Origin of the sequence: Alkalibaculum sporogenes, from assembly GCF_009362815.1 — a bacterium.
Lineage (GTDB): Bacteria > Bacillota > Clostridia > Eubacteriales > Alkalibacteraceae > Alkalibaculum_A > Alkalibaculum_A sporogenes.
Map to the genome: position 1 here is coordinate 1 of NZ_WHNX01000012.1, position 57,671 is coordinate 57,671.

Here is a 57,671-nt window from a genome sequence, read left to right on the forward strand (position 1 = left end):
ACGGATTGAGAGGAGAGCTAGGTTCATAAGATCCTTCGTCGTGGAACTCCTCTGGATGACGGATTGAGAGGAGAGCTAGGTTCATAAGATCCTTCGTCGTGGAACTCCTCTGGATGACGGATTGAGAGGAGAACTAGGGCTTATAAAATCCTTCGTCGTGGAACTCCTCTGGATGACGATTGAGAGGAGAACTAGGGCTTATAAGATCCTTCGTAGAAAGCTCCTCTGGACTATTGAGAGGTTGAATTTCTTGTTACGATTAAATCTGCACCTGAATTACCTATGTTTTTTAGAACAATGTCTCCTACTGTACAAGGAGATTTTATTGTTGTTTTGTTTATTATATTCATTATAGCAAAGATATCATCTTTTGGCACACCTGAAGTAGTCTTTACAGAGGTTACTGATTGAGGGCTATTTTCTACTTTTATAGTTGTTGTAATTATTCTTTTCGGAGCTGTATATTCATCTATGGCATAAACCTCTCCTCTTGAACATGCATTTCCCTTTATTATATGGTCTCCATCTTTTTTAATGATGGAGATTTTACAACCTTTTGGACACACTACACATATTAGAGATTTTTCTCGTACCATTATTATTCCTCCTCTATTTTAAATTTAATCTGATCTTGTTCAGATAATGATAATTTACCTTTGTCGATGTTGAAGCTCACCATCTCACCAGGAGTTAGTTTGGTGTATTTTTTTGTGTAAATTTTACTATTATTTATGTAACCTGAAATAACGCACTGTTCATATACTTTATTTACTCTTAGGTAAATGTTTGTTTTGTCTTGGTCACCAATATTAATTTTTTGTGGAACAATATATGAAATTCCTTCCATTGGTACTGTATATGCAAATTCCTTCTTTGATTTTTTATTACTTTTAATATAGTTAACAGCGCCAATTGCTGCTATTTCGCCCTCTTCTGAAACATAATCTACTAAGTCGTGGACATGAAGTACATTTCCACAGGAAAAAATACCTGTAATTGAGGTTTCTCTATTCTGGTCAACAGTAGCACCTTTTGTTCTAATATCGAGTTCTATGCCACATTCTCTTGTTAATTCATTTTCTGGAATTAATCCAATAGATAAGAGCAAAGTGTCACATGGTATATAGATTTCAGTTTCTGAGATAGGTTTTAATTGTTTGTCTACTTGAGCAATAGTTACACCCTCAAGTCTGTTTTTACCGTGTATTTTAACAACGCTGTGACTTAGTTTTAGAGGAATATTATAATCGTCTAGACATTGTACGATATTTCTAGTCAATCCATTTGAATATGGCATTAATTCAAGTACACAGTTTACTTTGGCTCCTTCTAAAGTCATTCGCCTAGCCATAATTAAACCAATATCGCCTGAGCCTAAAATGACAACATTTTTTCCAGGCATATACCCTTCTAGGTTAATGAATCTTTGAGCAGTGCCGGCTGTAAATACTCCTGCTGGTCTTGTGCCAGGAATATTGATTGCACCTCTAGTTCTTTCTCGACAACCCATGGCAAGTACGACTGCTTTTGCATAGATCACTTGATAGCCTTGGGAAGCACTTATAACATGTAATTCTTTTTCTTTTGTAACGTGAAGAACCATAGTATCTGTTTGAACTTGGATATTTGTGTTTAGTATTTTATCGATGTATTTTTGACTATATTCAGGACCGGTAAGCTCTTCTTTAAATTTGTGTACGCCAAAACCATTGTGAATACACTGATTTAGAATTCCGCCTAAGACTGTATCCCTCTCTATAATTAGTATATCCTCAAGACCTTCTTGGTGTGCCTTTAAAGCTGCCGCTAAACCAGCTGGACCTCCACCTACAACTACTAAATCGTATTTCATAGATGCACCTCCATGCTTTTCTTAGTTTTATCAATTAATATATTTGATTTATCTTCGGATTTGTTAATATCTAATACAGGTAAATCCAGTTCTTCATTGATAATTTCCATAACCCTAGGAGAACAAAAACCTCCTTGACATCTTCCGGCACCAGCTCGAGCTCTTCTTTTAACTGCATCTAATGTTGTAGCCGGTATTGGCCTATGGAGCGCTTCAACAATCTCTCCTTGAGTCATTGATTCGCAGCGACAGATAACTCTACCATAACGTGGATCTTTTTTTATCAGTTTATTTTTGTCATGTATATTAAGTTCGTTCACCTTAATTATGGGAGTTAAGTTAGGGTTAAAGGTATGGTCTTTCTTTAATTTTAATCCAGCATTTAGAAGCAACTTTGATACCATTACTGCAATTGCTGGAGAGGACGTTAACCCTGGCGAGTCTATGGCTCCTACGTTAATAAATTGCTTTACTTGACTTTCTTCAATTATGAAGTCATAAGTATCTGTAGCCGCTCTTAAACCTGAAAATTGCGTTATTGCTTTTGAATAATCAATAGATTTCAGTGTCTTCTGTACTTTGTGTTGCAAAGTAGCTAAACCTTGGGAAGTCGTACTAGTATCTTCCTTATCGCAAATATACTCTGCATTGGGACCTATCATCATATTACCGTGATAAGTTGGCGTTACTAAAACACCTTTAGAACCGTTGTTGGGAGTTTGGAATAAAATAGAATTTGTAAGTCCAGAGTACTCTTTGTCAAATAATATGTATTCACCTTTTCTTGGCCTTATTTTAAATCTATTAACCCCAACCATATTTGATATTTCATCAGAGTAAAGTCCAGCACAGTTGATTATATATCTTGTGTTAATAGTGTTCTTATCTGTTTGAATTGTGAAGTGATTTTCTTTTTTTGCGATACTAGTAACTTTATTATTTAATAGAAAGCTTACTCCATTTAATGCTGCGTTTTCCGCCATTGCAATAGCGTATTCCCATGGCGATATAACTCCTGCATCAGCACAGTAAAGTGCTCCAACAACTTCCTGGTTTATATTTGGTTCTTTTTTTAACACAAATTCTCTATCCACAATTTCAAGATTCTTAATACCATTTTTTTTACCATTTTCATAGAGATGATGGAGTTCAACCATATCGTCACTACTAAAGGCTAACACGAAGGAACCACATTTATTAAAACCAAAGTGTAACTGATCATTTAAATCTTTAAACATGGAATTTCCTTGAACACACAAAGAACCTTTTAAAGTGCCAAATTTTGAATCATAACCACCATGAACTATTCCACTATTGGCTTTGCTAGTACCATTGCTTACGTCACTGTCTTTTTCTATTACGGATACTGTAATAGAATATTTTGATAGTTCTCTTGCTATAGAACAACCAACTACACCAGCCCCAATAATTGCTACATCTACCATAAAGAAAATACACTCCTTATATAATTATTTTATAAAGACAACCATAGGAAACTCTTTGTCGCCGCAATACATAAAAAAGGCCGCACTAAAAAACACTTTGTTTTTAGTAACGGCCTACACTTATTCCACTGGCTCAATTTATTCTTTTTTTTTATTGTAGCATATTTTTATTCAAAACACAAACCTAATGAAAATAAACAAAATAAACAATCGTTAAAATTAACTGGATGACTATGCAGAATTAGGGAAAGAGATCCTTAGTTAAATATTAGTAGTATTATAATATAAAAGTGTCCATTATAATTATTATTTATTTACATTTTTCAACCTTTTTTTATAAATATTTTACAAAATGTGTTTCATTATTAGTAATTTCGTTATATTATTTATATATGGATATAATTTTTCTTAATATAAAGTGTAAATTTTGATTATATACGTTGAAAAAGGGTGTTTTTTCTCATTGGTATAAAGTAACATAGTTTATTTGTCGCAAAAGGTTTGTTTATAGTGGACAGTTTGTTATAATAAATTAGGTTACAAATTGTTTACAACTTAGGTATAAATTCTGGAGGGTTTTTCTTGATTAAATTAAATGGAGTTTGCAAGACATATGATAAGACAGAGCACCTTGCTCTATCTGATATAGATATATGTATTTCCAAAGGTGAATTTGTTTTTATCGTAGGGAAAAGTGGTGCTGGTAAATCAACATTTATGAAACTAATATTGAAGGAATTAGAACCTTCAACAGGAGAAATACATGTTGATGACCAAGACATTACTAAGATAAAAAGAAGACATATACCTTTTTATAGAAGAAAGTTAGGGATAGTCTTTCAAGACTTTAGATTGCTCAGTGATAAGACTGTATATGAAAATATAGCATTTGCAATGGAAATTGTCGAAACAAGTACTGCTGTAATTAAAGAAAGTGTACCGAATGCTTTAAAATTAGTTGGGTTATCTCATCGAGCACACTACTTTCCAGATCAACTGTCTGGAGGGGAACAACAACGAGTGGCTATAGCAAGAGCAATAATTAATAATCCTTATTTAATTATATGCGATGAACCCACAGGTAATCTTGATCCAAAGACATCTATAGGAATCATGAATTTGCTTAAAGATATCAACGCAAAGGGTACCACAGTTATCATGGCAACTCATGATAAAGATATAGTAGACTTAATGCAGATGAGGGTTATTGCCTTACATGGCGGGAAAATAGTAAGTGACAAGAAAGGTGGATACCATAGTGAAGATTAATACCTTCAAGTATTTTTTTAGGGATTGCTTTAGAAGTATTAAGAAAAATTCCTTGATGAGTATTGCTTCGGTTATTTCTGTACTATCAGCATTAGTTATTTTAGGGATATTTTTAGTAATCACATTTAATATTCAACATATTACTAGTGAAATGGAAGATCAATTGGAGTTAAAAGTATTTTTAGAAAAAGATATTTCAGTAGAAGAAATGGGAGATTTAGAGAATACTCTAGATGCCCACAAAGATATAGAAAGTTACACATTTCAATCAAAAGATGAAGCGTTAAACATTATGTCAAATCAGTTAGAACAATACGAAAATATACTTAAAGGTCTAGAAGAGGACAACCCCTTGCCTGAAGCGTTTATTATTAAAACTCATAGCGCTGGAGCTATAACAGAGTTAAATGATTCATTATCAGATTTAGATGGGGTAGATTATATAAACTACGGAGAGAGTTATGTAGGTGCTCTTATTAAATTTAATGAATTTGCTAATATAATGAGCATGGTTGTACTAGTGATTTTAACGGGGATCTCACTATTTATTATATACAATACGATTAAAATTACAGTGTTTGCTAGGAGAAAAGAGATTAGTATAATGAAATTAGTAGGTGCTACTAATTGGTATATCCGAGTACCGTTTATTATTGAGGGGAGTATACTTGGGGTTTTAGGTTCTATTTTAGCTGTTTTAGTTATAAGAAATGCTTATTATTATTTACTAGGATTAATACAAGGACAATCTGTTTTAATGATGGGAATAACTTTTGCACCACCAGAAAGTGTTATGCCTGAAATAATGGTTTATTTCATTGTTTATGGTTTGGTAGTTGGCGCTGTAGGAAGTTTATTTTCTATCAGAAAGTTCTTGGACGTTTAATATTACTAAAGAATAAGGAGGAAAGACATTGAAGAAAAAAATCATCAGTATCATGGTAGCGTGTCTTATTTTGATGACCATACCTGTACATGCAACAAGCGTAAATAAATTACAAGACGATTTAAAAAGTAATCAAAAGACTCAAGCTGAAACACAAAAAAAGATAGATGCAAATAAGGCATCTGTAGAGGAACTAAGAAGCGAAATTACTAAATTGGATAATGACATAAAAAAGGTAGAAAATGAGATATTAAAGATTCAAACTAACATTAATAACACGCAAAAGGTACTTGATGAAGTAGCTATAGAACTAGAAAAAGCTGTATTAGAAAAAGAAGAACAAAAGGCTACACTAGATGAGAGACTGAGAGTTATGTATATGTATAGCGACACGAGTGTCTTCGAAATCTTGTTTAGCGCCTCAAACTTTAGTGATTTAATTACTAAAATAGATGCTGTCAAAACTATTGCTGATTACGACCAAAAAGTGTTTGAGAAACTAGAAGAAATGGAAAAAGAAATTAACGCAAAGAAGCAAAAAATCGAAATAAAAAAGCAGGATCTCCTTAGATTAAAAAAAGATAGCGAGAGTAAAAAAACAAGTTTAAATCAAGTCAAGGTCACTAGAAATGACTATATGGCAGTGCTAAAACAAAACACTCAAAAATTAGAGTCTGAGCTTAATCAATTAGCTGCAGAATCAAATAGTATAAAAAATAAGATACAAAGTCTACAAACTATTAACACTAATATCAATAAAGGAGTATATCGTTGGCCAGTACCAGGACATACTAGTGTTTCGTCTCCATATGGTAATAGAATACATCCGATTTTAGGCTATAATAAATTCCACTCAGGAATTGATATCCCTACTGGTAGACGTAGAGGTGTGAATGCAATTGCTGTTGGTAATGGAGAGGTAATCCAATCTACTTATAGTGGTGGATATGGAAATATGGTTACAATAGATCTAGGCTTAGATGGGAATGGGAATAAAGTCTCAGCGGTATATGCACATTTAGCAAAGAGATATGTAGGGGTAGGTAAAAAAGTTTCGGTAGGAGAAGCAATCGGTGAAGTAGGTACAACAGGAATGTCTACTGGAATACATCTTCACTTTGAAATTAGAATTAACGGTGAAACGAGAAATCCACTGTCATATGTAAGATAGTACATAATAGAAAAACTTCTAGGCAAAACTAGAAGTTTTTTATATGAAATAAAATAAGATAGATGACTAAGTATCGAGGGAATAATGGCATATCTTTAAATAAAAGGGTCTCAGTCTGATAGAAGAGATCCTTTTTACATTCTATGATACGATAGCTTTAAATCAACTAGAATGTTTTAAGTATAAATTGTTAAAGGCTTTGCCTTTTTCACTGTTAAATATCAGTAACTGAAGAATATAAGAAACATTTAGAACTTAATGGATTTTTTGTATAGGTGAATATAAATTAATCTTATTTTAAGATAAAGACTTTATAATTATCTTGTTAAAGTTATAAACAGATGTTTTCCTTGATAAATATCCTATGTAGTGGTAATATTCTTAAATGTTAATATGATTAAATTAGAGAAGTAAAGCATATAATCTTAAGTATACAAGTGAATAGAGTAATTAAAATTCAGTATCGAATAATTTATAAGGGGATGCTATATGAGAAATAAAAAATGGTATTTTATATTGGTAATATTAGTATTGCTAGTTTCTAATGCTGCTACTTTTGCTGTTGCAAATGGAATTTCTATTGCTCTTGGTAATAAAGTAATAGTTCAGACTAAAGATTCTGAAACGTCAGAATACATAGTGAAGCTGCTATATCTAAAAAACGAAATAGAAGAAAGTTATTACAAGGATGTAGATGAAAATACACTATTAGATGGTGCAATTAATGGAATGTTCCAAGCTGTAGGAGATCCATACACTGCATATTATGATAAAAGTCAATTTAGTTCTTATATGGAACAGATCCAAGGTAGCTATGTGGGAATAGGTGTAGTTGTGGGTTTAGATGAAGATAATTCAGTTACGGTAGTTTCACCTATTGATGATTCTCCAGGACAGAAAGCAGGTTTAATACCTGGTGATAAAATCCTCAAGGTGGATGGAGAAGAAGTAACAGGTCTAAATTTAGACGAGGTAGTTGCTAAGATAAAAGGTGATAAAGGTACATCTGTAATACTTAGTATTGAAAGAAAGAATACTGACGAAATTTTAGAAAAAGAGATAACACGTGAAGAAATAGTAATGAAAAGTGTTGAAAGTCAAATTTTAGATGGTGATATTGGGTACTTAACTATAACACAATTTGAAAGCTATACTGGAGAAGAATTTGAAGAGCATTTAGATAGTTTACTAGCTAAAGATATTAAAGGGTTAATAGTAGATGTTAGAGATAATCCAGGTGGAATGATGGACACTGTAGTGAGTATTTTAGATCGTCTAATGGGTGAATCAGTCATTGTTTATACACAAGATAAAGCGGGTAATAAAGAGTATATGAAATCAGATGGAAAAAGCAGCTTAGAGTTGCCAATGGTAGTTCTTATAAACGGTGGTTCTGCAAGCGCATCAGAAATATTTGCAGGTGCATTACAAGATACTAATGCTGCAACTATTGTTGGAACAACATCTTTTGGAAAGGGTGTTGTGCAAAGAATGAGTGATGCTGGAGATGGTACTGGTTTTAAAATTACTGTATCAGAGTACTTTACACCAAATGGTAGAAATATTCACGGAGAAGGAATAGAGCCAGACTTAGAAATAGAAATGACTGAAGGCTTAAGATTTCAACCGGATTTTAATATTAAACAAGATGTTCAATTAAATAAGGCATTAGAAATTATGGATAGTAAAACTCAGTAATTAACTAAGCTGTATTTAACAGAGTATAATTAGTTGAATTAAATTACAATACAAGCAAAGAGGAAAATTCTTGTTGCTTGTATTTTGCTATAAGGATAGTAAAATTACAGGGCTATCGCATGAAAAAAACATAGAAAAGATGGAATAGAATTAGTCTCGTATATATGATGAGAGCAAGAGTATGTTTAAAACAAACGCAAACACGCTGTCGCATACTGTAAGAAGAGAACTCGAAGATAAACTAAATTTTTGAAACTCGCTACGCTCAAACAGCCAAAAATTCTTAACGTTAATCTTCTCCTTCTTTGAATTTAGCGAAGCTATCGTTTGCTAATGTTTTAAAAATACTCTATAAAGTTAGCTACTTTGATATGTTTTTTTAAAAAGGGTTCGCAGAACCCTCTTAAATGATAAAAACAAAACTGAAAAGCGTGCTATAAATAACTTTTAATGCGATTGCCGTGGTTAAGATTTAGTAAAATTAAATGATATGTTGACCGATTATAAGGCTTATTATATAATTGATACGAACATACGTTTGAGGAATGAAAAGTAAGCTGGAAGGAGTGAGATAAAGATGGCTGATTTTAAAGTTACTTCTGATTACAATCCTATGGGAGATCAGAGTAATGCTATTGAGCAATTAAGCCTAGGCCTAAATAATGGTGTAAAGGCCCAGACATTATTAGGTGTAACTGGTTCTGGAAAGACATATACTATGGCTAAAGTTATAGAAAAGGTCAATAAACCAACTTTAATAATGGCTCATAATAAAACTTTGGCTGCTCAATTATACAATGAATTCAAAGAGTTCTTCGTTGAAAATGCAGTAGAGTATTTTGTGAGTTATTACGATTATTATCAACCAGAAGCTTATGTGCCACGTTCTGATTTGTTTATAGAAAAAGATGCATCTATAAATGATGAGATAGATAAATTAAGGCATTCAGCTACAGCCTCTTTATTTGAACGAAGAGATGTAGTGGTGGTAGCAAGTGTATCTTGCATATATGGTTTAGGTAGTCCTATAGATTATGAAAACTTAGTTGTATCTTTAAGGCCACAGATGGAAAAAGATCGGGATGAAGTTATTAGAAAACTTGTGGATATTCAGTATCAAAGAAACGATATTAATTTTACTAGGGGAACTTTTCGTGTGCGAGGAGACGTGTTGGAGATATTTCCAACTAGTTCTACAGATAAGGCAGTAAGGATAGAATTTTTTGGTGATGAAATTGAAAGAATTTCAGAGATAGATGTAATCACAGGTGAAATAACTGGGTATAGAAAGCATATATCAATATTCCCAGCATCACATTATGCTACAACTCCTGAAAAATTAGAGAAAGCTATTATTAAAATAGAAGATGAACTTAAAGAGACCTGTAAAGAATTTGATAAAGAGGGAAAACTAGTTGAAGCACAAAGAATCGAACAGCGAACAAATTACGATATAGAAATGTTGAAAGAAATGGGTTATTGCAATGGAATAGAAAATTATTCAAGGCATATTAGTGGATTAGAACCTGGTAGTGCACCTTTTACTTTGATAGATTATTTTCCTGAGGACTTTTTGTTAATTGTTGATGAATCACATGTTACCATACCTCAGGTTAGAGGTATGTATGCAGGGGACAGGTCTAGAAAAAACAATTTAGTTGACTATGGATTTAGATTACCATCAGCTTTAGATAATAGACCACTTAACTTTGAAGAGTTTGAAAACAAGATAAATCAAGTTATATTTACTACAGCCACTCCAGGCCCTTATGAGAATAATACAGCGATCAAAGTAGTGGAGCAAATTATTAGGCCAACTGGTCTTGTGGATCCAGAAATAGAAGTAGTGCCAGTCAAAGGACAAATTGATCATTTAATAGGACAAATTAATATAAAGATTGAACAAAAACAAAGAATATTGGTTACAACATTGACAAAACGAATGTCAGAAGACTTGACAAACTATCTTAAAGGAATAGATATTAAGGTACAATACGTACATTCAGATATAGATACATTAGAAAGAACAAAAATTATAAGGGATTTAAGACTTGGTATATACGATGTGCTAATTGGCATCAATTTATTAAGGGAAGGTCTAGACATTCCAGAAGTTGGTTTGGTTGCTATTTTAGATGCTGACAAGGAAGGATTCTTGAGATCTGAAACATCTTTGATTCAAACAATAGGACGAGCTGCTAGGAATGTAGATGGAAGAGTAATAATGTACGCTGATTCTATTACTAGATCAATGGAAAATGCTATTAGGGAAACTGATAGAAGAAGAGAAATACAAAGAAAGTATAATAGAGAAAATAATATTACTCCCACTTCTATTTCTAAGAAGATACACGATGCTATCGAGGTTACTAGAGTAGCTGAGGGGGAAGTAGAGTACCTAGCAGGTGAAACTGTACAGGATATTATTATAAAATTAGAAGAAGAAATGAAAATAGCAGCAGTTGATTTAGAGTTTGAAAGAGCAGCTAAGTTAAGAGATAGGATTAAAGAGTTGAAGTTAAAAGAGTGAAATGAAATATGCAAAGTTGACTAGGCTACTAAATTGAAATTAGAAAACCAGAATATTTAACTACAGAACTTTATGTTTTGTTTATAAAATTATGAATGATTGAAGGAGAAAAGAATGAAATACATTACAGTATGTGGTGCAAAGGAACATAATTTAAAGAATATAGATATAAAGATACCTAGAGATAAGTTTATAGTGTTTACTGGTTTAAGTGGTTCTGGGAAATCTTCTCTAGCCTTTGATACTATATATGCCGAAGGTCAACGAAGATATGTTGAGTCTCTATCATCTTATGCTAGACAGTTTCTAGGACAAATGAGTAAACCTGATGTTGAGTATATCGAAGGATTATCGCCAGCAATCTCAATAGATCAAAAAACGACTAATAGAAATCCTCGATCTACTGTAGGTACCGTAACAGAAATTTACGATTATTATCGATTATTATATGCCCGTATAGGAATACCACATTGTCCAAAGTGCGGTAAAGAAATAAGTACTCAATCTGTAGATCAAATGGTAGATAGTATTATGTCTATGGATTTAGGAACAAAATTTCAAATACTTGCTCCTGTAGTACGAGGTGAAAAAGGGCAACATAAGAAATTGCTAGGTTCTATCAAACGTGATGGCTTTGTAAGAGTCACTATTGATGGAGAATTGTATGAATTGAGTGACGAGATTAATCTGGATAAAAATAAGAAACACAATATAGAAGTAGTTATAGATCGACTTATTCTAAAAGAATCTATAGTTAAAAGGCTATCAGATTCAATAGAGACGACATTAAAAATGTCTGAAGGTATGCTAATTATAGATATTATAGGTGGAGAAAGAATTGTATATAGTGAAAAGTTTGCTTGTGAAGAATGTGGAATAGCTATCGATAAGCTAGAACCTAGAATGTTTTCTTTTAATAGTCCATTTGGAATGTGTAACACCTGCCATGGATTAGGATTCCATAGACAAGTAGATCCGGATTTGTTAATTCCAGATAAAACTTTACCTATAACAAAAGGTGCGCTTAACTTTTATGGTGTTAGCGATGAGGATAGTTATTATCATGCAGTTATCAATGAGGTAGCTAAATTACATAATTTTTCACTAGCTGAACCTCTAGAAAATGCGCCAGAGCAATTTATACATGAATTGTATTATGGATGTTCTACGCCTGTTTCGATTCAGTTTAACTCACATTTTGGCGGTTGGAAAGAAAGAGAAGTTGTATTTGAAGGACTTATTAACAATATGGAAAGACGTTATAAAGAGAGCAACTCTGAATATGTACTATCGAAAATTGAAAATTACATGTCTGAAACGCCGTGTCCTAGTTGTAAAGCAAAAAGATTAAATGAAAATAGCTTAGCAGTTACTGTGAAAGATATAAATATTATAGAATTGACTAATATGTCTATAAATAATTCTATTAACTTTTTTGAAACCATAGAATTTACATCTAAAGAAAAACTTATTTCTCAACAAGTTTTGAAAGAAATTACTGCAAGGCTTAGTTTTTTAAGGGATGTAGGACTTGACTACCTTTCTCTTTCAAGGAGTGCTGGAACTTTATCTGGTGGAGAATCTCAAAGGATTAGACTTGCTACTCAAATTGGCGCTGGATTAGTAGGTGTATTATACGTATTGGATGAACCTAGTATTGGGCTTCACCAAAGAGATAATCGAAAACTATTAAGTGCACTTCGAAATTTAACAAATTTAGGTAACACACTAATAGTGGTAGAACATGATGAAGATACTATGTATGAAGCTGACCATATTGTGGATATTGGACCTGGTGCTGGAATACATGGTGGTGAAATAGTTGCTGAAGGAAATGTAGATAAGATTAAAAAAACTAGAAAATCTCTTACAGGGCAATACCTAAGTGGAAAAAAAACTATACCTATGCCTAGTACTAGAAGAGGCGGCAATGGTAATAAAATTGAAATTATTGGTGCAAATGAGAACAATCTAAAAAATATTGATATTCAAATACCCCTTGGTACATTTACATGCATAACAGGAGTTTCTGGGTCGGGGAAAAGCACTCTAATTAATGAAATCCTCTATAAAGGGGTAGCGCAAAAAATCAATCGTTCTTCTCAAAAGATAGGTAAACACCGTAAAATCTTAGGAATAGAGAATATAGATAAAATAATAGATATAGATCAGTCTCCAATTGGGCGAACTCCTAGATCTAATCCTGCTACTTACACAGGAGTTTTCGATATTATTAGAGATGTATTTGCTAAAACCCCTGAAGCTAAGACAAGAGGGTATCAAAAAGGGAGATTTAGCTTTAACGTAAAAGGTGGAAGGTGTGAGAATTGTAAAGGCGATGGAATTATAAAAATTGAAATGCATTTTCTCCCAGATGTATATGTTCCCTGTGAAGTTTGTAAGGGAGAACGTTACAATAGAGAAACCTTACAGGTAAAGTACAAGGGGAAAAACATTTCAGATGTTCTTAATATGTCTGTAGAAGAAGCTTTAGAATTTTTTAAGAATATTCCTAGAATAGATGCAAAGTTGAGGACACTATATGAAGTTGGTTTGGGTTATATCAAGTTAGGGCAACCATCAACTCAGCTTTCAGGTGGAGAAGCTCAAAGGATTAAATTGGCTACAGAATTGAGCAAGAGAAGTACAGGTAAAACCCTTTATATTTTAGATGAACCGACAACTGGTCTGCATATTGCAGATGTGGACAAACTAATTATGGTACTAAATAAATTAGCTGATAGTGGAAACACCGTCGTAGTGATTGAGCATAATTTAGATGTAATAAAAGTATCAGACCATATCATTGATTTAGGACCTGAAGGTGGGGATGGAGGAGGAACTATTGTTGCTATAGGAACTCCAGAACAGGTATCGAAACATGAAAAATCATACACAGGTCAATTTCTCGAAAGGATATTTCAGAAATAAATATAGTTTATACAGACAGGCCCATATATTTTAGTAGAAAAATGTAAGTACTTCCATAGTATACAGAAGAGATATTTGATATAATGAATAAAAAAGAAATAGGTGGGAAATATGGGTAAAGAGAATATAAAAACATTTATAAGTAAAAAGCGTCTTACTCTGCTAATTTGTATATTTCTTATTCTATTATTAATTTGGCTTACACCGTTTATTTATACTAAGTTCAAGTTATCTGCATTACATGTAGAAGAAGTGTCAAAGATAGTATATGTTCAATATGAAGGCATGCCACTTTCTTCAAAAATTAATATTAAAAAGTATTTTTCTGTTAATGAAGATAAACTCAAACTCGAAGAATTTGTGACCATGTTTGAGAATGGAAAGTATATATCGAAAAAGACTAACCCAAAGACATCGGAAATGTTTTTTTTGTATTTTGAGGATGATACAGTTGTAAATGCCTATGTAGTAGATAACACCCTGGGATTTCAGTATGGAGAGTATTGGGTCAATATAGAGGGTCTAGAAGAATTTATGTCTTCAATGAAACCAATGGAGTTAATAGAAATATCGGGTATTGTACCATACACTAACTGATGGTCCGTGAGAAATTATATTAAGCAAAGATTTTAAGATACTTTGTGTTAGCCTTTAGATATCAATGATCATTGATTTTTCGTTTCTTAGTTACCTAAGGAATTTCATTTAACGGCTCGACATGAATGTAAGCTTATGGTACAATGTAAAGGTTAAAATTTTGTTTATGTTAAGGTAAATACATAATAATAGGAGGATTTTCATGGTTTCAACTGTAGAGAAAATAGAAAAGAATGTAGCGACACTAAAGATAGAAGTTTCATCTGAGGATTTTAATAAAGCTATTAATAAATCATATAATAAAAATAAAGTTAGCTTTAATGTAGCTGGGTTTAGAAAAGGGAAGGCTCCTAGGAGTATCATTGAGAGACAATATGGGGAAAATGTATTTTATGAAGATGCATTAGATTTCGCGTTTCCTGAAGCTTATTCTAAAGCAATAGAGGAACATGAATTATTTCCAGTAGCAAGACCAGACATGGAAACAATAGATCAGATTAGTGCTTCAGAAGGTTTAACTATAACAGTAAGTGTTGCAATTAAGCCAGAAGTGGTATTAGGTGAATATAAAGGCACTGAAATTAATAGCTTAACTTATGAAGTTACAGAAGAAGATTTAAATGAAGAATTATTGAAATTGCAAACACAAAATGCAAGATTGGTTAGCATAGATGATGCAGTTGCTAAAGATGGAGATACAGTGATCTTAGATTTCGAAGGGTTTAATGATGGTGTAGCTTTTGAAGGTGGTAAAGGTGAAAATTATAGTCTTGTACTAGGCTCTAATACATTTATTCCGGGCTTTGAAGATCAATTAGTAGGTGTTAAGGTAGGAGAAGAAAAGGAAGTCAATGTTACTTTTCCAGAAGAATATCATGCAGCAGATCTTTCGGGTAAGCCAGTAGTATTTAAAGTGAAAGTTAATGAAATAAAGGTTCAAGAATTACCTGATATAGATGATGAGTTTGTAAAAGATATTAGTGAATTTGATACTTTAGAAGAATTTAAAGCAGATCAAAAATCTAAGATACTAGAAGCGAAGCTTATATCATTAAAAGAAGAAGCTGAGGAAAAAGTGTTAGAAGTAGCTGTAGGTAATTCTAGTATTGAAGTACCTGAACCGATGATCGCTGAAGAAATCGAAAAATCTTTACAAAATTTTGAATACCGTATGAAGATGCAGGGTATAAGTATGGAAGACTACTTCAAATTTACTAATGGTTCTGTTGATTCTTTAAAAGCTGACATTAGAGAAGATGTAATTAGAAAAATTAAAACAGAATTAGTTTTAGAAAAGATTACTGAAGTAGAAAACATAGAAGCATCTGAAGAAGCTATACAAGAAGAAATGGTTAACTATGCTAAGTCTTATAATATTGAAATTGACAAGTTAAAAGAAAGTACTACTGAAAATGAAATAGAATATTTTAAGTCTCTAGCTAAGAAAAAAGAAACTGTACAATTGTTAATAAATCAAGCAATACAAAAATAATATATGTATAAGGAGTGAAATTTATGAATATGAATTTAGTTCCGATGGTTGTGGAGCAAACTGGAAGAGGAGAGAGATCTTACGATATATTTTCTAGATTGCTTAAAGAAAGAATTATTTTTCTAAATGGTGAAGTAAATGATACCACTGCTACTTTAGTTGTTGCACAATTATTATTTCTAGAAGCAGAAGATGCAGACAAGGACATACAATTGTATATAAATAGTCCTGGTGGATCAATTACAGCTGGGTTTGCTATTTATGATACAATGAATTATATTAAGAGTGATGTTTCAACTATGTGTATAGGTATGGCTGCATCTATGGGATCTTTCTTACTTTCAGCAGGTGCAAAAGGGAAAAGATACGCACTGCCTAATAGTGAGATTATGATACATCAACCTTTAGGTGGAGCAAAAGGACAATCTGTTGATGTTGAGATTTATGCAAAAAGATTGATTAGAACTAGAGATTCACTTAATAAAATATTGAGTCAAGTAACAGGTCAACCAATCGATATTATTCAAAGAGATACTGATAGAGATAATTTTATGAGTGCTGAAGAAGCAAAAGCGTATGGCTTAATAGATAAGGTCATTTCGTCTAGATAGAGAGGTGTTAGAGTGGCAAAAAAGGATGACAATAAACAAATTAATTGTTCCTTCTGTGGGAAATCTCAATCTCAAGTTAAGAGAATGGTGGCAGGACCTGGAGTTTATATCTGTAATGAATGTATAGATTTGTGTCAAGAAATTGTCGGTGAAGAGTTCGTTGATATGGATATAGATTTTTCAGAAATACCTACTCCACATGAGATAAAAGCTTATTTAGATGAGTTTGTAATCTCACAAGAGAAGGCAAAGAAATCTTTGTCTGTAGCAGTATATAATCATTACAAGAGAATAAATACATCGTCAATAGATGATGTAGAATTACAAAAAAGCAATATACTTATGCTTGGACCCACTGGGTCAGGGAAAACTTTACTTGCACAAACATTAGCTAAAATTTTAAATGTTCCTTTTGCAATAGCTGATGCTACATCTCTTACAGAAGCAGGTTATGTAGGTGAAGATGTCGAGAATATTTTACTTAAATTAATTCAGGCTGCAGATTATGATGTTGAAAGAGCACAAAGAGGTATCATCTATATTGATGAACTCGATAAAATAGCTAGAAAAAGTGAAAATCCTTCTATCACTAGAGATGTTAGTGGTGAAGGTGTGCAGCAAGCTCTACTGAAGATACTTGAGGGTACTGTAGCAAATGTTCCACCACAAGGTGGAAGAAAACATCCTCATCAAGAGTTTTTACAAATAGATACTACTAATGTTTTATTTATTTGTGGTGGTGCTTTTGATGGCATTGAAAAAATCATTAACAAGCGTACTGGAAATAAGTCAATAGGTTTTGGCGCTGAAGTAAAAGGTAAAAAAGAAATTCAAGATGGTGCGTTACTTAAGCAAATCCAACCGAAGGATTTATTGAAATTTGGTTTAATACCAGAATTCGTAGGTAGAGTTCCTATTATTACTACTTTAGAACCACTCGATGAACAAGCGCTTATTAATATTCTTACAGAACCTAAAAATGCACTTGTAAAGCAATATAAGAAATTATTCGAATTGGATGATGTTGAATTATCATTTGAGAAGGATGCATTAGAAGCTATTGCTGAAAAGACTATAAAACACGAAACTGGTGCAAGGGGATTAAGAGGTATTATAGAAGAAATTATGTTAGATGTGATGTACGATATACCTTCGAACAAGGATATAGTTAAGTGTATTATCTCGAAGGATACTATTATAAACAATACAGCACCAATATTAGTGTATAAAGAGAAAGTTAAAAAAAGCACTGTAAAAAAAGATAGTAAAACTGATGTGAAAGACGATAAAAAAATTGATCTTAAAAAAGACAGCAAAAAAAATGATAAAGAAAGCGCAAGTTAATTATAGAGTCTAAGCATATAAAGCAATATAGATTCTTGATTATAATAGTTTTATTATTATATAGTAGATTAAGTACATTTAGAATTATATACTAAAAGCAATCAAATATAGAGGTTGATTGCTTTTTTTTATCGCGAAGACAATGAGCCAAGCGGCTGCTTGCAGACATTTGGCGACTGTCCGCGTAACCACGGAGAACTCGCGAAGCGTGTTTATCTGTGGTTGTAATACATTAGATACTTACATTTACTCAAAAAATATCTTTTTTATTTGTAATAAGTAGAAAATATAGTTAAAATGGTATAATAAATAAACTAGATAGATTAAAACTATATAAAGTGTTATATATTTCAAGGAGGGAATATTGTGAGTTCAAATATTGATTTACAGAGTTTAGATGATACTATAGTTATCGTTGAAGATAAAGCTTATCCATTAATTCCACTTAGAGGTTTAAGTGTTTTTCCAGGAATGGTAATGCACTTTGATGTTGGTAGAAGTAAATCTGTTAGTGCTTTGGAAGAAGCTATGGCAGATGATCAAATAGTTGTTTTAGTTTGCCAAAAAGATGCAGATGTCGATATGCCAGAAAAAGAGGATCTCTATGATGTGGGCACTATCGCAATGGTAAAGCAGCTGCTAAAAATGCCTGGTAATATCATCAGAGTGTTAGTTGAGATACAAAGTAGAGTGTATATAAAAGAATATATCGATATAGAACCTTATATTAAAGTTCTTATTGACGATATAAAAGGTTCTGAACTAGAGGATAAAGAAAGTATAGCCCTACAAAGAATGACGAAGCAGACTTTTACAAAGTATTTAAGTCTAACGAAAAAAGCTTCTCCAGATATTATTCTAGCAATGGAGTCTATTGATGATACAGATCAATTACTAGATGTAATTGGTGCCAATTTAATTTTAGATATGGAAGAGAGCCAAGAGTTATTACAAGAAATAGATACTAAGATGAGACTTTTTAAAACTTATGAGGTTTTAGTGAAGGAATTAGAACTTCTAGAGATAGAAAAAGACATTGATGATAAAGTAAAAGACCAAATGGATAAGCAACAAAAGGAATACTTTCTTAGAGAACAAATGAGAGTAATCCAAGATGAATTAGGCGATGGACCTACTGGAAATATTATTGAAGAGTATAGGGAAAAGCTAGAAGAATTAAATTTAGATGATGAAATTAAAGAAAAAGTAGAAAAAGAAATTTCAAGACTAGCAAAGGTTCCATCTGGAACTAGCGAATCAGGAGTAATACAAACATATATTGAGTGGATACTTGAATTACCGTGGGATAAACAAACAGATGAAGTGTTAGATTTAAAAAAAGCTAGAAATGTACTTGATGAAGATCATTATTCTTTAGAAAAAGTAAAAGAAAGAATCTTAGAATACCTAGCTGTAGCTAAGTTATCACATTCTTTAAAAGGTCCAATCTTATGCCTTGTAGGACCTCCAGGAGTAGGCAAGACATCTATAGCTAGAAGTATTGCAAGATCTACAGATAGGAAATTTGTTAGAATGTCACTAGGTGGAATGAGAGATGAAGCTGAGATAAGAGGCCATCGTCGTACCTATGTTGGTGCAATTCCAGGTAGAATTATATACAATATTAAACAGGCAGAGAGTAAAAATCCACTATTCCTACTAGATGAGATCGATAAAATGAGTCAGGATTTTAGAGGAGATCCTGCATCTGCGTTGCTAGAGGTATTAGATCCAGAGCAAAACTCAACTTTTACAGATAATTATTTAGAGTTGCCTTTTGATTTATCTAAAGTGATGTTTATTACAACTGCAAATACAATAAATAGTATACCTGTTCCATTGCTTGATAGAATGGAAATCATTGAAGTTTCTGGATACATGGCACAAGAGAAGCTTAAAATTGTTGAAAAATACTTACTACCTAAACAAATTAAGATGCATGGTTTGAAACGTAGTAGTATAAAAATTTCTGAAGAGACTTTAATGGAAATTATAAATTACTACTCTAGAGAATCAGGAGTTAGAGAATTAGAAAGATTAATTTCTAGGATATGTAGAGTTGTAGCAAAGATTATAGTAGAAGAAGATAGAAAGAGTGTAACAGTAAATATTAAAAACTTAGAAAAGTTTTTAGGGATAAAAAAATATAGATTTGATATTATAGAAGATAAAAAAGAAATTGGAGTAGTCAATGGGTTAGCTTGGACTTCTGTAGGGGGAGAAACCTTGCAAATTGAAGCACTTGATATGCCAGGAAAAGGTAAGATAGAACTAACTGGCCAGTTAGGCGATGTGATGAAAGAATCTGCTAGAGCTGGAATGAGTTATATTAGAGCTAAAGCAAAAGAACTAGGGATAAATGAAAATTTCTACAAAGAGTTAGATATACATTTGCATGTGCCGGAAGGTGCTATACCTAAGGATGGTCCATCAGCTGGTATTACAATGACTACTGCTTTAATATCTTTACTCACTAAAAAACCAGTTAATCAAAACTTAGCAATGACAGGAGAAATAACATTAAGAGGTAGGGTGCTACCTATTGGAGGAGTTAAAGAAAAACTGTTAGCTGCTCATAGGGCAGGCATTAGAAATATTATTATTCCTGCTGATAACCAAAAAGATCTTCAAGAAATTCCTGAAAGTATAAAGGAAGATTTAAAGATATCGACTGTTAGCAATATGGATGATGTCATTAAATTAGTATTCAATGGTGAACTATAATGAAGATTAACAATGTAGATATAATTATTAGTGCGGTAAGCAAGAAACAATACCCAATTCATGATCTTCCTGAAATTTTGCTCTTAGGAAGATCTAATGTAGGAAAATCTTCTTTTATTAATACAATAATTAATAGAAGAGCCTTAGCTAGAACTAGTTCACAACCAGGAAAAACTAGAACAATAAACTTTTACAATGTAGAGGATATATTTTGCTTTGTAGATATGCCTGGATACGGATATGCAAAAGTATCTAAGGCAGCAAGGCAAGAATTTAAATTTATGATAGATGAATACGTACATTTACGTGATAATTTATTAATGGTGATACAATTAATAGACTTTAGGCATAAACCAACAGAAGATGATATTAACGTAAATAATTGGTTACAAGAACTTGGAATAACTCCCTTAATTGTGGCTACTAAGATAGATAAGGTGAAAAATAACGACTATCGAAAGAACATAAAGCAGATTATGGACAGCCTAAAAATAGAGGATGCTAAAGATTTAATTTTATTTTCAGCTACTTCAAAACGTGGTAAAGAAGAATTAATGCAGATTTTAGATGAGGTATTACTAGAAGAAGATGATATTTAAGTTTCTTAGGAATAGTGTAATTTTTGCTATCTGGAGTAGTCATCAAATGTTTAAAACACAGAGTAATAGGTATATTCACCATTACTCTGTGTTTTTTTTACTAGTAAATTTATCAATCATTCCCATAAGATCTGACAATTGTTCATTTTCATTTTCTTTTCTTTCTTCTTCAGATTGTTGCAATTCAATATCGTCATCCGTAGAATTATTTTTATCTGCTAATTCACTGCTAGTCTGAAATATTTTAACTATATTAACAATTTGTTTGATCTGATTGTACTTTTCATGAGTAATAAAGTGTTTTAAATTGTCTAATATGTACTCGATTTTTATCTCAGGTGATTCAGCTTTTTGTATATTTTCAAGACCTGATTTTAAGTTCTCAATAGTGTTTAGTTTAACCATTACACTATTAAGTTGGTGCTTTGTATTAATGGGCAAATAGGGAGACATCTGCTCTGCAATTTGTATACCTTCTTTTACTGTTAAAGGCTTTGCACTTACTTCAGTGATAGAAGCATCTTGTTTGATTTTCATAAGATAGCTAACATCATGTACTAGGCTATTTGCTTTAATCAAAGCTCGTAGTAATATTTGATTTTTAGGATGAAGATATGCATCTAAAGGTTTTACCGCTTCTAAAACATCCCCATTATCTTCACTATAACTTGCATTAAACCCCGTAGATACAATATTAAGCTCAGTATTTTCCCCTATATCATCTAAGGGAAAAGCTTTTCTATGCATTGGTACCTGGCTGTGACCTTTTGGTTGCCAGTTTGAAGTCGATTCATTTTGATTATTTTTACTAATGGAATCTTTTTCATACATATTCAACAACTCCAAGTTATATATCTTTTAATTTAGTAAGAAACACCCCAACTATTATATTGGGGCGTCGTATTAAAATAATTTTAATCCATCTCCAAATAGCACTAAAACTACAACTACTATTAACAGCCAATTGTCTCCTAGATTAAACTTTCCAAAGCTAAATCCAGGACAACAAAAATTACCACCACTAAATAGTAGTACAACAACAAGAATTAGTATGATGATTAAAAGCGTGTTGTCGTCACAAAATATATTATCAAGAAAACCTAAACCCATAACTTTACCTCCTTATAATTATATGGTAGGAAAGTTCTACTTGGGCTATGTACAAGCTCCCTACCATAGTTGAATAACGCGTCTCAGTCGTTACTCTTGATAGAGATGATATATGAGCATATATCATCTCCTTTAACTAATAGACATTCCTTTGTGAGGGTACTCTTCTTTTGCATTTTATGTTTATAGGCCTATAGCAAGTATGGTTATCTTGTAAATAAGATAACAAGCAATAAGAAGAAGAATAATAATGTGTCATTATTAGCTCCAAAGAATCCACAGCTATCAAATAGTACAATTAATAGCAAGAAGAACATTAATAACGTAGAGCAATCACAATCTTTAAACCAAGCCATTCTATTACCTCCTTAAAAAATTTCAGTTTCAATCATATAGTACGTGATAGAGTTGTCATTGGTGATAAAAAGTTTTGTTTTTTTATCTTGTAAACAAGATAACTAACAACAAGAAGAAGAACAATAAATTTTCATTGTTTTTACCAAATATTCCACAGCTATCAAATAGAATAATTAAAAGCAAGAAGAACATTAACAAAGTTGAGCAATCGCATCCACTTAAAAGACAAGCCATTTAGAAACCTCCTTGAGCTAAATTTGATACTTCTTGATTATAAATACGCAGTTTATGTGTAAAGTGTGAAAAAAAAAATCACAATTTTTGTATTCACTCATAGACTATTATTAATAAAGGACTTTGGGAGGGATTTATATTAAGGATAAAGAATTATTAGATATGATTAATAAGGTAGGTAACCTTAAAAGCAAAGATGAATCACAGGTGAGCCAAAAGGTTGATGAGCTGAAAAATACTATTGGCAAAGAAAAAGTAGAAAGTAAGTTAAAGGAAATTGATGAGAAATACGGAGATCAATTAAATGACTATGTAAAAAAGATTGAAGACTTTAAACAAGGCGCAACTAGTCAAGAAAAAGCAGAGATGATATTAGAAATGAAGAAAAAACTAAATCCTAATGATCAAAAGAAATTAGATAAAATATTAAAATTATTTAAAAGTTATATGAAAGATATATGAATGGAGGTTTGTTATGTCTATGCTAGATAAATTATTAAATACTGATCCTGAAGTTACTGCTCAAAGAGCAGAGGAGAGAAGAAATAGGATTGAAGAGAGAAGAAGCAGGATAGAAGAGAGAAGAGAAGAAATGAGACAGAGAAGAGAAGAAATGTTAAAAAAGAGAGAACAATCAAGAAAAGAAAGAGAACAATCAAAAAAAGCTGTTGATACAGCAAGTGAAGATTATAGTGTTGAGGAACAAAGTGCAGATGTGCAGGATGATATAGTAAATGAAAAAAGCGAAGATTCAGAGGTAGAAACAATAAGGTATATAAAACCAAGAATGAGAAGAAAAAACTAAATAACTGTAAAATGAGCACCCTTTTTCCTGTTATTACATAGATTATAACATGCAAAGGAAAGGGGTGTTTTATTATTTCAAGACGATTAAAAATCGATAGTAGGTTGTTAAATAGGATTAATAATAATACTGACACTGATGAGAAAGTTTCAATTATTGTATTATCTAGAAATTTAGAGAAGTTAAGAAGAGCAAAAGTGTTAGAAACATGTGATTGTAAAATAAAATATAGATTAGATATTATAGATGCTGTAGCAGTTGAGTTGCCAGCTTCAAAGATTAAGGAGTTATCGCAAATTCGTGAAGTAAGTTTTATTGCAGATGATTCTAAGGTTACTACACAGATGGACGTAGTTAGAGGAAGTGTATCTAGTGATTTGTCTGAAGACTTTGGTTATGATGGTGAAGGGATAGGGGTAGCGGTTTTAGATACTGGAGTATATCCCCACGAGGATTTAACCGCAAAGGGGAACAGGATAATAGCTTTTAAAGACTTTGTGAATAACTATAATAGCCCTTATGATGATAATGGACACGGTACTCATGTTGCAGGAATAATTGGAAGTGATGGATATTCTTCAAAAGGCAAGTACCGTGGTATAGCACCTAAAACGAATATTGTAGGGGTAAAAGTAATGAACAAAGAAGGAGGAGGATCCACTTCTGATATTGTAGCTGGTATGCAATGGGTTTTAAATAATAAGGATAAATATAATATTAAAATAATGTCTTTATCACTTGGTTCTGACGCAGATTTAAGAGAAAACGAAGATCCTCTAGTTAAAGGTGTAAATGCAGTATGGTCTAAAGGTATAGTAGTAGTAACAGCAGCGGGAAATTCTGGACCAGATCGAGGAACTATAAATTCACCTGGTATAAGTGAAAAAGTTATTACAGTAGGTTGCTCAGATTCAAAAGGTACAATAGATATTACTGACGATGTTATTTCCGATTTTTCTAGTAGAGGACCTACTGTATCTCATAGAAGTAAACCTGACATTGTTGCACCTGGCGTGGACGTGAATTCATTAAAAAGTAATGTAAACTACAGTCCTTCGAATAAAAGTATAGCTATAAAAGAAAAAAGCTATTTGAAACAAAGCGGAACGTCTATGTCTACACCAGTAGTATCAGGTGCTATTGCATTGCTACTACAAAAGGAACCTGATTTATCACCTGACAACATAAAGAGGAAAATATTAAGATGTACGAAGAAGATAAAGGGAACTAACTATGAACAAGGAAAAGGTTTGATTGATATAAAACAGCTATTGTCATAAATCACCCTATGGTATGCATAGAATATACTAGGTGATAAACTTGAATAAACACATTAAAACATTTGCATTAGTATTTTGTATGATATTGATAGTATTATTTTATACACGGCAGAATAATACCGGAAAAACAGCTTCCAGCAACTATTATATAGGTTATTTTTCACAAGTACCTCCAAATTTTGAAGAATTATTACAACAAGACTATGGAGTGTCACCTTATCATACGAATTTTGATGAGGTGAAAATAAGTATAGAAAAAACTGTAAGAGAAAAATACTATATAGTATATTCTTGGGTTACTGGCGATCAGAGTTATTTTGCAATAACTTCGATTATAGAGGATACTAATAAAGAAAGTTTAAATAAAGATGACTTTAATAATATGTATATTAAAGATGACAGGGGAAATACTTATTTTCCCTTGCCATATTTTAGTCTAATTGACTATCCTCCAGATCAACCATTAGGTTGGAAGCAAATATTGTATGTAAAATTCTATCCTTTAGATGATGGTGTAAAGACTGTTGATGTGTATATTACATATAAAGGAGTGCAAAAAGTAATCGAAGGAGTAGAGGTAGATTAATATAAAATAAATTAATTAATAATGAAAATTACTTTGTTTTGGCATAGTTGTTTTAACATATGTTTATGTTATAATTATAGATAAGATAAACATAAATGGTGATTTCGTGTTGAAAGATATAATATTAGGGGAAGCAAAGGGTTTAGGGATTGATATTATTGGTTTTACTGATGGAGAAGTTTTTTCTGAGTTGCAGCCTGTGATTAAGGATAGGTTGGACAAAGGTTTTATTTCTTCTTTTTTTCATGTGGACATTGAGCAAAATACTAATCCACTTATTGTATGGAAAGATACAAAATCTATTATTAGCATAGGTGTATCATATAAACATAAATTAGATGAGACTAAGATAGATAAGTCTAGGTGTAGCATTTCTAGAGTGGCATGGGGACAGGACTATCACAATATCTTATTAGAGAAGATGAATAGATTAATGTCAAATATTACACGAGAATACCCTGACATAAAATATAAGGCTTATGTAGATAATGCTCCTTTATTAGATAGAGCTGTAGCTCACAGAAGTGGATTAGGTTTTTATGGAAAGAATGGATTTATAATAAATAAGCTGTATGGAAGCTATATTTTTCTAGGACATATATTAACAAATATAGAGTTAGGAAAAAGTAGTGAACTCGACGACTGTACTACTTGTAGATTTTGTAGTAGATGTATTCAAGCGTGTCCCACAGGAGCAATCAAAGAAGGTTATGATTTTAATTCTAACAAATGTATTTCTTTTTTTACTCAAAAAAAAGAGTTATTAAGTAGAGAAGAGAGAAAATATATAGGAAAGATGGTTTATGGTTGTGATATTTGTCAAGAGGTATGTCCTATAAATAAGACTGCTAAATATTCTAATGAAGCAGCATTTGTACCATTGAAAGATGTAGTAAGACCAAAGATAAAGGATATAATAAATATGGATAATGCCATGTTTAAAAATATATATAAATCCTCATCGGCCGGTTGGAGAGGTAAAAAAATTCTTCAAAGAAATGCAATTATTGTAGCTGGTAATATAAAGACTGAGGAAAACTATCAATTATTGAAACAAACATTGAATGACTCAAGATGGGATATTAGGATGTATAGTATGTTTTCTCTGTTAGAGTACGGAGAAAGGGGTATGAATGAAATAAAAGAAAAACTTAATGGTGAAGATGAAGAGTTTAGAAAAAACTTTAATATATATTGTTAAAAATATAATAACAAATAAGAGAACTTATAAATAATACAAATGAAAAATGGTGAGATTATGAATAGAATTATTATGGATTCTATATTTGGACAGGTTCGTATTGCTATAACCCACGAAGACAAGCTAGTCCATTTTTTTCTTGAGAGAGAGACGAACTGGAATAATTATGGTGATATATATATGGGCAGAATTGAACAGATAAAACCTGGTATACAGGCTGCGTTTGTTAATATAGGTAGTGAAAAAAATGGGCTTTTACATTTAGAAGACATTATACCTAATGAAGATAATAAGCCAATCGATAAGCTGGTTAAAAAAGGACAAGAGTTGTTAGTTCAGATTAAGAAAGAAGCCATCGCGGAAAAAGGTGCAAGATTAACTACAAAATTTTCTATCTCAGGACATTACTTAGTTTTATTACCTTATGAAAATCGAATATTTACTTCTAAAAAAATAAGCAACAAAGAAGAAAAGAATCGAATTACTACTGGAATTAATGAAGTAAAAGACGGTAATTATGGAGTGATTATTAGAACTGAGGCCATGGGCATTGATTTGGATATTATTAAAAAAGAGTTAAATTATTTAATAAATAGATGGGAAAAAATCAACCATTCAGAGATTGCCCCTAAACTTATGTATAATGACTCAACAACTGTTGTTAAAATTCTAAGAGATTTTTACACACAACAGATTGACGAGATTATAGTAAATGATATGGATATTATTAATGAATTACAAGAGTATCTTGCTATTTATTCTTATCAGGATATAGAAAAGATCAAATACGTAGATAAAAATAATCTATTGGAGTTATATCATATAGAGAAGAAGACTATGCAATTGTTTGATCGTAAAGTATGGTTGAAAAGTGGTGGCTATATTGTCATAGATTTTACCGAGGCGTGTACAGTTATAGATATTAATAGCGGTAAGTTTACAGGCAAAAAAAATATGGATGAAACTATATTAAAGATTAATTTAGAAGCTTCAGAAGTAATTGCCGATCAAATCCGATTAAGAAATATAAGTGGTATAATTATCATTGACTATATTAATATCAAAATGAAGGAAGAACAGCATATTATTATAAAACATTTGAATAAACATTTGCAAAAGGATAAGGTGAAAACAAAAGTGTATGGTTTTACAGAACTATGTATATTGCAAATGACTAGACAACAACAAGGAAAGTCTCTTTCTATGCTTCAATCTGAACATTGCAGATTGTGTGGGGGAACAGGTCTTATACCAAATCAAGAGGCATTATTTTATAGATGCTTAGCTTCTATTGAACGAAATAAGGATGTTTTAGAGGGAGATACAATTATAATAAAGGTAAATCCATATATTAAAAAACTAATAGATGAAATTGAAATGAAAAATGAGAAGTTTACTTTCATACAAATGATAAAAGACTTTTATAAAAAGAAATCTATAATTGAGGAAGATGAATTTCTAGAGATCGATGAAATGAAGGTGTTGTCCTGCGTTGACAGGCACTTAGGATCCAACTAGGACTATCGCATGAAAAAAACATAAAAAAGATGGAATAGAATTTTGTCTCGTATACATGGGGAGAGCAAGAGTATGTTTAAAACAAACGCAAACACGCTGTCGCATACTGTATGAAAAGAACTCGAAGATTAACTAAATTTTTGAAACTCGCTACGCTCAAACAGTCAAAAATTCTTATCGTTAATCTTCTCCTTCTTCTTAATTTAGCGAAGCTATCGTTTGCTAATGTTTTTAAAATACTCTATATAGTTAGCTACTTTGATATGTTTTTTTAAAAATGGTTCTCTGAACCCTTAAATGATAAAAACAATACTGAAAAGCGTGCATAAAATAACTTTTCATGCGATTGCCGTGGACTCCAACTAAAAATAATTGACTTATAATATTAAAACATGGTATACTATTTTGGCGTATAGAAGCCGCGCGAAACAGGTGATGTATAACTAATGTCATATGACAACCTGCTAGGCGAGACTGGTTTGAGGAGGTGTATATAGTATGTATGCTATAATAAAAAGTGGTGGAAAACAATATTGTGTTAAACAAGGAGACGTTATTGAAGTTGAAAAACTTAACTTAGCTGATGGACAAGATCAAGTTAGTTTTGAAGAAGTTTTAGCTGTAAATAATGGCGAAATGGTTGTAGGAACTCCATGTGTTACTGGTGCTGTTGTTTCTGCTGAAGTTGTGGAACAAGGTAAAGGTCCTAAAGTAATTATATTCAAGTACAAAGCAAAAAAAGATTATAGAAAAAAACAAGGACATAGACAGCCATATACTAAAGTTAAAATAACAAATATTGAACTAGGAAAGTAATCTATGATTACTTGTAATATCGAACGAAAAGATGGAAATATAGTAGCAGTTAAGGTTACAGGTCATAGTGAGTACGATGATATTGGAAAAGACATTGTATGTGCTGCAGTTTCTGCATTAACAATTGCTACAGTTAATGGATTATGTACATTTGTAAAAGTAGAAGTGGATTACCTAATAAAGGATGATGGGTTTTTGGAATTTAAAATTCCAGAAATAAAAGACGATAAGAAAATTTTGCAATCTAATGCAATATTGGAAACCCTTTATTTAGGCCTAAAATCAATTGAAATAGAGTATAACGAATATATAAGAATAAAAGTACGGAATGGAGGTGCACACTGATGATTAAAATGAACTTACAACTATTTGCCCATAAAAAAGGGGTAGGAAGCTCTAGAAATGGTAGAGATAGTGAATCAAAACGTTTAGGCGTAAAGAGAGCTGATGGACAGTTTGTATTAGCTGGAAATATACTAGTTAGACAAAGAGGTACGAAAATTCATCCAGGGACGAATGTTCAAAGAGGTGGAGACGATACTTTATTTGCAACAGCAGATGGCATCGTAAGGTTTGAAAGAAAAGGCAAAGATAAAAAACAAGTTAGTATACATCCAAGAGAAGCTATGTAATATGAGCGCCACCTCAATAATGAGGTGGTTGTTTTGTATATATCATTTATAGTTAGATTATTATGGGATTGATATTTGCAACAGAGTGTAAATAGTAAAATAGTAGTAAATTAAGTGATAACTAAACAAAAATGATAAAATAGAAACTAAAATGGGTATATTAATTATTATATAGAAGAAATCTTGTTTCTTAAAGAGAGAGTGATAAAATGTTTGTAGATAGAATACAAATTGATGTTAAGGCAGGTAATGGAGGTCACGGAAGTGTGGCATTCAGAAGAGAAAAATATGTTCCAAATGGTGGGCCTGCTGGTGGCGATGGTGGTAAGGGTGGAGATGTTATTATCAGAGTTAACCCAAGCCTTAGAACTTTAATAGATTTTAGATATAAAAAGAAGCATAATGCTCAGCCAGGTGGCAATGGAGAAGGAAGTAATAGATCTGGCAGTGCAGGAGATGATTTGATTATAGGAGTTCCTCCAGGCACAATAATAAAGAATAAAATGAATGATAATATAATTGCAGATCTTACTGAAATAGGTGAAGAAATTATTATTGCTAAAGGCGGTAAAGGTGGCAGAGGAAATCAGCACTTTGCTACATCTACTAGACAAGCGCCTCGTTTTGCAGAAGGTGGAGAAAAGGGCGACGAACTAAGTTTAGTTTTAGAACTTAAGTTGCTTGCTGACGTAGGGTTATTAGGGTTCCCAAATGTAGGTAAATCTACATTCTTATCAGTAATCTCTAAGGCTAAGCCTAAAATAGCAGATTATCCCTTTACAACATTAGTACCTAATTTAGGAGTCGTTAAATGGAAAGATTATGCGAGCTTTGTAGTTGCTGATATTCCTGGGCTTATTGAGGGGGCCAATGAAGGGGCAGGACTAGGTCACCAATTTTTGAGACATGTTGAACGAACAAAGTTACTAGTTCATATTCTAGATATTTCAGGTTTTGATGGACGCGATCCTTTTGATGATTTCACAAAAATAAATATAGAATTAGAGAAACACAATAAGAAACTTTCTAAGAGAACACAAGTTGTGGCACTAAACAAGGCAGATGTCATTGAAAATATTTCAGATTTAGATGATCTTATTCAAAAATTAAATGATAAAGGCTTTGAGGTTTTTATCATATCTGCAGCAACTGGTGAAGGTACAGATAAATTGCTGGACAGGATAGTTATGTTATTAAAAGAAATCGGTGAAGTAGAGCCTATATTTGACATGCCTGAAGAATCAGAAAAAATATATAGACCTACATTTAAAAAAGAATATACAGTAAGAAAAGAGAATGACTATTTCATCATAGAAGGTGATTTGGTTGATAAGCTGCTAAACTCTGTTAATTTTGAAGATTATGACTCAGTTGCATATTTTCAAAGAGTGTTAAGAAATAAAGGCGTAATTAGCGATCTAGAAGATTTAGGCATAGAAGATGGAAAAGTTGTAAAGCTGTCATATATAGAATTTGAATATTTTAAATAGGAGGTAAATATGCTAAACAGTAAACATAGGAGTTTTTTAAGAAGTATGGCTCATGATATACCTGATATCATCCATGTGGGCAAAGAAGGAATAACACCAAATTTAATTGTCCAAACAAAAGATGCGTTGAAAAGTAGAGAAATAGTAAAAGGGAAAGTTCAGCAAAATTCAATAGAAGATGTTCAAAGCGTTGCTGAAAGTCTTGCAATCTCTACTAGTTCAGAAATAATTTGTGTTATTGGGAATAAGTTTGTATTATATAAATATAATCATACTAATCCAGTAATTGAATTTCCAAAGGTGAAGAGAAAGGGCAGACAAGGAGAATGACAAGTGGGAGGTAAGGACACTAAAAAAATTGGTATACTGGGAGGAACTTTTAATCCCATCCATTTTGGACATTTGTTATTAGCTGAATCAGCTAAAGATAGACTTGGATTAGATGAGATTATGTTTATTCCTACGGGAGTAAATCCTCATAAGTTTGCAGAGGTTAATATTGATGCAAGCCATAGATTGAACATGATAGAACTTGCAATAGAGAATAATCCTTTTTTTAGTCTTTCACTAATAGAGATAAATAGAGAAGGATATACTTATACCGTTGATACGATAAAGGAACTAGAACAGCTTTATACCGAAACTGATATTTACTTTATATCTGGTGCTGATATTATTTTTGAGATAGATAAATGGAAAGATGCTGAAGAAGTACTGAAAAAACTCAAAATAGTAACAACCTTTAGGCCAGGTTGTGATCAAGAACAGCTGGATAATAGGATTACAGAATTAAAAGAATTATACAATACTAAAATTCTTAAACTATATACTCCAGAAATGGATATCTCATCTTCAGAAATTAGATCTAGGGTTAAACATGGGTATTCTATTAAGTACTTACTTCCAGAGAAAGTGGAAGAATATATTTTAGATTGTGGATTATACCGATGAAAGGATTACCAGCTGTTAGTATGTGTTATTGATTTCATGGGGGTGTTTTGATGGAGTACGATATTATAGAAGCTGATATTAGATTGCGGTTATCTGAACGTAGGTATCGACATTCTTTAGGGGTCGTAGATAGCGCTGTTTCATTGGCTTATAGGTTTGGTTGCGATATAGAAAAAACAAAAATTGCTGCTATTTCCCATGATTGTGCTAAAGAATTCGAAATTCAAACACTCGTAAGTATTGCCAAAAACGAAAATATGGATTTAGATTTAGTAACCCTTTCGGAACCCCAATTATTGCATGGACCTGTAGGTAAATTTGTTGCCAAAACAGAATTAGGTATAAACGACGAAGAGATACTGGATGCAATACATTATCATACGACAGCTAGAGCTAATATGACAAAACTCGATAAGGTAATATATTTATCAGATGTCATAGAAGTGGGTAGAAATTATGCAGGTATTGAAGCAGTACGAGAACTAGCTCTTCATGATTTAGATGAGGCTATTGTTTTAGCTATTGATAATACAATAAATTATGTCGTTTCGATTCATTCTTTACTACATCCAAGAACTATCGAAGCTAGAAATTCAATATTACTTTCAAAGAAATAATAAGGAGGATTTTATGGATTTAAATACAAAAGAATTTGCAAATTTAATAAAAGATTGGATTGAAGATAAAAAGGGTTTTGATACTGAGGTTATCGATGTTAGTGAGCTAACTTCGTTAGCAGAGGTATTTGTAATTGCAAGTGGTTCTTCTGATAGAAATGTACAAGCAATTGCTGATTTTATTGAAATCCAAGCAAAAGAGATGGAATACCCAATTCTTAACAAAGAAGGTAGACAGGGTGGACGATGGATTCTCTTAGATTTTAATAATATAATAGTACATGTTTTTCACCAAGAAGAAAGAGAATTTTATAATCTTGAGAGATTATGGAGTGATGGTAAGAAGTTATAATAAATAATAGCAGTACGCATATTAACGCATCTTTCCTATTTGGAAGAATGTGTTTTTTGTTTTGATAGAAACCCCTACTGAATAAAGTTTCACTTTATTTAATTTGACACGAAAATTAATGTAATTTATAATAATATTGCAGAGTAATGTGGAGTAGTAAAGCATTGGATCATTTAGAGAGCTGATGGTAGGTGAAAATCAGTTGTGAATATGTTTGAATTTACCATTATTTATATTAGTAGGGTTATGCCTTTATTCATTTTTGAGTGGACTTATCGTCAATTAGGGTGGTATCGCGGATTTTTCCGTCCCTTGCTATGCAAGAGACGGTTTTTTATATTATGGGAAAAATTTAACGAACAAATTATATTAACTAATATTTAACTACTATAAGAAAAGCAACAAGTAGGCTTGTATTATTTTCGAAACTGGGAGGTTTAATAAATGTCAGTATATACATTTAAAAAGATTGAGGAGAAATGGCAAGAAATTTGGGAGCAAAATGATACTTTTAAAGCACATGATTTTTCCTGTAAACCAAAATTTTATGGTTTAGTAGAATTTCCATATCCTTCAGGAGTTGGCTTACATGTAGGACATGTTAGAGCTTACACTTCTTTGGAAGTGATTTCTAGAAAAAGAAGACTAGAAGGATATAATGTTCTTTTTCCAATGGGTTGGGATGCATTTGGTTTGCCTACAGAAAATTATGCAATTCAAACTGGAAAACATCCAAGAGCTGTTACTGATGAAAACATTAAAGTATTCACAAATCAGCTAAAAGAAATAGGGTATTCCTTTGATTGGGATAGAACTGTTGATACTACTGATCCAAATTATTACCGTTGGACTCAGTGGATATTTTTAAAGCTATTTGAAAAGGGACTAGCCTTTAAAGATAAAACATATGTTAACTTTTGTAATGAGTGTAAGGTAGTTCTAGCTAATGAAGAATCTCAAGATGGTATATGTGATAGATGTGGTAGCGAAGTTGTTCAGATGGAAAAGGATGTTTGGTTTTTAAAGATACGCAATTACGCTGACAAATTATTAGAGGGAATAGATACAGTTAACTTTCTTCCAAGAATAAAGCTGGAACAGGAAAACTGGATAGGAAGATCTTATGGTGCACATGTTGATTTTACTATAGAAGACTCTTGTGAAAAATTATCAGTATTTACTACTCGACCGGATACACTCTTTGGAGTAACGTTTATGGTAATAGCTCCAGAACATCCATTGATTGAGTCAATGATGTCTAGAATTACAAATTTAGAGGAGATTAAGAATTATCAGGAACAAGCTAAAAAGAAAACAGAATTTGAACGTGTACAATTAGCAAAAGATAAAACAGGTGTTCAAATTAAAGGGATAGAGGTAGTAAATCCACTGAATAATCAAAAAGTATCTTTGTGGATAGCAGATTATGTTATGATGGGCTATGGCACAGGAGCTATTATGGCTGTACCTGGACATGATACTCGCGATTGGGAATTTGCAAAGAAATTTGATTTACCAATAGTAGAAGTTATCCAAGGTGGAAATGTTCAAGAAGAAGCTTATACAGATATAGAAAATGGTATACTAGTTAATTCAGGATTATTAGATGGATTGAATGTAAGTGATGCAAAGGATAATATAATGAATTATATAGAAGAACAAAAGATTGGTATGAGAACAACAAATTATAAAATGAAAGACTGGGCGTTTAATCGTCAAAGGTATTGGGGAGAGCCTATACCTGTAGTTCACTGCGAAAAATGTGGTATTGTGGGAGTGAATGAAGATGAATTGCCCATTAAATTACCTGTTGTAGAGAACTACAAGCCCACAGATAATGGAGAGTCACCGCTAGCATCTATAGATGAATGGGTAAACACAACTTGTCCAACCTGTGGAGGTCCTGCTAAACGTGAGACAGATACTATGCCACAATGGGCTGGATCTAGCTGGTATTTCTTAAGATATACTGATCCTCACAATATGAACAGCTTCGCTTCAGAGGAACATCTAAAATACTGGATGCAAGTTGACTGGTATAATGGTGGAATGGAACATGTTACTAGACACTTAATTTATTCTAGGTTTTGGCATAGATTTTTATACGATTTAGGTGTTGTTCATGTGAAAGAACCATATGCAAAAAGAACAGCTCAAGGTCTGATCTTGGGGCCTGATGGAGAGAAGATGTCTAAATCAAGAGGTAATGTGATTAATCCTCGTGACATAATCAAAGAGTATGGTGCAGATACCCTTAGAACTTATATTATGTTTATTGGTGATTATGAAAAACCAGCAACTTGGTCTGATAATGGTGTAAAAGGCTGCAAAAGATTTTTAGATAGAGTTTGGAAGCTGCAAGATATGGTAACTGAAGGGCAGGAATACAGTAAAGACAATGAAGTGTTAATCCATAAGACAATTAAGAAAGTCCATGAAGATTATGAAGTTTTAAAGTTTAATACAGCTATAGCTGCAATGATGACTATGCTCAATGAATTTAATAGTAAGGGAAATATAAACAAAGCTGAATTTAAAACATTTATACTACTGCTAAATCCAATTGCACCTCATATGACCGAAGAATTGTGGACGATTATGGGCTTTGAAGGTATGCTTAACGAAAATTCTTGGCCTGTATATGAAGAAGCTAAAACTATAGAATCGGTTATAGAGATGGCTGTACAAATTAATGGAAAAGTAAGAAGTAAAATAACTATTCCTATAGATTGTTCTCAAGAAGAAGCAAATAAAATAGCTATGTCAGACCCTAACATAATAAGCCATATAGACGGGAAAACAATTGTGAAAGAGATATATGTGCCTGGCAAGATTTACAATATTGTGGTGAAGAGATGATTCATGTTGTGCTTTTTGAACCTGAAATACCTCAAAATACTGGGAATATTGCTAGAACTTGTGCTATTACAGGAAGTAAATTACACTTAATTAAGCCTTTAGGTTTTTCATTAGATGATAAATATTTAAAAAGAGCTGGGCTAGATTATTGGGATATGTTAGAAAAAGAAGTTCACGAAAGTTTTGAGGACTTTTTAGAAAAGTATGGTGTAGAAAGCTTGTTCTTTTTAACTACTAAAAGTAATAGTATTTATTCTGAAATTGAATATCCCCAAGAATGTTTTTTAGTATTTGGCAAAGAAACAGCAGGTTTACCTCAGATCATTCATGAGAAATTTAAAGATCAAAGGTTTAAAATACCAATGGTGGATAATCCTAAAGCAAGATCTTTAAATTTATCAAATTCTGTGAATATAGTGTTATATGAGGCATTAAGGCAAAATAGTTTTCCGAATATGGTGTGATGTACTCTATACAAATATACTATAGGGTAGAGTTATATGGAGTGTATAATAAGTTTAGGCTCATATTTTAATATGAAAACACGGTATTAAGCGTCATGCCATTTATTCATGTAAAACCTCAGTGCTAATGTTATATTTATGTTAATTTTGTTTTATTATGTCGTAATATTTGTTATTATAGATAAGGAAAAATTATGGATAAGAAAAATTATCTTGGAGGTTAGTTAATGTCTGTTGATATGATAATTGGTCTGATCGGAGGATTAGGACTTTTTATTTATGGAATGCATATAATGTCAGATGGTCTTAAAGCAGTAGCTGGAGATCGTATGAAACGTCTTTTGGAAATTCTTACAAATAATAGAATTATGGCTATTTTTGTAGGGACTATTGTAACGGTAATGGTACAAAGTTCTAGTACCACCACTGTTATGATAATTGGATTTGTTAATGCAGGGCTAATGAATTTATTTCAAGCTGCCGGTGTTATAATTGGTGCAAATATTGGTACAACCATAACCGCACAGATGATAGCCTTCGATGTTGCTCACTTCGCACCCATATTTATAGGTGTTGGCGTATGCATGGCTCTTTTCTCAAAGAAAAAGAAAAATCGTCAAATTGGGAATATAGTATTAGGATTTGGTATATTATTTATGGGTATAAGTACAATGTCTGATGTACTGCGTCCACTAAGAGATCATCCAGTTTTTATAGATGTTTTAGTGACATTTGGTAAGAATCCGTTATTAGGGCTCCTTGCAGGTCTAGTAATTACTGTTATGGTTCAAAGTAGTAGTGCTACAATTGGTTTGCTTCAAGCAGTAGCTATATCAGGAGCTTTTGATAATTTAACAGGAGCTAACGCAATAGCTATAATTATTCCTATGCTATTAGGTATGAATATTGGAACTTGTGTAACGGCTATGTTATCAAGTATAGGGACAAGTATAACTGCAAAGAAAGCTGCATTAATACATTTATTCGTAAACATTTTCGGTGCTCTCTGGGTAATGGTAGTACTTGCAATGATAAACATTGCAACTAATGGTAATAATCCGATATATAACTTCATCGTTAGCATATCAGGCTATAGAATAGTGGATGGGCAGAGAGTGACAGATGTGACGAGAGAAATTGCGAACTTCCACACTTTGTTTAATATAGCAAATATGGTTGTGTTATTACCTATTTTAAATCCTGTAGTAAAGTTCATAGACAGGATTTTACCTGAAAAAATCAATGAAGAAGAATGTAAAGTTAAATTAGATGAGAGAATGTTAGAAAACCCTTCTATTGCTATTGGACAGGTAATGATAGAAGTTGTCAGAATGGGCAACTTATCCATAAAAAATTTAAAACAATCTATTGATGCCTTATTGAATAAAGATGAAATGCTAATTGAAAAGGTCTTTGTTAGAGAAAAATTGATTAATGATTTTGAAAGGGACATTACTCAATACTTAGTCCTCCTTTCAAAAGGGAATTTAGCTGATAAGGAACATAAAAATGTAATGAATTTATTTCATAGCATTCATGATATTGAAAGAATTGGTGATCATGCTGAGAACCTAGCTGAACTTGCACAATATCGTATCGACAACAAAGTTAGCTTTAGTAATACTGCAGTAGATGAATTGAAAGTTATGATGAATACTGTAGTAGAAGTTACACAAGATGTAATTAATGGGCTAAAGAATAAAGATCGAGAAATTGCTATAAAATGTATTAAAAGAGAAGAAGATATTGATAATATGGAATTGCATCTAAGACATAGCCATATAAATAGGTTAAATAAAGAGGTATGTAAGCCTGCTTCTGGCGTAATATTTTTAGATATTATAGGTAATTTAGAACGAGTAGGAGATCATGCTACTAATATTGCAGAGTATATATTAGACTAATTTTATGGAGGTTAAATTATGCATGAATATGATACGATAATAGTTGGAGGTGGCCCAGCTGGGTTGTCGGCAGCACTTTATTCATCTAGAGCTATGTTAAAAACCTTAGTATTAGAACAAGCCGCAGTAGGTGGTCAGATAACCTCTACTAGCGAAGTTGAAAACTACCTAGGCTCGATTAGTAGTAATGCTATAGACATAGTGACGAGGATGAAAGATCAAGCATTGGAATTTGGGTCAGAGATAAAAGCCGAAAAGTATAAATCATTGACCAAGAAGGACAATATTTTTCAAGTTACCACAGATAAAGGTTATTACGAATGTAAATCAGTTATTATTGCAACAGGTTCTCACTCTCAATATATTGGTTGTAAGGGAGAACAAGAGTTTACAGGATTAGGTGTTTCATACTGTGCAACATGTGATGCTAACTTTTTTAGAGGTTTAAATGTTGTAGTTGTTGGCGGTGGTGATTCTGCTGTAGATGAAGGTATATATTTAACTAAATTTGCAAATAAGGTTACGTTAATTCACAGAAGAGACGAACTTAGAGCTGCAAAATCATTACAAGAGAGAGCTTTTGCAAATCCTAAAATGGAATTTATATGGGACAGTACGGTAGAAGAAATAAAAGGTGATGGTATAGTTAAAGCCATCTTAGTAAGGAATATTAAAACAAATGAAATAACAGAACTTCAAACTGACGGTGTATTTGTTTTCATAGGATATAAACCTAATTCCGATGAGTTTAAAGAAATAGTAAAGTTAGATGATAAAGGAAATATTATTTCAGATGAAAATATGCACACTAGCATACCAGGAATATTTGTAGCAGGAGATGTTAGAAATAAGATGCTAAAGCAAATAATAACAGCTGCGTCGGACGGAGCTATAGCAGCAATTAGTGCTGAGAAATATATAGCTGACTTAAATCAGAACCACTAATTTCTAAAATTACTCCCTAGTACTATAGTTTTTTTAGTCATATTATGTATGAACTAAATTATACAGTACTAGGGTAGTATTATGTTGACCGTAAAATAAGGATTATATAACAACGTAAGAACGTGAATGAGGAGTGAAATTTTGCATAAAAAGATATTTGTTTTGTTAATAACCATATACTTAGCCGCTTCATTAGTTGGATGTAATGCATCGAGTAGAGGTGAAAAAAATATTGTGTTCATTACTGATATTGCTGGATTAGGCGATAAGTCTTCTAATGATACTGTCTATGAAGGGTTAAAAAGGGCTGAAGAAGAGTTTGACGTAGTTATAAATGTTGTGGAATCAGAAACTATAGATAGTTACACACAAAATATAGCTGAACAATCTAGAGAGAATTATGACTTGATTATTACAGTAGGTTTACCTATGGCATCGGCAGTAGCTGATGTGTCTGCAACATTTCCAGAACAAAATTATGTCACAATAGATGAAAGCATAGATCAAAGCAATATTGCTTCTGTTACATATAAAGAACAAGAAGGGTCATTTTTATTAGGTGTAATAGCAGGACTTACAACTAAATCAAATATTATCGGGTTTGTTGGAGGAGTTAAAACAGATATTACTGAGAAATATGAGTATGGATTTAGAGCAGGTGTAAAATCTGTAAATCAAAATGCTGAAGTCTTAGTAGAATACATAGAAGCTTTTGACGAGATATCTTTAGGAAAAAATACTGCTGCGAGGCAATATGAAATAGGCGCAGATATTATTTATCATGTTGCAGGCTGGAGTGGATTAGGAGTGATTGAGGCTGGATCAGAGAATGATTTCTGGGTGATAAATTCCCAAGAAGATCTACCAATAGTAGACACTGAAACTATTCTAGGGTCAATGATAAAAAGACTAGATACTACTGCTTACACTATGGTGAAGTCAATAGTTGAAGGTAACTTTACTGCAGGTAAAGTAGAATTAGGTTTAAAAGAGGAAGTAATTGAGTTTAGTGACAAATCAAATAATATCTTGCCAGAAGTGATACAAGTTGCAAATGAATATAGAGAATTTATTATAAAAAATGAAATTAGAGTACCATTTGATGAAATTACCTATGATGAATTTGAAAAATCACTAGTAAGTGGTCAATAGCTCCTATAAGGCTAATAGATAAATAAAAAAGTAGGGAATAAAGAAGCTAGATAAAGATATGAGCCAGAGGAATAGTGGCAAAGCTAATCCTTAGCCCATATTTTTTTGTCTGATATAAGTAAGCTCTATTATAATATGTTTGTTTACATGCTACGTGCTATGTACCTTGCTAAGTCTACTACTCTGTTAGAGAAACCCCACTCATTGTCGTACCAAGAGACGAGTTTCACCATGTTGCTACCTATCATCATAGTAGAAAGTCCGTCTATTATTGAAGAGTGAGGATCTCTTTTATAATCTATAGATACTAATGGTTCATTTGAAAAATCAAGTATACCTTTTAAAGTAGACTTCGATGCCTCTTCTAGTACAGCGTTAATCTCTTTTGTGCAAGTAGGTATTTCTAAATCGAATACTATATCTACAACAGATACTACACTAGTGGGTACTCTCATAGAGTTTCCATTAATTAATCCAGACAAGGATGGTAAAACTTTACCTATTGCTAGAGCTGCACCAGTTGAAGTAGGAATGATAGATTCAGTTGCAGCTCTTGACCTCCTTAAATCGGAATGTGTACCGTCTAAAAGTCGTTGATCATTTGTATAAGCATGTATTGTTGTCATTAGTCCTCTTTTAATCCCAAACTTTTCATCTATAACCTTACTAAAAGGGGCAAGACAATTAGTTGTGCAAGAAGCGTTAGATATTATATGATGTTTATCAGGTTTGTATTCTGATTCATTTACACCCATAACTATAGTTATATCTTCGTCCTTTGCAGGAGCGCTTATAATAACTTTTTTCACGCCATTTTCTATATGTTTTATGGCATTTTTTCTTTCAGTAAATTTACCTGTAGCCTCTATAACCATATCTATATTATAGTCAGCCCATGGAAGTTCATTAATATCTCTTTGTGCAGTGACATCAATTTTTTGACCATTGATTACTAGTGCATCTGTAGCGATTTCTACAGTACCATTAAATCTACCATAACATGAATCGTATTTTATTAAATGAGCTAGTAAATTTAAGTCTTTAGAGTGGTTTATTAATACTACTTCAACATCCTCTATATTTTTTTCATGTAGGATTCTTAAAAAATTTCTTCCAATACGTCCAAAACCATTTATTGCAACTCGAATTGTCATTTATATCGACTCCCCTCAATAGTTGTGTACTACAATTGAAACATTATAATACACTTATAAGCATTAAACCATATAAAGTATAACACAAATGAATAAAAGTATGCAACAAATCCCAATATCAAATTTTGAATATATGCTCAAATATATGTTGTAAAATGCAATTATATTTATTTTTATGTTGATATTTCTATGTAGAGGTATTATAATGTACTTAACGACCCGGTGGGTCAAATAAAACCCACTAAGTTATTGAATAGAATATATGAATTTTGGAAATTAGTAATATCGGAGGATGATTATGTGGAAAGTAAAGATTTTATAAGTATTCAGAAAAAAATTATCCCAGAGGTAATTGATTTGATGGAACTTAGATATGATTTATTGCTATTTATTAAAGCTAATCAACCGGTAGGAAGAAGAAATCTTGCAAGTGAGCTATCTTTAAGTGAGAGACAAGTCAGAAATGAAATAGAATTTTTGCAAATACAAAATTTTGTTGAAGTTGAAAGACAAGGAATTCACTTAACTGAAAGAGGCGAAGAAATTCTTGTTCGATTGAAAGAAGTCATATATAGCTATAAAAATCTTGAAGACCTTGTGGAAAAAGTAAAAAGCAAGCTGTCTATAAAAAAAGTATTTATTATACCTGGTGATAGTCAGAAAAACCATATCATTTTAGAATTTATGGGTCAATCAGCTGGAAATTATATTTCCAAGATTGTTAAACATAACTCTGTAATGGCAATCACTGGTGGTAGCAGTGTAGCAGCAGTAGCAAGAAATATTCCTGAAATGAATGTTCCAAGTGTTACTGTATTACCAGCACGAGGTGGGATAGGCAAGAGTCATTCTACACAAGCAAATAGCATTGTAGCAACTCTAGCAGATAGGTTGCATGCTCAACCAGAAATGTTGCATTTGCCAGATAACATAGATAAAGAAATACTAGATGTACTAAAGGAATCACCAGAAATAAAGGAAGTGTTTGACAAATATCATGATATAGACATACTAGTTTTTGGTATTGGTAGAGCAGATGTAATGGCAAAATGGAGGCATTTACCCCAAGAAAAAGTAAACAAATTAATGAATGAAAAAGCGGTAGCTGAAACTTTTGGACATTTTTTTAATTCTGAAGGGGATATTGTTTGTCCATCAAGTAGCGTAGGTATTAGCTTAGAAGAGTATCTAAGGATACCAAATATCGTGGCAATAGCTGGGGGAAAAGATAAATCACAAGCAATACAGGCTACATGTAAAATCAGAAATGATCTAGTTCTATTTACTGATGAATGTGCAGCTATGGAAATTTTAAAAAATTAGGAGGAATTATAATGGCGGTAAAAGTTGCAATTAATGGTTTTGGAAGGATTGGACGTCTTACGTTCAGATTAATGTTTGGAGATTCGAATTTCGATATCGTAGCTATTAATGATTTAACAGATGCTAAATCATTAGCTTACCTTTTAAAGTATGATACATCTCAAGGTAAGTTTGAGAAAGAAATTGAAGCAAAAGAAGGTGCTATCGTAGTAGATGGTAAAGAAATTAAAATTCTTGCTCAAAGAGATCCAGAGAATTTACCATGGGGAGATCTAGGCGTAGATGTTGTTATTGAATCTACAGGATTCTTTGCTTCTAAAGATGGAGCAGAAAAACATATTAAAGCTGGTGCAAAAAAAGTTATTATATCAGCACCTGCAAGTGGTGATGTAAAAACAATAGTTTATAACGTAAACCATGATAGCTTAGATGGTACTGAAACAGTAATAAGTGGTGCATCATGTACTACTAACTGCTTAGCTCCAGTAGCCAAAATATTAAATGATAATTTTGGAATTAAAAGTGGATTAATGACTACTATACATGCATATACTAACGATCAAGCTACATTAGATGGTCCACATAAGGATTTAAGAAGAGGTAGAGCAGCAGCAGCAAATATTGTACCTACTAGTACAGGAGCAGCAGCGGCAGTTGGCAAGGTATTACCAGAGTTAGTTGGGAAATTAGATGGAGGAGCTATGAGAGTTCCTGTTACAACAGGTTCTTTGGTAGATTTAACACTGAAATTAGAAAAACAAGCAACAGTAGACGAAATTAATGCAGCAATAAAAGAAGGAGCTAATGAAACTTTAGGTTATACTACAGATCAAATAGTATCTTCAGATGTAATTGGAATAAAATATGGTTCATTATTTGATGGAACGCTTACTAAAATATTAGAAACTGATGGAGAACAATTAGTGAAAATAGTTTCTTGGTACGATAATGAAATGTCTTACACTTCTCAATTAGTTAGATTAACAAAGTATTTTGGTTCTATTATTAAATAAATATTAAGGGAAGGGTAAACCCTTCCCTTTTTTCTTGATATAAAATTATTATTATTGTATTCTGAATTAGGATACTAAAGAATAGGAGGAAATTGGATGGCTAAGAAAAGCATTAAAGACGTTAATCTTAAAGGAAAGAAAGTATTGATGAGGGTTGATTTTAATGTGCCTTTTAACAATGAAAAAGAAATTACAGACAATGCTAGAATATTAGGAGCACTACCTACTATTGAATACATTCTTCAAGAAGGTGGAAAATTAATTTTGATGTCCCACCTTGGACGGCCAAAAAATGAACCAAACCCTAAATTCACACTTAAACCAGTAGCAGATGAGCTATCGAAATTACTAGATAAAACAGTAGTTTTTACTGGTGATGATGCAGTTGTAGGAGATAAAACAAAAGATATAGTTTCTAAGATGAACGATGGAGATGTTGTTTTATTAGAAAACACTCGATTTAGAAAAGAAGAAGAAGAAAATGACAAACAATTCTCTAGAGAACTGGCTTCCCTCGGTGATATATTCGTAAATGATGCTTTTGGAGCAGTTCATAGAGCTCATGCTTCTACAGCAGGAGTAGCTGAATTTTTACCTGCAGTTTCTGGACTTTTAATCGAAAAAGAACTTAGAATTATGGGTAATGCACTAGAAAATCCAGAACGGCCTTTTGTAGCTATCCTCGGCGGAGCAAAAGTATCAGATAAAATTGGAGTAATTAATAATCTTATTGATAAAGTAGATACTTTAATTATTGGTGGAGGAATGGCTTATACATTTTTGAAGGCTCAAGGATATGAAATAGGAACTTCTTTATTAGAAAAAGATAAAATTGACCTAGCTAAAGAATTAATGGACAAGGCAAGAGAAAAAGGTGTAGAGTTATTACTACCAGTTGATATAGTGGTTACTAAGGAATTTGATGCTAATGCAGATTACAAAACTGTTAGTTCAGATTCTATTCCATCAGATTACATGGGACTTGATATTGGTGAAAAAAGCAGAGTAGCTTTTAGTGAAACAGTCAGAAATGCTAAAACCACAATATGGAATGGACCAGTAGGAGTATTTGAATTTGATGCTTTTGCAAAAGGTACATTGGAAATAGCAAAAGCAATGGCAGAGTCAGATGCTACAACGATTATTGGTGGTGGAGATTCAGCTGCAGCCGTGAAAAAATTAGGTTATGTAGATAAGATGAGTCATATCTCAACAGGTGGAGGCGCTTCATTAACTTATCTAGAAGGAAAACCATTGCCAGGTATAGAGGTTTTAGAAGAAGTATAAGGAGGAAGACTTTATGAGAAAATCAGTTATAGCAGGGAATTGGAAATTAAATAATGATGTAAAAGCAACTAAAGAATTTTTATTTGAGCTAAGGGATAAAATAAAAGATACTGAGGTAGAAGTGGTGGTATGCCCACCTTTTACTTCATTAAGTACAGCTGTTGAATTAGTCAAAGGTACTGATATTAAAGTTGGTGCGCAGAATATGCACTGGGAAACATCTGGAGCTTACACAGGGGAAGTATCAGGAGAAATGCTAGCAGAACTAGGTGTTGAATATGTAATAATTGGACATTCTGAAAGAAGACAGTATTTTAATGAGACGGATGAGACGGTAAATAAAAAGTTGATTAAATCATTAAAATTAGGACTTATCCCAATTATTTGCGTAGGAGAGAGCTTAGAACAACGAGAAAAGGGTATTCAAAAGGATATAGTTACAAAGCAAGTTATATCTGCATTTAAAAATGTCAACACCGAAGATGCTAAAAAAGTAATAGTAGCATATGAGCCAATATGGGCTATTGGGACAGGCATTACTGCAACCAGTGCACAAGCTGAAGAAGTGTGTGGATGGATTAGAGAAACTTTTGTTGAACTATATTCAACAGATGTTGCACAAGTAATTAGAATACAATACGGTGGTAGTGTAAACAATGGTAATGTAAAAGAACTTATGAATATGCCTAATATTGATGGAGCGCTAGTTGGTGGAGCAAGCTTAAAATTAGACTTTGAGAACTTAGTTAAATACTAATTCTATTAGAAACTCGCGAAGCGTGTTTCTAATAGTTAGGAAATAGGATTTTACTAGGAATAATAGCTTGTAGCTAGAGGAGGTTAGAATTTGTTAAGTGCCTTAATAATTTTAGATGGATATGGATACTCAGATAATATTAGAGGTAATGCAGTAAGCGCTGCTAATACTCCTGTTTTAGATAGATTATGGGAAAAAAGTCCACATGCAATGTTAAATTGTAGTGGACTAGATGTTGGACTACCAGAAGGTCAGATGGGTAATTCTGAGGTAGGCCATCTTAATCTGGGTGCAGGAAGAATAATTTATCAAGAGTTAACTCGGATTACTAAATCCATATCTGATGGTGATTTTTTCGATAATATTGAATTAAACAATGCAATAGACAATGCAATTAACCATAATTCTTCTATACACTTAATGGGATTACTATCTGATGGCGGTGTTCATAGCCATATTGAACATTTGTATGCTCTTCTCAAGATGATTAAGAAAAGAGGAGTTAGGGACAATGTATTTATACACTGTTTTTTAGATGGTAGGGATACCCCTCCTACGAGTGGTATTAATTATATAATCCAATTAGAAGAGCAAATAAAAGTAATAGGAGTAGGTGCTATTGCGAGTGTTTCAGGTAGATACTATGCCATGGATAGAGATAACAGGTGGGAAAGAGTAAAACTAGCGTATGATGCTATGATAAATAACACTGGTAAATTCGCAAATACAGCTTTAGAAGCTGTAAGAGATTCGTACAAAGATCAAATTAACGATGAGTTTGTACTACCTACAATTATTGGTGATAAAAATGATAAAAGAGGCCAAATAAAGGAACAAGATTCAGTGGTATTTTTTAACTTTAGACCAGATAGAGCTAGACAGATGAGTCGTGTTCTAACAGATCAAAACTTTAACTCTTTTGTTAGAAAAAAAGGATACCAACCCTTACATTTTGTATCTTTGACTCAATATGACACCACATTAGATCAAGTGCATGTTGCATATAAACCACAGACTATAACTCATACACTAGGTCAAGTTATAAGTGAACATGGTTTAACTCAACTTAGAATTGCAGAAACTGAAAAGTATGCACATGTGACATACTTTTTTAATGGAGGAGAAGAGAAAGAGTATGTAGGTGAAGATAGGATATTAGTTCCATCACCGCAAGTAGTAACCTATGACTTAAAACCTGAGATGAGTGCTTATGAAGTTGCCCAGAGAGCTGTTAAAGCCATAAGTGAAAAAGATTACTCATTAATAGTTTTAAACTTTGCGAACTGTGATATGGTTGGGCATACAGGTATATTTGAAGCTGCGGTAAAGGCTGTAGAGACAGTGGATGAATGCTTAGGTAAGGTAGTCGCAGCTATTGAAAAAAAAGGTGGATGCGCTTTAATAACAGCAGATCATGGTAATGCAGAGCAAATGTTAGAAATAACTGATGACAAGCCTTTTACTGCACATACTACTAATCAAGTAAAATGTATTTTAGCTGGGAAAAATGATGTAAGCCTTGTTGATGGAAAACTTGCAGATCTAGCACCTACAATCTTAGATATATTAAATATAGGTAAACCACTGGAAATGACTGGTGTATCAATAATAAAGTGAAATACTGCGTGTTAATGCGGACAAATAAGTAATGATTTTGAAAGGAGAATTTAAATGACAATTATTAATGATGTGTATGCAAGAGAAATACTAGACTCGAGAGGTAATCCAACAGTAGAGGTAGAAGTAGTACTAGAAAGTGGCGCATTTGGTAGAGCGGCAGTACCGTCAGGGGCTTCTACAGGTGCTTTTGAAGCTGTTGAATTAAGAGATGGAGACAATACTAGATATCTTGGCAAGGGAGTATCTAAGGCTGTAGAAAATGTCAATGAGATAATAGCAGCACAGGTAATTGGAATGGATGCAACAGATCAAGTAGGAATTGATAATTTAATGATCGAACTTGATGGAACTGAAAATAAAAGCAATTTAGGAGCAAATGCAATACTTGGAGTATCTTTAGCAGTAGCTAGAGCAGCAGCAGAAGCATGTGGTTTATCTCTATACCAATATCTTGGAGGAGTAAATGCCAAGACATTGCCTGTACCTATGATGAATATCATAAATGGTGGAGAACATGCAGATAATAATGTAGATATTCAAGAGTTTATGGTTATGCCAGTTGGAGCTACATCATTTAAACAAGCACTACAAATGTGTGCTGAAGTATTCCATAATCTTAAAAAAGTACTTGGATCGAAAGGTTTAAGCACAGCTGTTGGTGATGAAGGTGGTTTCGCGCCTAATTTATCATCAAACGAAGAAGCACTTGAAGTTATTATAGAAGCAATAGCAAAAGCAGGTTATAAACCAGGCGAAGATATATTCTTAGCAATGGATGTTGCTGCTACAGAAATGTATAAAGAAGATGGTAAGTATCATTTTATTGGAGAAGGAGTAGTTAGAACTTCTGAAGAAATGGTAGCATACTATGAAGAATTAATAACTAAGTATCCAATTATTTCAATTGAAGATGGTTTATCAGAAGAAGATTGGGATGGTTGGAAAGTATTAAGTGATAGATTGGGAAATAAAGTACAATTAGTAGGCGATGATCTTTTTGTTACAAATACAGAAAGATTAAAAAGAGGTATAGATTTAAATATAGCTAACTCAATACTAATAAAAGTAAATCAAATAGGTACTCTAACTGAAACATTAGATGCTATAGAGATGGCTAAGAGAGCTGGTTACACTGCTGTTATTTCACATAGATCAGGCGAAACTGAAGATACTACTATTGCTGATTTAGTAGTTGCTGTAAATGCAGGACAAATTAAAACTGGTGCTCCATCTAGAACAGATAGAGTAGTGAAATACAATCAATTGCTTAGAATTGAAGATGAGCTATGGGAAGCATCAAAATACGATGGAATTGATACATTTTATAACTTAAAAAGATAATTGAACACCCTGATTATCCTCTATCTTAATTTAAGATAGAGGTTTTTAAATATGTGAAGGCAATGCAATGAGTCAAATATCTGGATGTAGGCTATGAACGATTATTCAAAAACCAGAAAATATTGATAAAGTAAGTCTTTTGTTTCTTATAAAAACGATATATAGAGAAACACTTAACAATATTATTTGATATTAGATATATACTGTGATACAATATTTTTGTTAATCATTTATTAATAAGAGGTGCGAAAATGAAAACTATATTAATTGTTTTACTTGTCATATCTAGCATTGTTCTAATTGCTAGCATTTTACTACAATCGGGAAAAAGCGCAGGTCTATCAGGTACAATTGCAGGTGGCGCAGAAAGTTTGTTTGGGAAAAAAAGAGCTACAGGTTATGAAGCTATATTAGAGAGAGCAACAACTATATCTGCTGTTGTTTTTATGTTGTCTGCATTTATTAATTCTTTAATTTAAAAAAACTAAGTAGCCAGTATGAGAATCCTCTAACTGGCTACTTTCTATGTTTAAAAATTATTTAGTTTGCATAGGAATACTTGTTGAGGAATTTAACTCAAAACTAGTATCCTTGTAATATATAACAAAAGGAGGAAACTAATACAATGAATTATATGTTCATCGCACCATATGTGGGTATCTTAGCATTGGTTTTTGCATTGTATCAAGCAAGTAAAGTTAATAAAGTAGATGCTGGTACAGACAGAATGAAGGAGATAGCTACCTATATTTATGAAGGGTCTATGGCTTTCCTAAGCAGGCAATACAAGTACATGGGAATTTTTATATTGATATTATTTGTTATCTTAGTTTTTACACCAGGACTAGGACTTAAAACTGCAATTTGCTTTATTGTTGGAGCAGTATTCTCAGCCTTAGCAGGTTTTTTTGGGATGCAAGTGGCTACTAAAGCCAACGTAAGGACTGCAAATGCGGCTAAAGAAAGTGGTATGAATAAAGCATTAGGCGTTGCATTCTCAGGTGGAGCAGTTATGGGAATGAGTGTAGTTGGACTTGGTATCTTAGGAATAAGTGTAATGTATATTATTTTTGGAGATGTTACAGTTGTTACTGGTTTTGGATTGGGAGCTTCCTCTATAGCATTGTTTGGTCGTGTTGGTGGAGGTATTTATACTAAAGCTGCAGATGTTGGTGCTGACTTAGTAGGTAAAGTTGAAGCTGGAATACCAGAAGATGATCCAAGAAATCCTGCCGTTATTGCAGATAATGTTGGAGATAATGTTGGAGACGTTGCAGGTATGGGAGCCGATTTATTTGAATCATATGTAGGTTCAATTATATCAGCTGTTACCTTAGCCGTGCTGACTTTCAGTGGAGCACAACAAGAAAAAGCAATTCTATTGCCTTTATTATTAGCAGCAGCAGGAATTGTGGCATCAATTATTGGTACCTTTTTCGTAAAAGGTAGCGATAAAATTGATCCTCATAAAGCATTAAATAGAGGAACTTATATAAGTGGAATTTTACTAGCAATATCAGCTTATTTCTTATGTACTTGGTTACTAGGTGATATTAGTTATTTCTATGCTATTATAGCAGGCTTAATCGTAGGTATTGCTATTGGGTCTATTACCGAGATATATACATCAGATCATTATAATTCAGTAAAAAAGATTGCAAAACAATCAGAAACTGGTCCAGCTACAACAATTATTAGTGGACTAGCAGTAGGTATGTACTCAACTGTATTCCCTATTATATGTATTGCAATAGCGATTTTAGTATCTTTTTCTTTTGCAGGACTATATGGGATTGCATTAGCTGCAGTTGGAATGCTTTCTATCGTAGGTATTACTATCGCAGTAGATGCATATGGTCCTATTGCCGATAATGCAGGTGGAATTGCTGAAATGGCTGAATTACCACCTGAAGTAAGAGCTATTACAGATCAATTAGATTCAGTTGGAAATACAACTGCTGCAATTGGTAAAGGTTTTGCTATTGGTTCAGCAGCTTTAACAGCTTTAGCATTATTTGTTTCATACTCAAAAGCTGTTGGTTTAACAGCTATCGATATTCTTGAACCTAAAGTAATTGTTGGTATGTTCATTGGAGGTATGTTACCTTACTTATTCTCTGCATTAACAATGGAAGCAGTTGGTAATGCTGCAAATCAAATGATAGAAGAAGTAAGAAGACAATTTAAAGAAATTCCTGGAATTATGGAAGGAACAGGAAAACCTGATTATGCAACTTGTGTAGATATTTCTACAGCAGCTGCTTTAAAACAAATGATTGCACCAGGTTTAATAGCTGTAATTGCACCATTGCTTGTAGGATTTATCATAGGACCAGAAGCTTTAGGAGGTTTATTGGCTGGAGCATTAGTAACAGGTGTTCTCATGGCTATCCAAATGGCTAACTCCGGTGGAGCTTGGGACAATGCTAAGAAGTATATTGAGGGTGGTGCCCATGGTGGTAAAGGAAGCGAAGCTCATAAAGCAGCCGTAGTAGGGGATACTGTTGGAGATCCATTTAAGGATACATCAGGACCATCTATAAACATATTAATTAAATTAATGACTATTGTATCGCTAGTCTTTGCACCATTGTTTCTATAAGATGTAAAACCGCGAGGGTAAAAATCCTCGCGGTTTTTTTTTACAAAGATAAAAGCCTTCGACTAGCTACCTTAGGTAGAAATTCTTCTATATTACTTAAAATTATGACAATCCTTGTTAAATATAGTGTGAGAAGTCAATCGTTATGACATTGTTATGAAGAATTCTTTGCTTAAAAAAAATATACTTACATATGGAAATGGCACAATATAGTATAAATGAACTGACGAAAGGCTTGATATTCATGAATTTTCCTGTTGAATTAATTTATTATATAATAATCGCAAATATTATAAGTTTTATTATCATGTATATTGATAAAAGAAGAGCTATTAAGGGTATATATAGAATATCTGAAAAAATATTATTTAGTTTTGCTATGCTTGGTGGTAGTTTAGGTATAATAATGGGAATGTATAAGTTTAAACATAAAACAAAAAAGTATAAGTTTAAATATGGCTTACCAATTATTATAATAATTCAAATTATTTTGATATTGTTTTTGACAAATAGGTTAATAATATAAAAGTATAAGATATGTATTAACTAGTAAATTAATAGAATTACAATAGAATGGAGGGAAATAATGATAACTAAAGATGAGATAATGGCATTTGTAAAGAGTGAAGATTACAAGGCTATGGGATACAAAGACATGGCAAATTGGTTTAATTTAGTAAGCAAAAAAGATAAAACAATATTTAAAAATTCAATAGATGAATTAGTAGAACAGGGGATGTTATTTAAGAATAAAAGAGGTAAGTATGTCTTGCCAGATCCAGACAAATATGTAGAAGGAACGCTACAAGGGCATGCTAAAGGATTTGGATTTGTTATACCCACTAATTCCCTGTTTGGTTCCGATATATTTATAAGTCCTTCTGATTTAATGGGAGCATTAGACGGTGATAAAGTTTTAGTTAGAGTTATTAGAAAATCAGGAACTAATAAAAGTGGCGAAGGAGAAATAATAAAAATTCTAGAAAGAGGTCGACAAAAGGTAGTTGGTACTTATGAAGATAACAGAAATTTTGGATTTGTGATACCTGACAATAAAAAGATAATTAGAGATATATATATTCCAAAGAGCATGACTAACAATGCGAAAACAGGAGATAAGGTAGTTGTAGATATAGTGGTATGGCCAGATGCTAATAGGAATCCTGAAGGCAAAATTACAGAAATATTAGGTAATGCGCAGAGTAAAGGTATTGATATATTGTCTATAATAAGGGAACATAATTTACCTGATGATTTTCCTGATGAGGTAAAAGCCGTAACTCATGATATTCCAGAAAAAATAAATGAAAAAGAAATTAAAAACAGAAAAGATTTAAGAGAAGTCAGGATGGTAACTATTGATGGAGCTGATGCAAAAGATTTAGATGATGCAGTAGCTGTAGAAAAATTGGATAATGGTAATTACAAATTAGGAGTCCATATTGCTGATGTTAGTTACTATGTAAATGAAGGAAGTGTACTAGATAAAGAAGCTTATGATAGAGGTACGAGTGTATATTTAATAGATCGTGTTATACCTATGTTGCCAAGAGAACTTTCTAATGGAATTTGTAGTTTGAATGCTCAGGTAGACAGACTTTCATTCAGTTGTGAAATGGAAATTAATAGTGAAGGAAAGGTAGTAAATCACGATGTCTATAAATCCGTTATCAATGTGGATGAAAGAATGACATATGAGGATGTAACAGAAATTTTATTAAATGATAATAAAGAATTAAAAGAAAGATATAGGGGATTCATAGAAGATTTTAAAATTATGGAAGAGTTAGCATTGATACTAAGAGAAAAAAGAAGAATGCAAAGAGGTGCTATAGATTTTAACTTCGATGAAACAAAGATAATCTTAGATGAAAAAGGAAAACCTATTGAAATCAAAAAATATGAAAGAAATATTTCCAATAGAATAATTGAAGAGTTTATGTTAGTATGTAATGAGACAGTTGCAGAACATATGTTTTGGACTAATCTACCTTTCATATACAGAGTTCATGAAGAACCAAGCTCCACTAAATTACTGGCATTAAGCGAATTTATTGGAAGTTTTGGCTATAAAATTAGATATAAAGGTACAATTCACCCTTCTGTATTACAAAAGTTACTATTAGAAATTGAAGGTAAGGAAGAGGAAAGTCTTTTAAGTAGACTAATTTTAAGAGCAATGCAACAGGCAAGGTATATGGAAGAAAATTTAGGGCATTTTGGTTTATCAGCTCAATATTATAGCCATTTTACTTCTCCAATTAGAAGATATCCAGATTTAATGATTCATAGAATAATGAGTTATATGTTAGACCAAAGTTTAACACAGAAAAAAGTTGATAAGATATCGAAAAAAATTGGTGAGATATCCAAACATTGTTCCCAGAGAGAAAGAACAGCAGAATTGGCTGAAAGAGATACACATGATCTGAAAAAATGTGAATATATGCTTGAAAAAGTTGATCAAGAATTTGAGGGTATTATTTCTAGTGTCACATCCTTTGGATTCTTTGTAGAGTTGGATAATACTATAGAGGGATTAGTACGTATTCAAAATTTAGAAGATGATTATTATATATACGATGAAAAAAATCATAAATTCATTGGTGAACGCACAAAAAAAATGTACAAGTTAGGTGACAAAGTAGAGATAATAGTATATAAAGTAGACATGACATTAAGACAGATTGACTTTCTCATAGTTGACAAAACAGAGTAATCTCATTTATAATGATTAGGCATGTTAACCATAAAAGTTAGGTTAAGTCTAAAGGTGAGGAAGTGTATTCATGGAAAGTAAAGGTATTAAAGTAATTGCTAAGAATAAAAAAGCAAGACATGAATATTTCATAGAAGACACTTATGAAGCTGGTATAGAACTTTATGGTACAGAAGTAAAATCAATAAGAGCGGGTAAAGTGAATTTAAAAGAAAGTCACGCAGATATAAAAAATGGTGAAGTATTCGTATTTAATATGCATATAAGTCCCTATGAAATGGGCAATATAAATAATAAAGATCCGTTAAGAATGAGAAAATTATTGCTCCATAAAAGCGAGATAAGAAAGTTAATAGGCTTGAAACAGCAACAAGGATATACACTAGTACCTCTTAGCTTATACTTTAAGGGAAGTAAAGTGAAAGTAGAGCTAGCCTTAGCAGTAGGGAAGAAAATACACGATAAACGTCACGCACTAGCGTCAAAAGATGCAACAAGAAGAATGGCACGAGCTATGCGTCAAGAACGAGACGAATAGCTTGCATTCTTCGAAGAAAACAAGAATTTAAACAATACCTATCATGGGGGCGCAATGGCTTCGACGGGGGTGTTGAAGCAGGAGTAGCGAGTCGATGTGACCAGTCATCGTTAAAAATGGCAACATAAATATAAAAGACAACAATAATTACGCACTAGCAGCTTAATGCTGCTCGTCCGACCATAATAACCCACGGTTAAGGACTCGGGCGTCAATTAGTGGGGAACCGATTATAGGGGTGTTCCGACCTATAGTTGAATAACTGGAACTAGTCTGATAGGTAGCTTGTCATTGAGCGACTTTGATGGCGAATTTTAAATCAATGACTGCACTCGGAGAAACTCCTGTGAATGCATTTTCGGACGTGGGTTCAATTCCCACCGCCTCCACCATTTAAAGATAATCCGAACCTTTTCTTACTCGAGAAAGTGTTTGGCATAACTATTGAAATTAACGAAAGCATGAGTTGAAAAACTTGTGCTTTTTTATTTGCACACTTTTATTAAGATTACATATATTATTTATGAGCTGAACGCTTTGATTCTCTATATGATTAAATGGGTACAAAAGAGGGCGCTCTTTAACGAGTATGCCCTCTTGATTTTATAGTACTTTTATCTGCTGCCCTGGATAAATCAAATTACGATCTTTAATATTGTTATCCTTAACAAGCTTGTCTACAGTAGTATTGTATTTAGCTGCAATCTTAGATAAGCTATCCCCATTTCTCACTATGTATAAAACTGCTTTCTTCGAGGTTGTACCAGGTATCTTTATTTTTTCGCCTGTGTAAATTTTATTTACATTTTTAATGTTATTTAAACTAGCAATAGCCTGTACAGTGGTGTTATACTTTTTAGCTATAGCTGATAGAGTATCACCTCTTTTAATTGTATATATCGTTTCTGTTGACGTTTGTGCAGGTTTAGGAGTAATTGTTGCGTTTGGTGTGTTAGCTTTTTTGCCAGTGAAAAACTCTATTGTCCTACCATTCATAAGTCTATTAAGGTCAAGATTACCGTTGTAGCCGTCTAACCTACCGACACTTGTGTACTGATGAAGATCACACTTATAGGATGGAGTACTATTCACCTTCCCAGTGTTTTTGCCATAGTGAGGAATCCAAACGGCATCTGCTTCATCTAGATTAAGATTAAAAGATTTATATAAGTGATGAGCAATGTAAATTCCAACTTTTTTAGCACCCAAGAATCTAAGTTTCTTTATGTATGCAGAGACACCGGCACGCATATCGGACATAGATTTTTCTTCAACATCAAGAAACCAAAATACTGGATCTAAATCTTTAGTACGATTATAGAAATCAGTTGCTTCTACTTCCATATCAGCTATGTTAACTCCCCTTATCCAAGCATAAGCTGCTCTTGCAACACCTCTCTTTTTAAATTCAGCATGATGCGTTTTATAATGCCTATCTAAAGTTCTTGATCCATACTGTGTGCGAATTATAACCAAATCTAACTGTTTAGCTAATTTATCATAGTCCATTTTTGATGGTACTTGCCAGTGCGAAATATCTATTATATTACTCATCGTTCAACATCTCCCTTATCATTTAGTATTTGTACAGCATTTGTGATTACCGGAGGAATTGGTATCCCAGCATTGCCCGCATTTTCTAAAATGCTCAATAATTCATTGGCTAGGTAAAAGTAAATAGTTGCAGTGAGTATAATTTCTGTTCCCAGAGCTTTATCTACCAAATTCGCGATAGCTACAATTCCAAAGATAAGCACTTTTTTTGCTATGCCTTTAAATCCTACAGAGGAAGAAAGTTTTCCTCCTATTCCTGCAGCCATCCAGCCAGTTACATAGTCAATCACAACAAAAGCAAGTAATATAGTTAACAAAGATGACCACCCCCCAAATAAATATGTAACTAGTGTTCCAAATACTGCAACAAATGTTTTAAAATACGTTCCTATATGTTCCATTTCATTACTCCTTTCTCAATTAAGTAAAAAAAGACCTCGTGAGAGAGCTCTTACCTATTGCTTATTCAAAATTATGATATATTTCTAATACATCCTGTACTACAACATCTGGCTTATGCCTATTGATGTTAAGCAAGTGTCATACCTCATTTTTGTTTTAATTATATTTCAACTTTCTTTCTAAAATTTCTATTTTTGCTTGTTGTTCATTCATTATATTTGTGAGCTGTTGTATACCAACTGTAAGTACCGATATCATCGCACCTAAATCTCTACCTTCTTCTTCAATTACATCTTCTGATACAACCTCCATACCTTCTTGTTCGTTAGGATAGGATTCACCCTTTTTAAGTACGGTAATCAAGTCTTTTTTATATATAGTGTTATCTTTTTTTATTGTTTTCCTTGCAAATTCGGGTAGTGTACGATGGTCTATTCCACCTTTACCATTGTCACTAATTAATGCTATTTCTGCTAATGCATCTCCTTTGTAAAATGGTGTCCTATCTGTGAATGATAAAGCTGATACATTATTATTAACATAAACATTACCTTCAAAATTTGAAACTAATGCCCTATGTCGAATCCGTGCTAAATAATTTGCCCCAGCACGTGGCCCAAAAATGAATTCTCCTTGATTCGGAGCTTCAAACCATAGTCTAGTATTGTCAGTTCCAAAGCCAGAAGCATCTGAATATAGTTGATAGTTTTGTTGAAAATTAATTATTAAATTATTAGCTGAACCTGCTGCGGAATTAAAGGTTAGTGTTGGTGCAATTCTTACTTCACTTCCAGTATCGTTACTTATAGATAGTTGATTATTATTAACACTTCCAAAGCCCACATAGCCTTGTCTGATATTATTTCCTCCAAATTTTTCGTGAAAACCTAGAAAACAGGCGTTTGCTGTGTCTGTAGATGTTCCGAATAATCTTAATGG

53 protein-coding genes, 1 other RNA gene and 1 other annotated feature (1 of these 55 running past the window's edge) are annotated in these 57,671 nt (G+C 32.6%); of the genes, 43 read left to right on the top strand and 11 right to left on the bottom strand.

What is annotated here, in order from left to right:
• Window positions 1-230 precede the first annotated feature (230 nt).
• The 3 genes from GC105_RS08825 to GC105_RS08835 are packed head-to-tail and all read right to left on the bottom strand — an operon-like array spanning window position 231 to window position 3,297.
• Window positions 231-596, bottom strand: coding sequence for a DUF1667 domain-containing protein (locus tag GC105_RS08825; protein WP_152803817.1), 366 nt, complete (start codon window positions 594-596; stop codon window positions 231-233).
• Between the two features lie 2 nt (window positions 597-598).
• Complete coding sequence (locus tag GC105_RS08830; RefSeq protein ID WP_152803819.1) at window positions 599-1,852, bottom strand: NAD(P)/FAD-dependent oxidoreductase; 1,254 nt, start codon at window positions 1,850-1,852, stop codon at window positions 599-601.
• Entirely contained in the window at window positions 1,849-3,297 is a 1,449-nt protein-coding gene (locus tag GC105_RS08835) for an NAD(P)/FAD-dependent oxidoreductase (protein ID WP_152803821.1), read from the bottom strand. Before GC105_RS08835 ends, GC105_RS08830 begins: the two co-directional genes overlap by 4 nt.
• A 582-nt stretch (window positions 3,298-3,879) precedes the next feature.
• Here GC105_RS08835 and ftsE point away from each other — a divergent pair.
• The 12 genes from ftsE (at window position 3,880) to yihA (ending at window position 21,149) form a co-directional block, all read left to right on the top strand.
• Window positions 3,880-4,566 (top strand): cell division ATP-binding protein FtsE, encoded by a 687-nt coding sequence (gene ftsE / locus GC105_RS08840; RefSeq protein WP_152803823.1) that lies wholly within the window; start codon window positions 3,880-3,882, stop codon window positions 4,564-4,566.
• Window positions 4,556-5,452, top strand: a complete 897-nt coding sequence (gene ftsX / locus GC105_RS08845) for a permease-like cell division protein FtsX (protein WP_343029998.1) — start codon at window positions 4,556-4,558, stop codon at window positions 5,450-5,452. The genes ftsE and ftsX overlap by 11 nt, the downstream gene beginning before the upstream one ends.
• Before the next feature lie 28 nt (window positions 5,453-5,480).
• Window positions 5,481-6,623: a murein hydrolase activator EnvC family protein gene (locus GC105_RS08850; RefSeq protein ID WP_152803825.1), complete on the top strand. Its 1,143-nt coding sequence runs from the start codon at window positions 5,481-5,483 to the stop codon at window positions 6,621-6,623.
• A 489-nt stretch (window positions 6,624-7,112) separates the two neighbouring features.
• Complete coding sequence (locus GC105_RS08855; protein WP_152803827.1) at window positions 7,113-8,321, top strand: S41 family peptidase; 1,209 nt, start codon at window positions 7,113-7,115, stop codon at window positions 8,319-8,321.
• Window positions 8,322-8,898: 577 nt separating this feature from the next.
• Window positions 8,899-10,851 carry an excinuclease ABC subunit UvrB gene (gene uvrB / locus GC105_RS08860; protein WP_152803830.1) on the top strand — a complete coding sequence of 651 codons (1,953 nt, stop codon included), beginning with the start codon at window positions 8,899-8,901 and terminating at the stop codon, window positions 10,849-10,851.
• 114 nt (window positions 10,852-10,965) lie between these two features.
• Entirely contained in the window at window positions 10,966-13,782 is a 2,817-nt protein-coding gene (gene uvrA / locus GC105_RS08865; protein ID WP_152803832.1) for an excinuclease ABC subunit UvrA, read from the top strand.
• A 111-nt stretch (window positions 13,783-13,893) separates the two neighbouring features.
• Window positions 13,894-14,379, top strand: a complete 486-nt coding sequence (locus GC105_RS08870) for a hypothetical protein (protein ID WP_152803834.1) — start codon at window positions 13,894-13,896, stop codon at window positions 14,377-14,379.
• A 202-nt stretch (window positions 14,380-14,581) separates the two neighbouring features.
• Complete coding sequence (gene tig, locus GC105_RS08875; RefSeq protein WP_152803836.1) at window positions 14,582-15,871, top strand: trigger factor; 1,290 nt, start codon at window positions 14,582-14,584, stop codon at window positions 15,869-15,871.
• A 29-nt stretch (window positions 15,872-15,900) separates the two neighbouring features.
• The gene (gene clpP, locus GC105_RS08880) at window positions 15,901-16,482 is read left to right on the top strand and encodes an ATP-dependent Clp endopeptidase proteolytic subunit ClpP (protein WP_152804041.1); all 582 of its coding nucleotides are present in this window, start codon (window positions 15,901-15,903) and stop codon (window positions 16,480-16,482) included.
• Window positions 16,483-16,494: 12 nt separating this feature from the next.
• Complete coding sequence (gene clpX, locus GC105_RS08885; RefSeq protein ID WP_343029999.1) at window positions 16,495-17,826, top strand: ATP-dependent Clp protease ATP-binding subunit ClpX; 1,332 nt, start codon at window positions 16,495-16,497, stop codon at window positions 17,824-17,826.
• 366 nt (window positions 17,827-18,192) lie between these two features.
• On the top strand, window positions 18,193-20,550 hold the full coding sequence (gene lon / locus GC105_RS08890) for an endopeptidase La (protein ID WP_343030000.1): 2,358 nt from the start codon (window positions 18,193-18,195) through the stop codon (window positions 20,548-20,550).
• Window positions 20,550-21,149 carry a ribosome biogenesis GTP-binding protein YihA/YsxC gene (gene yihA / locus GC105_RS08895; RefSeq protein ID WP_152803838.1) on the top strand — a complete coding sequence of 200 codons (600 nt, stop codon included), beginning with the start codon at window positions 20,550-20,552 and terminating at the stop codon, window positions 21,147-21,149. Before lon ends, yihA begins: the two co-directional genes overlap by 1 nt.
• Window positions 21,150-21,230: 81 nt before the next feature.
• Here yihA and GC105_RS08900 read toward each other — a convergent pair whose 3' ends face one another.
• The 4 genes from GC105_RS08900 to GC105_RS16840 all read right to left on the bottom strand — a co-directional run bounded on the left by GC105_RS08900 (window position 21,231) and on the right by GC105_RS16840 (window position 22,850).
• Window positions 21,231-21,980 (bottom strand): hypothetical protein, encoded by a 750-nt coding sequence (locus GC105_RS08900; RefSeq protein ID WP_152803840.1) that lies wholly within the window; start codon window positions 21,978-21,980, stop codon window positions 21,231-21,233.
• A 72-nt stretch (window positions 21,981-22,052) separates the two neighbouring features.
• Window positions 22,053-22,259 carry a hypothetical protein gene (locus GC105_RS08905; protein ID WP_152803842.1) on the bottom strand — a complete coding sequence of 69 codons (207 nt, stop codon included), beginning with the start codon at window positions 22,257-22,259 and terminating at the stop codon, window positions 22,053-22,055.
• Between the two features lie 206 nt (window positions 22,260-22,465).
• The gene (locus GC105_RS16835) at window positions 22,466-22,615 is read right to left on the bottom strand and encodes a hypothetical protein (protein ID WP_193708343.1); all 150 of its coding nucleotides are present in this window, start codon (window positions 22,613-22,615) and stop codon (window positions 22,466-22,468) included.
• A gap of 82 nt (window positions 22,616-22,697) precedes the next feature.
• Window positions 22,698-22,850, bottom strand: a complete 153-nt coding sequence (locus GC105_RS16840; RefSeq protein WP_193708344.1) for a hypothetical protein — start codon at window positions 22,848-22,850, stop codon at window positions 22,698-22,700.
• Window positions 22,851-23,012: 162 nt separating this feature from the next.
• On the opposite strand from GC105_RS16840, the gene GC105_RS08910 reads away from it, so the two are divergent.
• The 19 genes from GC105_RS08910 to GC105_RS09000 all read left to right on the top strand — a co-directional run bounded on the left by GC105_RS08910 (window position 23,013) and on the right by GC105_RS09000 (window position 40,422).
• Entirely contained in the window at window positions 23,013-23,312 is a 300-nt protein-coding gene (locus tag GC105_RS08910; protein WP_193708345.1) for a hypothetical protein, read from the top strand.
• Window positions 23,313-23,325: 13 nt separating this feature from the next.
• The gene (locus GC105_RS08915; protein ID WP_152803846.1) at window positions 23,326-23,655 is read left to right on the top strand and encodes a hypothetical protein; all 330 of its coding nucleotides are present in this window, start codon (window positions 23,326-23,328) and stop codon (window positions 23,653-23,655) included.
• Between the two features lie 104 nt (window positions 23,656-23,759).
• Window positions 23,760-24,935 (top strand): S8 family peptidase, encoded by a 1,176-nt coding sequence (locus tag GC105_RS08920; RefSeq protein WP_152803848.1) that lies wholly within the window; start codon window positions 23,760-23,762, stop codon window positions 24,933-24,935.
• A 40-nt stretch (window positions 24,936-24,975) separates the two neighbouring features.
• The gene (locus GC105_RS08925) at window positions 24,976-25,521 is read left to right on the top strand and encodes a hypothetical protein (RefSeq protein WP_152803850.1); all 546 of its coding nucleotides are present in this window, start codon (window positions 24,976-24,978) and stop codon (window positions 25,519-25,521) included.
• A 109-nt stretch (window positions 25,522-25,630) separates the two neighbouring features.
• Entirely contained in the window at window positions 25,631-26,722 is a 1,092-nt protein-coding gene (queG, locus tag GC105_RS08930) for a tRNA epoxyqueuosine(34) reductase QueG (protein WP_152803852.1), read from the top strand.
• A 57-nt stretch (window positions 26,723-26,779) separates the two neighbouring features.
• On the top strand, window positions 26,780-28,240 hold the full coding sequence (locus tag GC105_RS08935) for an Rne/Rng family ribonuclease (protein ID WP_193708346.1): 1,461 nt from the start codon (window positions 26,780-26,782) through the stop codon (window positions 28,238-28,240).
• A 498-nt stretch (window positions 28,241-28,738) separates the two neighbouring features.
• A complete protein-coding gene (gene rplU / locus GC105_RS08940) occupies window positions 28,739-29,056 on the top strand; it encodes a 50S ribosomal protein L21 (protein ID WP_152803856.1) in 318 nt (105 codons plus the stop codon).
• A gap of 3 nt (window positions 29,057-29,059) precedes the next feature.
• Window positions 29,060-29,401, top strand: a complete 342-nt coding sequence (locus GC105_RS08945) for a ribosomal-processing cysteine protease Prp (RefSeq protein WP_152803858.1) — start codon at window positions 29,060-29,062, stop codon at window positions 29,399-29,401.
• A complete protein-coding gene (gene rpmA, locus GC105_RS08950; RefSeq protein ID WP_152803860.1) occupies window positions 29,401-29,688 on the top strand; it encodes a 50S ribosomal protein L27 in 288 nt (95 codons plus the stop codon). Before GC105_RS08945 ends, rpmA begins: the two co-directional genes overlap by 1 nt.
• A gap of 209 nt (window positions 29,689-29,897) precedes the next feature.
• Window positions 29,898-31,178 (top strand): GTPase ObgE, encoded by a 1,281-nt coding sequence (gene obgE / locus GC105_RS08955; protein ID WP_152803862.1) that lies wholly within the window; start codon window positions 29,898-29,900, stop codon window positions 31,176-31,178.
• 9 nt (window positions 31,179-31,187) lie between these two features.
• Complete coding sequence (locus GC105_RS08960) at window positions 31,188-31,508, top strand: YhbY family RNA-binding protein (RefSeq protein ID WP_152803864.1); 321 nt, start codon at window positions 31,188-31,190, stop codon at window positions 31,506-31,508.
• Between the two features lie 3 nt (window positions 31,509-31,511).
• The gene (nadD, locus tag GC105_RS08965) at window positions 31,512-32,129 is read left to right on the top strand and encodes a nicotinate-nucleotide adenylyltransferase (RefSeq protein ID WP_343030001.1); all 618 of its coding nucleotides are present in this window, start codon (window positions 31,512-31,514) and stop codon (window positions 32,127-32,129) included.
• A gap of 50 nt (window positions 32,130-32,179) precedes the next feature.
• On the top strand, window positions 32,180-32,746 hold the full coding sequence (yqeK, locus tag GC105_RS08970) for a bis(5'-nucleosyl)-tetraphosphatase (symmetrical) YqeK (RefSeq protein ID WP_152803866.1): 567 nt from the start codon (window positions 32,180-32,182) through the stop codon (window positions 32,744-32,746).
• A gap of 13 nt (window positions 32,747-32,759) precedes the next feature.
• Complete coding sequence (rsfS, locus tag GC105_RS08975; protein ID WP_152803877.1) at window positions 32,760-33,098, top strand: ribosome silencing factor; 339 nt, start codon at window positions 32,760-32,762, stop codon at window positions 33,096-33,098.
• Window positions 33,099-33,238: 140 nt separating this feature from the next.
• Window positions 33,239-33,414 (top strand) — a binding site (T-box leader).
• 128 nt (window positions 33,415-33,542) lie between these two features.
• Complete coding sequence (leuS, locus tag GC105_RS08980; RefSeq protein WP_152803879.1) at window positions 33,543-35,957, top strand: leucine--tRNA ligase; 2,415 nt, start codon at window positions 33,543-33,545, stop codon at window positions 35,955-35,957.
• Window positions 35,954-36,421 (top strand): tRNA (uridine(34)/cytosine(34)/5-carboxymethylaminomethyluridine(34)-2'-O)-methyltransferase TrmL, encoded by a 468-nt coding sequence (gene trmL, locus GC105_RS08985; RefSeq protein WP_152803881.1) that lies wholly within the window; start codon window positions 35,954-35,956, stop codon window positions 36,419-36,421. Before leuS ends, trmL begins: the two co-directional genes overlap by 4 nt.
• Before the next feature lie 227 nt (window positions 36,422-36,648).
• Window positions 36,649-38,325: a Na/Pi cotransporter family protein gene (locus GC105_RS08990; protein ID WP_152803883.1), complete on the top strand. Its 1,677-nt coding sequence runs from the start codon at window positions 36,649-36,651 to the stop codon at window positions 38,323-38,325.
• An 18-nt stretch (window positions 38,326-38,343) separates the two neighbouring features.
• Window positions 38,344-39,270, top strand: a complete 927-nt coding sequence (gene trxB, locus GC105_RS08995) for a thioredoxin-disulfide reductase (protein WP_152803885.1) — start codon at window positions 38,344-38,346, stop codon at window positions 39,268-39,270.
• A gap of 141 nt (window positions 39,271-39,411) precedes the next feature.
• Window positions 39,412-40,422, top strand: coding sequence for a BMP family lipoprotein (locus GC105_RS09000; RefSeq protein WP_193708347.1), 1,011 nt, complete (start codon window positions 39,412-39,414; stop codon window positions 40,420-40,422).
• A gap of 143 nt (window positions 40,423-40,565) precedes the next feature.
• Here GC105_RS09000 and gap (GC105_RS09005) read toward each other — a convergent pair whose 3' ends face one another.
• The gene (gene gap, locus GC105_RS09005; protein WP_152803888.1) at window positions 40,566-41,576 is read right to left on the bottom strand and encodes a type I glyceraldehyde-3-phosphate dehydrogenase; all 1,011 of its coding nucleotides are present in this window, start codon (window positions 41,574-41,576) and stop codon (window positions 40,566-40,568) included.
• A 300-nt stretch (window positions 41,577-41,876) separates the two neighbouring features.
• Here gap (GC105_RS09005) and GC105_RS09010 point away from each other — a divergent pair, with 300 nt between their 5' ends.
• From GC105_RS09010 to ssrA, 12 genes are all read left to right on the top strand, one after another.
• Complete coding sequence (locus GC105_RS09010; RefSeq protein ID WP_152803890.1) at window positions 41,877-42,899, top strand: sugar-binding domain-containing protein; 1,023 nt, start codon at window positions 41,877-41,879, stop codon at window positions 42,897-42,899.
• An 11-nt stretch (window positions 42,900-42,910) separates the two neighbouring features.
• Window positions 42,911-43,912 (top strand): type I glyceraldehyde-3-phosphate dehydrogenase, encoded by a 1,002-nt coding sequence (gene gap, locus GC105_RS09015; protein ID WP_152803892.1) that lies wholly within the window; start codon window positions 42,911-42,913, stop codon window positions 43,910-43,912.
• A gap of 96 nt (window positions 43,913-44,008) precedes the next feature.
• The gene (locus GC105_RS09020; protein ID WP_152803894.1) at window positions 44,009-45,199 is read left to right on the top strand and encodes a phosphoglycerate kinase; all 1,191 of its coding nucleotides are present in this window, start codon (window positions 44,009-44,011) and stop codon (window positions 45,197-45,199) included.
• A gap of 13 nt (window positions 45,200-45,212) precedes the next feature.
• Window positions 45,213-45,956, top strand: coding sequence for a triose-phosphate isomerase (gene tpiA / locus GC105_RS09025; protein WP_152803896.1), 744 nt, complete (start codon window positions 45,213-45,215; stop codon window positions 45,954-45,956).
• 90 nt (window positions 45,957-46,046) lie between these two features.
• Window positions 46,047-47,573 (top strand): 2,3-bisphosphoglycerate-independent phosphoglycerate mutase, encoded by a 1,527-nt coding sequence (gene gpmI, locus GC105_RS09030; RefSeq protein WP_152803898.1) that lies wholly within the window; start codon window positions 46,047-46,049, stop codon window positions 47,571-47,573.
• A gap of 54 nt (window positions 47,574-47,627) precedes the next feature.
• The gene (gene eno / locus GC105_RS09035; protein ID WP_152803900.1) at window positions 47,628-48,917 is read left to right on the top strand and encodes a phosphopyruvate hydratase; all 1,290 of its coding nucleotides are present in this window, start codon (window positions 47,628-47,630) and stop codon (window positions 48,915-48,917) included.
• Window positions 48,918-49,168: 251 nt separating this feature from the next.
• A complete protein-coding gene (secG, locus tag GC105_RS09040; protein WP_152803902.1) occupies window positions 49,169-49,396 on the top strand; it encodes a preprotein translocase subunit SecG in 228 nt (75 codons plus the stop codon).
• Window positions 49,397-49,542: 146 nt separating this feature from the next.
• Complete coding sequence (locus tag GC105_RS09045) at window positions 49,543-51,519, top strand: sodium-translocating pyrophosphatase (protein ID WP_152803904.1); 1,977 nt, start codon at window positions 49,543-49,545, stop codon at window positions 51,517-51,519.
• A 244-nt stretch (window positions 51,520-51,763) separates the two neighbouring features.
• Window positions 51,764-52,045: a DUF1294 domain-containing protein gene (locus GC105_RS09050; RefSeq protein WP_152803906.1), complete on the top strand. Its 282-nt coding sequence runs from the start codon at window positions 51,764-51,766 to the stop codon at window positions 52,043-52,045.
• A gap of 60 nt (window positions 52,046-52,105) precedes the next feature.
• Window positions 52,106-54,238: a ribonuclease R gene (gene rnr, locus GC105_RS09055; RefSeq protein ID WP_152803908.1), complete on the top strand. Its 2,133-nt coding sequence runs from the start codon at window positions 52,106-52,108 to the stop codon at window positions 54,236-54,238.
• 70 nt (window positions 54,239-54,308) lie between these two features.
• Window positions 54,309-54,776 carry an SsrA-binding protein SmpB gene (gene smpB / locus GC105_RS09060; protein WP_152803910.1) on the top strand — a complete coding sequence of 156 codons (468 nt, stop codon included), beginning with the start codon at window positions 54,309-54,311 and terminating at the stop codon, window positions 54,774-54,776.
• A gap of 45 nt (window positions 54,777-54,821) precedes the next feature.
• Window positions 54,822-55,168: a transfer-messenger RNA gene (ssrA, locus tag GC105_RS09065) on the top strand.
• A 211-nt stretch (window positions 55,169-55,379) separates the two neighbouring features.
• Here ssrA and GC105_RS09070 read toward each other — a convergent pair.
• From GC105_RS09070 to GC105_RS09080, 3 genes are all read right to left on the bottom strand, one after another.
• Entirely contained in the window at window positions 55,380-56,330 is a 951-nt protein-coding gene (locus tag GC105_RS09070) for a LysM peptidoglycan-binding domain-containing protein (protein WP_152803913.1), read from the bottom strand.
• Complete coding sequence (locus GC105_RS09075; RefSeq protein WP_152803915.1) at window positions 56,327-56,731, bottom strand: phage holin family protein; 405 nt, start codon at window positions 56,729-56,731, stop codon at window positions 56,327-56,329. Before GC105_RS09075 ends, GC105_RS09070 begins: the two co-directional genes overlap by 4 nt.
• A gap of 157 nt (window positions 56,732-56,888) precedes the next feature.
• Window positions 56,889-57,671 carry the final stretch of a hypothetical protein gene (locus GC105_RS09080; RefSeq protein ID WP_152803917.1) on the bottom strand. Its footprint extends 2,001 nt past the window's final position, so only the last 783 of its 2,784 coding nucleotides appear in the window; the start codon falls outside the window, past its right edge — the gene reads right to left on this strand; it ends in the stop codon at window positions 56,889-56,891.

Coding starts and splice junctions, on each gene's coding strand:
- GC105_RS08825 (WP_152803817.1), bottom strand. CDS start 596: ATGGTACGAGAAAAATCTCTAATATGTGTAGTGTGTCCAAAAGGTTGT.
- GC105_RS08830 (WP_152803819.1), bottom strand. CDS start 1,852: ATGAAATACGATTTAGTAGTTGTAGGTGGAGGTCCAGCTGGTTTAGCG.
- GC105_RS08835 (WP_152803821.1), bottom strand. CDS start 3,297: ATGGTAGATGTAGCAATTATTGGGGCTGGTGTAGTTGGTTGTTCTATA.
- GC105_RS08855 (WP_152803827.1), top strand. CDS start 7,113: ATGAGAAATAAAAAATGGTATTTTATATTGGTAATATTAGTATTGCTA.
- uvrB (WP_152803830.1), top strand. CDS start 8,899: ATGGCTGATTTTAAAGTTACTTCTGATTACAATCCTATGGGAGATCAG.
- uvrA (WP_152803832.1), top strand. CDS start 10,966: ATGAAATACATTACAGTATGTGGTGCAAAGGAACATAATTTAAAGAAT.
- GC105_RS08870 (WP_152803834.1), top strand. CDS start 13,894: ATGGGTAAAGAGAATATAAAAACATTTATAAGTAAAAAGCGTCTTACT.
- tig (WP_152803836.1), top strand. CDS start 14,582: ATGGTTTCAACTGTAGAGAAAATAGAAAAGAATGTAGCGACACTAAAG.
- clpP (WP_152804041.1), top strand. CDS start 15,901: ATGAATTTAGTTCCGATGGTTGTGGAGCAAACTGGAAGAGGAGAGAGA.
- yihA (WP_152803838.1), top strand. CDS start 20,550: ATGAAGATTAACAATGTAGATATAATTATTAGTGCGGTAAGCAAGAAA.
- GC105_RS08900 (WP_152803840.1), bottom strand. CDS start 21,980: ATGTATGAAAAAGATTCCATTAGTAAAAATAATCAAAATGAATCGACT.
- GC105_RS08905 (WP_152803842.1), bottom strand. CDS start 22,259: ATGGGTTTAGGTTTTCTTGATAATATATTTTGTGACGACAACACGCTT.
- GC105_RS16835 (WP_193708343.1), bottom strand. CDS start 22,615: ATGGCTTGGTTTAAAGATTGTGATTGCTCTACGTTATTAATGTTCTTC.
- GC105_RS16840 (WP_193708344.1), bottom strand. CDS start 22,850: ATGGCTTGTCTTTTAAGTGGATGCGATTGCTCAACTTTGTTAATGTTC.
- GC105_RS08910 (WP_193708345.1), top strand. CDS start 23,013: ATGATTAATAAGGTAGGTAACCTTAAAAGCAAAGATGAATCACAGGTG.
- GC105_RS08915 (WP_152803846.1), top strand. CDS start 23,326: ATGTCTATGCTAGATAAATTATTAAATACTGATCCTGAAGTTACTGCT.
- GC105_RS08935 (WP_193708346.1), top strand. CDS start 26,780: ATGAATAGAATTATTATGGATTCTATATTTGGACAGGTTCGTATTGCT.
- rplU (WP_152803856.1), top strand. CDS start 28,739: ATGTATGCTATAATAAAAAGTGGTGGAAAACAATATTGTGTTAAACAA.
- GC105_RS08945 (WP_152803858.1), top strand. CDS start 29,060: ATGATTACTTGTAATATCGAACGAAAAGATGGAAATATAGTAGCAGTT.
- rpmA (WP_152803860.1), top strand. CDS start 29,401: ATGATTAAAATGAACTTACAACTATTTGCCCATAAAAAAGGGGTAGGA.
- obgE (WP_152803862.1), top strand. CDS start 29,898: ATGTTTGTAGATAGAATACAAATTGATGTTAAGGCAGGTAATGGAGGT.
- GC105_RS08960 (WP_152803864.1), top strand. CDS start 31,188: ATGCTAAACAGTAAACATAGGAGTTTTTTAAGAAGTATGGCTCATGAT.
- yqeK (WP_152803866.1), top strand. CDS start 32,180: ATGGAGTACGATATTATAGAAGCTGATATTAGATTGCGGTTATCTGAA.
- rsfS (WP_152803877.1), top strand. CDS start 32,760: ATGGATTTAAATACAAAAGAATTTGCAAATTTAATAAAAGATTGGATT.
- leuS (WP_152803879.1), top strand. CDS start 33,543: ATGTCAGTATATACATTTAAAAAGATTGAGGAGAAATGGCAAGAAATT.
- trmL (WP_152803881.1), top strand. CDS start 35,954: ATGATTCATGTTGTGCTTTTTGAACCTGAAATACCTCAAAATACTGGG.
- GC105_RS08990 (WP_152803883.1), top strand. CDS start 36,649: ATGTCTGTTGATATGATAATTGGTCTGATCGGAGGATTAGGACTTTTT.
- trxB (WP_152803885.1), top strand. CDS start 38,344: ATGCATGAATATGATACGATAATAGTTGGAGGTGGCCCAGCTGGGTTG.
- gap (WP_152803888.1), bottom strand. CDS start 41,576: ATGACAATTCGAGTTGCAATAAATGGTTTTGGACGTATTGGAAGAAAT.
- gap (WP_152803892.1), top strand. CDS start 42,911: ATGGCGGTAAAAGTTGCAATTAATGGTTTTGGAAGGATTGGACGTCTT.
- GC105_RS09020 (WP_152803894.1), top strand. CDS start 44,009: ATGGCTAAGAAAAGCATTAAAGACGTTAATCTTAAAGGAAAGAAAGTA.
- tpiA (WP_152803896.1), top strand. CDS start 45,213: ATGAGAAAATCAGTTATAGCAGGGAATTGGAAATTAAATAATGATGTA.
- eno (WP_152803900.1), top strand. CDS start 47,628: ATGACAATTATTAATGATGTGTATGCAAGAGAAATACTAGACTCGAGA.
- secG (WP_152803902.1), top strand. CDS start 49,169: ATGAAAACTATATTAATTGTTTTACTTGTCATATCTAGCATTGTTCTA.
- GC105_RS09045 (WP_152803904.1), top strand. CDS start 49,543: ATGAATTATATGTTCATCGCACCATATGTGGGTATCTTAGCATTGGTT.
- GC105_RS09050 (WP_152803906.1), top strand. CDS start 51,764: ATGAATTTTCCTGTTGAATTAATTTATTATATAATAATCGCAAATATT.
- rnr (WP_152803908.1), top strand. CDS start 52,106: ATGATAACTAAAGATGAGATAATGGCATTTGTAAAGAGTGAAGATTAC.
- smpB (WP_152803910.1), top strand. CDS start 54,309: ATGGAAAGTAAAGGTATTAAAGTAATTGCTAAGAATAAAAAAGCAAGA.
- GC105_RS09070 (WP_152803913.1), bottom strand. CDS start 56,330: ATGAGTAATATAATAGATATTTCGCACTGGCAAGTACCATCAAAAATG.
- GC105_RS09075 (WP_152803915.1), bottom strand. CDS start 56,731: ATGGAACATATAGGAACGTATTTTAAAACATTTGTTGCAGTATTTGGA.